Here is a 57,671-nt window from a genome sequence, read left to right on the forward strand (position 1 = left end):
ATACGGATAAGGTGTTCCACGGACGGCTCCCTTGTTTGAGATCTCAACGAACTCATTCTGGCACATCCGATGCCGTCGGGCGCCGTCCACCCCATCATGCCGTTACCTTGCGGCAGTGCTCCAGCAGACCAGAACCAAACGCTGCCACCCGGTCCCGCGAAAAAGCTCGAAGCACTCTGGGACTGGTCGTCTCGATCAATTCGGTCTTCCATTGGCGGAGCCAGCGCTTCCGCAGCTTCTGGCTCGCGGTCATGGTAGAAGGGCGACGAGCGCAATGGCGGATACAAGCGCCGTTCTGAGCCGCTGCATTCTTCGGCTGATGTCACGGCATGGCTCCCAGGGTCTGCGCGACGTCGCTTCGCTCCTGCTCCGCCCTGGGATGACGAAGGTGTGGTGTCATATGCTAATAGCCAGCGTTGGAGATTGGCGGATGTAGGTTGTCGGCAGCGAACGTTTGCAGTTGCGACACTCCCAGGCGTTAATCCCAACGTTCTCAGATCGTCTGCTTTTTCCCATCCCTGGTCGGCATCAGGTCGACGCCGTTGACCTTGCCGATATGCGTCGCCAGCATCGGCACATATTGATCGGCAGGTCCGGTGGCAAAGGCGCCGGCGAAGGCGTTCTTGGTGGCGTTGCCGAGCGGGTTGACGATGCCGGCAGCACCCGCCATCGATTCGAGATAGGTGAGGTCCTTGAAGGCGTTGGCGATGGTGAATTTGTGCGCGTCGCGGTCGCCTTCCAGCGTCCAGCGCATGAAGGTCTGATAGAAGCCGCAATCCATGCGACCGTTGCGGATGACGCTGTCGAAGCGCGGCGGCGAGATGCCGACCTTCTGCGCCAGCGCCAGCGCCTCGGAATAGATCGCGGCGTAGCCGAGCGAGATGAAATTGTTGAGCAGCTTCATGCGATGGCCGTCACCGGTGTCGCCGATATGGACGATACGCCCGGCCCAGGTTTCGAGCACCGGCTTCAGCCGGGCAAAGACCGCATCGGGCGCGCCGACCATGGCGTCGAGCGTGCCTTCCCAAGCCTCCTTCGGGGTGCGGCTGAGCGGGGCATCGACATAGGCGACGCCGAGCGCCTTGAGTTCGGCGGCCAGCGCCACCGTCGAAACGGGATCAGAGGTCGAGCAGTCGACGACAACCGATCCCTGCTTCAGGCCTTCCTTGAGGCCGCCTGGGCCGCGGATGATGGCTTCGACCTCGCGCGAGCCGGTGACGCAGATGAAGACGATGTCGCATGCCGCCGCGACATCGCGCGAGGTTGCCGCTTCCTTGGCGCCGCGGCCGAGCAGGTCTTCTGCCGGCTTGCGGTTCTTGCGGCCGAGAAACGTCAGCGGATAACCCTTGTCGACGATGTTCTTCGCGATCCCGTGCCCCATCAGGCCAAGCCCGATGAAGCCGATCTTTTCGCTCGCGGCAGTCGTGTTCATGTCGTTTCGTCCTATTTGCAGTGATGGATGACGGCGCTGCAGCTTGCCGGCGAATTGTTGAAGCGGGTTTTTGCCGCATGCCATGGCAGGCGATTGCAGAGTTCGATATTGTCTGACAATACACATGAATCTTAGGGAATGTGGAGAGCAAAATGACGAAGCGGATCATGTTCACCGGCGGCAGCGGCAAGGCCGGGCGCCACGTCGTGCAGTATCTGGTCGAGCAGGGCTGCCAGGTGCTCAACATCGACACCAAGCCGCTCGACAATCCCAAGGTGCGCACGCTGATCACCGACATCACCGACAGCGGGCAGGTGTTCAATGCGCTGTCGAGCTATATCGGCCTGCATGAATTCGACCCATCGCTGCGCACGCAGCCGGTGGATGCCGTGGTGCATTTCGCGGCGATCCCGCGCATCATGATCACGCCCGACAATGAGGTGTTCCGCATCAACGCGCTCGGCACCTACAACGTCATCGAGGCTGCGGTGAAGCTCGGCATCCGCAAGGTGGTGATCGCCTCCAGCGAAACGACCTACGGGCTGGTCTTCGCCAACGAGCCGCGCAACCCGACGCATTTTCCGCTCGACGAGGCGTACGACGTCGACCCGATGGACAGCTATGCTCTGTCCAAGGTCGTCAACGAGAAGACGGCGCGCGCCTTTGCGCTGCGCAGCGGCTTCGACATCTATGCCTTGCGCATCGGCAACGTCATCGAGCCGCATGAATATTCGCTGTTTCCGAAATGGTTCGCCGATCCGGGTTTCCGCAAGCGCATCGCCTGGAGCTATATCGACGCGCGCGATCTCGGCCAGATCACGCTGCGCGCCATCGAGAAGGACGGGCTCGGCTATCAGGTGTTCAACGCCGCCAACGACGACACCTCGTCCGACCTGCCGACAACCGAACTGCTGAAGCGGTTTTATCCCGATGTGCCGGTCAAGGGGGAACTTGGCGAATACGAGACGCTGCTCTCCAACCGCAAGGCGCGTGACATGCTCGGCTTTCGGCCGGAGCACAGCTGGCGGAAATATGTCAAGACGAGCTGACGGGCGCAGCTGACGCGAACCGGCACTGGGCCAGCCCCGAATTGCGGCTGGCACCCGCTCGTTTGCCGCGCGGCAATTGAGCTACTTGTCCTTCCAGAATTCGGCCTGCAGTTGCGCCGCTTCATCGGCAAGCAGCGGGCCGATGACTTCAGTCGGACGCTGCCCAGCTTCGAAGACGATCCTGCAGGGCAGGTCGAGCGTGGGATTCTCGACATGTGCACCCGTCAACCGCTTGAGGTCGTGTTCGCTCTGCCCAAAAACGACCCGTCCGATGCCCGCCCAATAGATTGTCCCGGAGCACATCGCGCAAGGTTCGGCCGACGTGTAGAGGGTGCAGGAAGCCAGCTTTTCGAGACTGACATTCATCGCCGCCCACGAGGCCAGCAGCCTTTCGGCATGAGCGGTGCGGTCGCCGCCGCCGGCTTTGTAAGCGTTGGGCTGCTCGCGCAACACATTGCCGTCCTTGTCGGCGAGCAGCGAACCAAAGGGATGTTCGCCAGCATCGCGGGCCTTGCGCGCGACTTCGAACGCCTGACGGAGCAGGCGCTCATCATAAGGGCGTTGTGGCATCGGCAGACCCTCCGGCAGTGCCGCTTGACCATAGTGCCGGACAATCCGCCGATACAAGTCGACAGTGGGTCAGACTGAAATCGGGTCTTTGAAGTGACCTATGCAATGCCATATTCAGCTCGAAGCGCCCGCACGACGCCAACCATCTCGCCAAATACATCGTGGACTTGGCTACCACCGAATTGCCAGAAGGTGCTTCAGAAATCGAGGTGGCGAAGAGGGCCGCAGCGGTGGATTGATCCGCATAAAAGCTCGCGCTGAATCACTTGATGCCGATGAAAGATCAGCCATAGCGAGACGCGCAGCAAACCCCCGCTGGTCACGTTCATTGAACAAGTCGTAGACCAGCGCGGGGCTTTTCAATTCCGTATATCGTGCAAATGTCATCAGGCCAGAGTGCGAACAAGTCGGCCAAATCGTCCAGTGAATAGCCAAGCTCGTTCATGTGAGCGTCAATGAGACGACGATAGAGCGTCGTCGGCTCGGCCGGGAAATTCAGCTCTTGCGGCTCCCCGCGACTTTTGTATCCCATGGCGCTGTACCGCTTCCACAAGAGCTGCTTCTGACCCGGTCCGACATAACCGAGCTCGTCCGCAGCGTATAAAAGAGCCGCCATCGACACCCGCCATTCAGGCTTAAGTCTTGCCACCAATTGCAGGTCGATGCGGCGTCCCTTGAAGTACGGGCGGATATCGTCGGCGGGGACCAGAAGACCGCTGGCAAATTCATTGGCTTCCTTCTCCATTTCTGGCGAAGGGACACTATGCATAACCAGGTGTGCGAGCTCATGAGCCAGCGTGAAGCGCATCCGGTCTGCCGACAAGTTGCCGTTCAAAACGACGATTGGAGGCAAGCCGGCAAGCCGTAGTGTTAGGCCATCAACGTCGATCTTCTCCAAATCTGTATGAAAGACGAAGATGCCAGCGCGCTCGACAAAATCGGTCAGGTTGACCAGCGGTCCGGCAGGAATGCTCCATGCTCGGCGTACAAGCTTTGCAATCTCGCGACAGTTCCTGCCGTATTCTCCGGGCTCGTATTGCGGGAGTTTCAGTTCGGGCTCGAAGATGATCGATGGCATCAGTTCCCGAAGATGCATCGCGCGAACATTGGCTCCCGCCAACACCCGGTCGATCTCGCGCTGAGATACCGACTGCCTCTTGCGCCACATCGGGTGAAAGCTGAGCGGGATACCAGACGGATGATAGTTCTTTTCGAAAAAGGCGGTGCGGACCGACAGCACCTCGGCGCAGCTCTCGATTACAGCCTGTGAGGGCTGAAGCGCGCCATTCTCAGCACGCGACAATATGGCCGCATCAACGCCGATGCGATCCGCCAGTTCCTTCTGGTGGAATCCCCGAAACTGCCGCGCCAAGCGCAGCATTGCTCCATTAAAGCCGGACATAACTTACTTCTGCTGGTCGTTTTTCCGGTCCTTATGGGTGACCGGAAGCTTGATGATAGTTGCTGCTGTGCCCGATGCCGGCGCCAGCGGCGGCGAAATTGTTCCGACGACCGGGGCGTCCTCGGCATCATCGTTGGCTACGTAGCTCCAGATCACCGACTCTCCGAACCGAGCCGCGACAAGAATAGTGTCAATCTTGGTTTCCAGTTCGTTAAGGACGTACCCGAAGTCGACGGTATGGATTTCAGGGAATTCATCGTGTGCGTATGGCAGCGAGCAGACATTGGTGAACGCCAAGGTTGCCTGCGTCGGCTGCGCGCGCGTATAGCCGCGCCTATCCATTTTTTTCAAACGCACGACCACCTGCTTTTTCAGCAGCAGGCGGATCGTCTCATAACCTTCAAGCAACCGAACCTCGGAGGCGTCTGCGTAGGCTGAACGGACTGCGTTCATAACATTCTGGTGCATGTTGACGGCAATGGTGCGCTTCAGGTCGAAGGAACCGCGATCGGGATTGCGGGAGAGCTTGTCCCATGCCGCTCGGATGATTGTACACAGCTCCGGCTCGTAGGAGCCAATGACATGGCGAATGAACGGCTCAGTGGGGAACATGCGCGACCGATTCTCCTTTGCTTCGTGGGCCAGTATCAGGCAGGCACATACCAAAATCAAGAGAAAAATTGACAGAATTCTTGACTGCCTCATGTGGTCATGCATGTTGGTCAGTATGAAAAAGCTTTCATCTTCTGACTGCGCGAAGGTTCTTCATTTGCTCTGCGAGGGGCAGTCGATCCGCAATCACTCGCATCGTGGGTTTCAGTTCACCCGGAACTGCGGCTAGGCCGTTGAGCCAGCCAGATGCTGCCGATGACGAAAACGACGCCGGCGATCTGGGGCAAGGTCAGCGTCTGATCCAGGAATACCCATCCAAGCAGCACGGCGGTCACCGGGCTGAGGAAAAGCAGCGATGACACCACCGAAGATTCGAGTCGTGCAATGCCTCGGAACCAGAGGACATAGGTCAGCGCCGCACCGATCAGGCCGAGCCACACCAGTCCAACCAGGTTGGCCGCGGTCGGGAACGGGATGGGTGGTTCGAAAAGCAGGACCACCGGAACGAGAAGGAGACCACCGGCAGTCAGTTGCCATGCCGTAAAGGCCAGCAGCGATGCTGGCGGCTGCCACTTGCGGCTCAACACGCTTCCGAAGGCCATTGAGGCCGCCCCGGCGAGGCCGGCGGCAACGCCGACCGCATCGAGCGTCGCGTTCGGGGTCAGCACCAGCAATGCAACACCGGCGATCCCGACAAGGGCGGCGACAATCGCCAACCGGCGGACAGGGCTGGCAAGCAGGGCAGCAGCGAGGAAAATCACAATCAATGGCTGGACCGACAGCACGGTCGCCGCGACCCCGCCCGGAAGCCGGTAGGCGGCGACAAACAACATGCTCAGGAAGATCGAGATGTTGAGGGCACCGAGGACGAAACTGCGCAGCCACCAGATGCCCGTCGGCAATTGCCGAACGATCGCCAGCAGCAGCAATCCGGCGGGCAGGGCACGCAGCATTGCGACCGTCATCGGCGAGAAGTTCGGCAGGAACTGCGTGGTGACGATATAGGTGCTGCCCCATATTGCCGGTGCGATGGCTGTAAGCAGCAGATCGGAACGGTGCGTCTTCATAAGATTTCCAGAACTTCGGCAAGAGGGCGGCGCGGCTTTTGCGGCCAGTTTCCGGGCGCGGCGCGGCCGACCGCGATGAGCATCACCGCCATTTCATTGCGCACAAGGCCAAACTCGCGGGCCACGCCTTCGGCATCGAAGCCTGCCATCGGACCGGAGACGAGCCCCAGCGCTTCGGCCGCGAAAATCAGCGTTGCGGCGCCAAGCGTTGCCGAGCGCACGGCTTCGTCGCGGGCCGCTAGAGGATCGGCATATTGGGCGCGGGCGCCCTCCCGCCACCCCGAAGCCATATCCGCCGGCATGAAGCCGGCTTCGACGAACGGACGGAGCCTGGCATCGAGGGCAGCGTGGTCGGGCAGTACGCCGCAGATGATGAAGGTGACGGCTGCCTCCTGCACCTTGGCCTGGCCATGGGCGAGGCTGCGCAATCGTGCCTTTGCTTCCGGCGTCCGCACCGCGATGAACCGCCAATTCTGAAGGTTGTAGGCGCTTGGCGCTCGCGTTGCGAGACGTGCCAGCTCCTCGATCTCGGCGTCCGTCAATTCGTGCGAGGCATCGAACCGATTGGCCGACATGCGCCGCTCGATAAGGGAAATTGCGGGGTTGGTCATCATGTCATTCCGAAACTGAGAAAGTCGTTCGGGAAGCAGATAGAGAATTTACCAAGGAGCGATAATATGCAACAATTGCAAGACATTATTTACTGGAAGAGAATGGTGCGATGGATCGCCTGACGGCGTTGCAGGTTTTCCGCCAGGTGGCGGAACTGAACAGCTTTGCCGAAGCTGGACGGCGGCTCGGTCTCTCTCCTCCCGCGGTCAGCAAGAACATCGCCGAACTGGAGGCGCATCTGGGGGTGCGGCTCATCAACCGGACAACGCGGCGCATGGCGCTGACCGAAGAGGGCAGGATCTATCTGGAGCATGTCACGCAGGGGCTCGATGCGCTGGCCAGGGCCGACCAGGTGCTCGGCCCGATCAAGACGGCGCCGAGCGGCACGTTGCGGGTCAGCGCGCCGATGACTGTCACGTTGACGCGGCTTTCGGCTGCGATCCCCGCGTTTCTATCGCGTTATCCCGATTTGAAACTCGATCTGCATCTTGACGACAGACGCGTCGATATCGTGCGGGAGGGATTTGACCTGGCCATTCGCGGCAGCGACAATCTCGAGGATTCCAGTCTGGTCGCCAGAAAGCTTGCGGTCATGCCGCACGTGCTTTGCGCAGCTCCGTCCTACTTCGAGGAGCATGGCCGGCCCAAAACGCCTGCCGATTTGAAGGCGGCCAATTGCATCCGGTTCAGCCTCTCGGGGCATGCGGACATATGGGAATTCCGCAAGGACGGCCGCGCCGAGCGGATCGCCATCGACGGACGATATACGGTCTCGTCAAGCCTTGCCGTGCGCGATGCGCTGCGCGCCGGCTTCGGCGTCAGCCTGATCCCTTATCCCTATGTCGAGAGCGACCTTAAAGCAGGCCGGCTGCAATCGGCTCTGGATGATTGGGACAAGGTCGAAACCACGCTCTACGCGGTCTATCCGGCACGCCAGCATCTTGCCCCGAAAATCCGCGTCTTCCTTGATTTCCTGATCGAGGAATTCAGCCGGAACAAAGAGAAACCGTTCGTGCCTCCCCGGCGTGAACGCTTGGCAAAGCGCGGTGTCGGCGAGGGGACGGAGGCGGAAAATCAAGCTGAGATATTGCCGGCGATTTCATCTCCTTGACACGCCTCCAAATCCGGACTTTGTGGAGCTATGCAGGACGCCAAGCCGAATAAGGGAAAGATAGCGGCCGAGGCGTTCGCCGAACGCACGAGCGGTATTCGCCGGGCCGATGCGGCGCGCATACCGGGGTCGAGCGTGCATGCGTCGCTGGCCAACGAAATCGGGCTGAGGATCGTGCGCGGCGACTATCCGCCGGGAACCATCCTGCCCAACGAAGCCAAATGGTCCGAGACCTTCGACGTCAGCCGCTCGGCGGTGCGCGAAGCCATAAAAATGCTGATGGCCAAGAGCCTGCTGTCGTCACGTCCCAAAATCGGCAGCTGGGTCGAGCCGAAGGAACGCTGGAACCTGCTCGATCGCGATGTGCTGGCCTGGTACGCGACCTCGCCGGACCGCGAGGTGTTCCTCAGGACCGTGCAGGAGTTCCGCCACATTATCGAGCCGGAGGCCAGCGCCTTTGCCGCCATGCGGCGCACCGATGAGCAGATGGCCGAGATCAGCCAGGCCTGCCGCGAGATGGGCGAGGCGACCAACCTGCAGGAGCGGACGCGCGCCGACACGCGGTTTCATCTCGCCATCCTGCGCGCCTCGGGCAACGATCTGCTGGTGCCGCTCGGCGTGCTGATCGAATCGGCGTTCGATCATCTGTTTGCTTATACCACCCGTGAACTCGACGATTTGCAGCATGCGCAGAGGCTGCATGAGGCAATCGAGAAGAGCATCCGGCTGCAGCGGCCGGACGCGGCGCGCAATGCGGTGCGCAAGCTGCTGGCCAATACCGACAGCGTCATCAAGTCCAGGTAGCCGCCGCCACACATTCAAACAGTCGGATTGTGTCGGTGCGGCCGCCGATGGTGCGCGCTTGACCAATGTTTGCCGGCGAGGTTTCGGCACGAATGGTTCCCGTCAATCGATACGAAATGGGTCTGTTTGACGAACCGGCTGCCGATTAGCTTCCAGATGCGCAAGTCGCTTGGGTCGACCTTAACAACAAGCATAGGGGAAATCGGCATGAGCATGAAAAATGGGCTATCGAAAATTGGCTTCCACGTCAGCCGGGTTGTCGCCATTTCGGCGGTGGCCTTGCTGCCGGTCTTCGGCGCAGCGGCCATGGCGCAGGACAAGGATATCTCGATCTATTTTGTCGGCTGTGCCGCACCGACGGGCTTTCATGGCTATCTGGCACGCGGCGCCGAGGAGGCCGGCAAAAACCTCGGCGTGAAGGTCACCTATATTTTCCCGGATCAGCTTACCATTCCAAACCAGGTGCAGAAGATCGAGGAGGCGATCGCCGCCCAGGCCAACGGCATCGCCATCTGCGCCTTCGCCGAGGATTCGTCCTATGCCGATGTCGCCGCGCGCGCCAAGGAAGCCGGCATTGCCTTCGGCAGCGCCGCCGCGCCGCCGTCCGGCTCGCAAGTGCGCGATCCCAACGATTTCTTCCTGTTCCGCACCGGATCTGATGAAGCGGCGGCGGGCAAGTTGACGGCGCAGCGACTGGTCTCGATGGGCGTCAAGGGCCGCGTCGTGGTCGCCAATCAACAGCCGGGCGACGCGAGCTGCCAGCTCAGGGCGACGTCGCAGATCGATGAGCTCAAGAAGGCCGGCATCGAGGCCGACTTCCTCGAACTGACCATGGATCCGGGCCAGCAGGCGGAAGCGCTGTCAAATTACCTGCGCGTGCACCCCGATACGGCCGCAGCCACGAGCACATGCGACGTGATCGACGGTTTCCTCTCCGCCAAGGCAGACAGCGGCCGGGACGACCTGGTGCTCACCGGCTACGACATCGTCGCGCAATCGCTCGATGCGATAAAGGATGGCCGGCAGGCGTTCACCATCGACCAGCAGCAGTTCTGGCGCGGCTACATGCCTGTGCTGCTCCTGACCCACTACCTGAAATACGGCCTGATCGAAGGTAACTACTTCCTGACCGGTCCGACGGTCGTCGACAAGGACAATGTGGAGCGCGTCTCGGCATTGGTGAAGGAGGGCTATCGCTGATGCACGCCGCCCAAAAGTCCATCAGTGGTTTTTGGACGACAGCAAAAACCTAGCACGCGTCCAGGACGGGCGGCCAAGCCGCCCGTTCGCCATCTTCGTGGCCACTCTTGTATCGGGGTGACGGCATGAACGAACAGCCCGGGCCGAATGCGGCCAACAAGCCTTCCTCCCGTGTGGTCGCCGGCGAGGCGCTGAGACGGCTGATGCTGCGGCCGGAGGCGACGTCGATCGCGGCCGTCGTCATCCTGTTCCTGGTCTTCACCGCGCTCAGCCCGCAGCTTTTCCCCACCAGGCTGTCCTACATCAGCATCATGGCCGTCGCGGCCGAACTCGGTATCGTCAGCGTCGGCGTCACGCTGCTGATGATCGGCGGTCACTTCGACTTGTCGGTGGGCGCGGTGCTCGGACTCACCTCGTTCGTCTGCGTGGTGCTGATGCGCGACTTCGGCCTGCCACCGATCGTCGCCGCGCCGGTCGCGGTGGCCGTCGGAGCCGCGCTTGGCTGGGCCAACGGCATGATCGTGGTCAGGTTCCGCATCCATTCCTTCGTCGTGACGCTCGGCACCATGCTGATCTGGCGCGGCATACTGATCGCGCTGACCGGCGGCTTTCCGATGACGGTCGCCATTCCGCCTGGATTCAAGGCCATAATGGCGGGTCCGCTGCTTGCCGGCTTTCGTATGTCGATGCTGTGGTTCCTGGCAATCGGGCTGGCAGGCACCTTCCTGCTGGCGCGCACCAGGTTCGGCAACTGGATCCAGGCACGTGGCCAAAACGAACAGGCGGCGCGCAATCTCGGCGTACCGGTGGACCGCGTCACCGTCATCCTGTTCATGATCACATCCGCGCTAGCAGCCATCGCCGGCGTCATCCAGGTTGCCCGCTTTTCCTCCGTCGACGCATTGCGCGGCGAGGGCATCGAACTGCAGGCGGTAGCCGTTACAGTTATCGGCGGGACGCTGCTGGCCGGCGGCTACGGCAGCGTCATCGGCACCATTCTCGGAGCCGTCACCTTCGGCATGATCCAGGTCGGCCTGGTGCTGGCAGGCGCTCCCGGCCATTTCTTCCGCACGCTCACCGGCGTCATTGTCGTCGGCGCGGTCATCCTCAATACCTCGGTGGCGCGCCGCATCGCCAAATCCAGGCCGATGGGCGGCTTCAAGCGCGACAGCAGTGCTGCCGACGCGGCGATTGCCGGCAACGCCGCAACGGCGGAGATACGGCCCGCCGGCAGCCTGGCGAAGGAGAAGACGCGATGAGCGAGCCGTCTGGCCTGGATGCCCAGCGCGGGGCCCGGCTGCCGGCCGGCAGCGGCTCCGACGACCTGACCCTTCGCCGCCCTCCGGTCGAGCCGGTCGCTGCCGGCGCGGTGCCGGTGATCGAGGCTGTCAACCTGTCGAAAGGGTTCGGCGCCACCACCGCGCTGGTCGACGTGTCGCTAAGCGCCTATGCCGGACGCATCCTGGCGCTGCTGGGCGACAACGGCGCCGGCAAATCGACCTTGATCAAGATCCTGTCCGGCGTCTTCCCGCCGGACAGGGGAGAATTGCGCTTCAACGGCGAGAAGGTGGCTTTCGCCAACCCGGCTCAGGCGCGCGAACGCGGCATTGCCACGGTGTTCCAGGACCTTGCCGTCTGCGAATTGCTGTCGGTCACACGCAATGTCGTGCTCGGCCGCGAACCGCTGAAAGGTTTCGGACCGTTCAAATGGCTCGACATGAAACGCGCCGACGACATGGCGCGCTCGGCGCTGCATCAGCTCGGGGTGCGCTGGGAACGCGGCCTGGACGAACGCGGCGTCAACATTTCCGGCGGCGAACGCCAGTCCCTGGCAATCGCAAGAGCCATGTTCTTCGGATCGTCGCTGCTTGTGCTGGATGAGCCTACGTCGGCTCTGGCCGTGCGTCAGGCAGGCCGGGTGCTCGAGCACATTCTCAGGGCACGCGAGCAGGGCCAGGCGGTCATCCTGATCACCCACAATTTCCGTCACGCGCTCTCGGTGGCCGACGATCTGGTGGTTCTGGCGCAGGGGCGCGTGGCGGGCCGGTTCCGGCGTGACGAGATCGAGCTCGACGAATTGACCGACCTCGTTGCCCGTGTCGGGTGAGATGACAATGCAGCAGTTCAGGAGCAGGAAATGACCGTAAAGACCGCAAGGAAGCGTGTCGTCATCCACGAGGACGACGTCGGCATGAGCCATGGCGCAAATGTCGCGTTTTTCGAACTGTCGAAGTTCGGCACATGCAGTTCCGGTTCGGTGATGGCGCCATGCCCGTGGTTCCCGGAAGCCGCTCAGATCGCCGTCGCCAATCCCGATTTCGACCTCGGCGTGCACTTGACGCTGACCAGCGAGCAGAAGCCGTATCGCTGGCGTCCGCTGACCAACCCGCCCAAATCGGCTGCGATGACTGACGAGTTCGGCTATTTCTGGCCGACCGTACCGCAGGCGCGCAAAGCCCATCCCGATGCGGTGGAAGCGGAACTGCGTGCGCAGATCGAATGCGCCATCGCTGCCGGCATCGACATCACCCATCTCGACGCTCACATGGGCACGGCGCAGATGCCGGAATTCATCGCCATCTATCGCAAGCTCGGCCGGGAATACCGGCTGCCGGCGCTGCTGGTGAAGGACCTGTCGGGCTACAACCCGGCGAGCTATGCCGGTGAGCTGGACATCGCCCGCTACGATGCCGAAATCGTAAAGGCGCAAGCGGCAGGCGAACCGGTGTTCGACATCGTTCTGGAAACGCCCTGGGCGCGCAAGACGGATGCGCAGACGGCCTACCACGCGATGTTTGCCAGAATCCCGGAGGGGTTGAGTTTCCTGTCGCTGCATTTCAACACGGTAGGCGATTTCGAGGCGATCAATCCTCCGGATGCCCATCTGCGGACCGAGGAATACGCGTTGTTCAAGACGGCGCGCGTCAAGGCGTGGATCAGCGAGTTCGACATCGAAGTGATCGGCATGCGCGGCATGCGTGATGAACTGCGCGCCGCCAAGATCTGAAAGCCGACGATCTTATGAGGCCAGATGCCGCCGGGTCAGCCCGATCAGCAGCGCCTGGTCGCGGGCGGCGTGTTCGGGCGGGTTGACGACGGCATCGCCATTGACGATCGCCGCCCAGAAGCCACGCATCTCCTCGACGAAGGCTTCGGCGTAACCGGCCCGCAAATCTTTCTTCGACAGCGTGTGACCGTCCGAGGTCGTCACCGTCAGCCGGGTCGGATGATGGTTGAGCCAGGGCGAGGGGAATTCGAGCTCGAGGCTGGCATCGTCGAAGAACAGCGTGATCCGCTCCTTGTAGTCGGCGAGCTTGGGCACGGTGAGATGCGTCATGGTCCACAGCGCCTGCCCGTCCAGCAACTTGACGGCGCCCTGGCCGCCGTCGCCATTGGCAAAGATCTGCGCGCCGACGACCTCGCCGTCCGGCACGCCGAGCGCATCGAGCAGGCCATGGACGGCATTGACATCGTGAATCAAGGCCGAGCTGTAAGCGCCGGTAAATCCACGGAAAGCGAGATCGGTCAGATGCACGCCGACGGCCTCTTCGACCTGGCGCTTCTGCTTTGCGGCGACAGTGGCGACCATGTCTTGTGGGATATCGGTACCGCGCCTGTAGGGCTGATGGGCAATGAACGGCCAGGCGTCGGGATCGTTTACCTCCACCGAGACCGCGCGCAGCGTGCTCGATGTTCCAGGCAGCGAAGCGAGCGCCAGCCGGTAATTCGGATCAAAGCGCTTCATATAGCCGACCTGAACGATTTTCCTGGCGGCATCGCGCGCGGCGATGATCCCGGCGATTTCCGCCAGCGGATAGCAGAGTGGTTTTTCGCAAAAGACGTGCAGGCCAACCGCCAGCGCCGCCAGCACCTGTTCGTGATGCAGCGGGTCCGGCGAGCCGATCACCACCGCGTCGAGGCGTTGGTCGAAGAGCTGGTCGATTGTTTCGAAATTGGCAATGCCATGGGTGTCGGTGACGAACTGCCGCGAAATCCTGGAGGGATCGGCGACCCCGACCAGCTCGAACAATTCACCGAGGCGCAGCAGATTGGGGATGTGCTCGACCTGCGAGATCATGCCGGCGCCGACGACCCCGACGCGTATCCTGCTCATTGGATCATTCCCCGCAATGTCCGATTGTCAGCTCAAGGCGCCGCAGGCGGCCGGTTGCCGATCTGGGCGAGCAGGCCGGCAATCTCCGCCTCGACCGCTTTCAGATCCTCGCCGCCCGACATGATCGAGATGACCTCGTCGCGCGAAATCTCGGACTTGGCGTAGGTGCCGCGATTGCGGCCGCGGTTGAGCAGCGTGAAGGTGTCGCCGACCGGATAGGCATGGTGGATGTTGTGGCTGATGAAGATCACGGCCAAACCCCGCATGCGTGCTTCGATGATGAACTTCAGCACCATCGCCGCCTGGTGGACGCCGAGTGCGGACGTCGGCTCGTCGAGAATCAGCACGCGCGCGCCAAAATGCACGGCGCGGGCGATCGCCACCGACTGGCGCTCGCCGCCCGACAGCGTGCCGACGGCCTGCGTCGGATCGCGCACGTCGATGCCGATATCGGCCATCGCCTGCCTGGCGATGGTGTTGGCGCGCTCTTTGTCGATGCGCGAGAAGGGCAGGCTGCTTTTGGTTGGCTCGCGGCCGAGGAAGAAGTTACGGGTGATCGACATCAGCGAGATCATGCCGAGGTCCTGGAACACCGTTGCCACGCCGAGCTCCTGCGCGTCGCGCGGGCTGCGGAAGGTGACCGGCTTGCCGTCGACCAGGATTTCGCCCTTGCTCGGCCGATAGACGCCGGACAAAACCTTGATCAGCGTCGACTTGCCGGCGCCGTTATCGCCGAGCAGGCAGTGGACCTCGCCCGGATAGACCTTGATGTCGATGTTCTGGAGGGCGCGCACCGAGCCGAAATTGACGCTGACGCCGCGCAGTTCCATTGCCGGTTCGGTCATTTGGGCCGGTTCGGTCATTTGGGCCGGTTCGGTCATTTGCCACCTCCGCGGCCGAGCGCCTTCAGCCTGATGTAGTTGTTGACCAGCACGGCCATCAGGATGACGATGCCGAGGAAGACCTTGAACCAGTCGGTGTCGATGCCGGTGTAGAAGATGCCCATCTGCACCAGCCCGAAGATCAGCGCGCCGAACAGCACGCCATAGACGGTGCCGTAGCCGCCGGTGAGCAGCACGCCGCCGATGACGGCGGCGATGATCGCCTCGAATTCCTTGAGCAGGCCGCGCGTGGTGTCGGCGGAGCCCGCCTCCATCACCTGGATGGTGGCAAGCAGCGTCGCCGCGCAGGCGGTGTAGACGAACAGGCTGATCTTGACGCGATCGACCGGCACGCCGACGTTGCGGGCTGCGATCAGGTCGCCGCCGGTGGCGAAGATCCAGTTGCCGTATTTCGTCTGGGTGAGCACGTAGCCGGCCAGCGCCGTCAGGCCGAGCCACCAGACGATCGACATCGGAATGCCGGCGACGAAGGGAATGCCGTCGCTGCGGGTGGCGATCCAGCCTTGCGCGCCCATCCAGCGGAACAGGCCGGTGAGCAGATGGCCGTTGAAAATGCCGGCCGTTGCCGGGTCCGGTACGCCTTCGAGTATGTAAGGGATCTGGGTGCGGCCGGTGACGGCGCGGGTGATGCCGATCGACAGTCCGCGCAGGATATAGAGGGTGGCGAGCGTGACGATGAAGGAGGGCAGGCGCGTCTTCACCACGATCAGGCCGTTGAGATAGCCGGTGAGGATGGCAACGGCGAAGGCACAGGCGATGCCGCCCCATAGCGGCAGGCCCCAGTACTTCACCGTCAGCCCGATGACGACACCGGCAAAGCCGACCATGGAGCCGACCGAAAGATCGAACTCGCCGGCGATGATGAGGAGTGCTGCCGCGGTGGCGACGATGCCGAGCTCCGCCGACAGCGTCAGGAATGTCATCGATCCCTGCAGCGAATAGAGGTTTGCCGCGCCCGGCAGCAGCGCAAAGATGATGATCGTCGCAAGCAGCCCACCGGCGGCACCGGCTTCCGGCCGGCGCAGCCACTGGGTCAGCTTGCCGGTGCTGGCCAGCCGCTCGTCGGCGCCGGCGGCCCGCTTCGACGTCATGCCGAAGCGGTCGGTCGCCTTCAGTTCGCCCGGAGATATAGCCTTGTCTTCCACGACCGCCATTAGGCTCTCCAATCGCTCAATTCGCAATCTTCGAAGGAACGGGAGAGCGCTTGGCGCATTCTCCCGTTCCGTCGGAGCGCTTGCCTAGCGGATGCCCTCTTTGGCGAGCGCCAGGATCGCCTTGGCTTTTTCCGGCGAGTCTATGAACAGCGGTCCGGTATAGGCGTTGTTCTGCGGCCAGAAGCCGTGCGTCGCTTGCTCGACCAGATAGATCACCGGCAGATAGCCCATCAGATATTGCTGGGCGTCCATGCCGAAGCCCATTTCGCCGGCCACGACCGAATCGAGGACCTCCGGGCTGATGTCGAATGTGTAGAGCTTGAGCTTGCCGAACAGTTCCTTGTCGCGAAACATCGGGATCAGCGGGTTGGCGGCGGTGGCGCCGAGCGCAAAGACGGCCTGCGTGTCGGGATGCGCCGACAGATAGGCTTCGGTGCGGCGCTGGATGTCTGCGGGATCCGGCGCCACGGCCAGAACCTCGGTGCCGCCGCCGGAGGGCTTCAGCCCGTCATTGAGGCCCTGGCAGCGCTGGTCGAGGCTGACATTGCCGACCTCGTGGTTGATGCAGACGACCTTGAGCGTGCCTTCCTTGGCCAGCCGCTCGCCGGCTTTCTTGCCGGAATCATATTCGGAAACGGTGCCGACATAGAGCGTCGTGCCGAGCTCGGCGCCTTCCTTTTCGCCGGAATCCAGAACCACCATGGGAATATTGGCGGCAAGCCCGGATTTGATCGATTTGCCGAGCGCATTGGCGTCGGCGATGGAGACGGCGATACCGTCCGGCTTGGTGGCGATAGCGGCGTCGAGAAGCCGGGCCTGCTCGACCACGTCGAAGACCTGCGGCGCGTAATATTCGACCTTGGCACCGGTAAGGGCGGCCGCGTCATCGACGCCGCGCTTGACCACCGACCAATAGGGATCGGACGCCGACCCATGCACTACGAAGGTGATGCGGACGTCCTTCGGATCCTTCAGGCCCGCGGCATGCGCGATACCCGTCATCAGGCCCGCCGAAACGAAGGCGCCCAATGCCACTTTCAGAAGAGTTTTCATCTTATTCTCCCATTTGTCGTTGCAGTTCCAATCCCTCTGGCGCCGTTTTCCGGCCGCGACGATCGGCTCACGTTGCGGATCGGGTGGCCGCTTTGCGGGCCTTTGCCGACGCCGATCGCTGTTCGTCCGCGGTGTTGCCGCGGGTTGTTGTTGATGATCGCCCCGCCGAGAGCGCTGCGCGAAGCTCCTCGCGCAACGGCTTCATGCCGATGACGTCGATCGGCTGTGCGGCGAGCCAGTCGCGAAAGCCCTGGTCGCGGAACAGCTCGTACTCTTCGGTGCGGATATAGGCGGAGCGCGGCTCGATCAGCTCGAGGTCACCGGGCGCGTTGCAATGCAGGCAAAAGAAGGTCAGGCCGTCGCGCACACCGTCGATGAGCGCTTTGTAAGCCGGCTCGATCGGCCTGGAGCGCGGCCGGCCCCAGGTCGTCTGGATGGCGGCGTCGAAAATGGCAAAGCCGCCGGCACGGGCCAGCGCCACGCCGCGCTGGAACGCCTCCTCGGTGACGCCGACCAGATTGTCGTTGGGGGAATAGGCGGACAGCGTCTTGGTCAGCAGCACCGGCAGCTGATATTCGAGCCCGAGCTTGATGTAGATGTTGCAGAATTCCGGCGACAATGCCGCTCCCATATGCGCGTCGAGGTGGGTGACGTCGATGCCGGCGCGATAGGCGGTGTCGATCTGGGCGCGAAGCTCGGCCTCGACCGCCTGCGGCACCGCCTTGCGGCGCGTGGTCGCCACATCGGGCCAGAAGAAGCCGAACTCGTCGGTCAGGCCGGCCGCCCGCGACGGTGCGGTCAAGGGCCGCCATTTGTAGTGCTGCTTCTCGCTGTTCAGCGTCAGGTGAACGCCAAGGTCGAGGGCAGGGTTGGCGGCGGCGCTTTCGGCCATTTCGAGGAACCACGGGCACGGCACCATCACCGCGCCGGAACTGCAGACACCCAGCCCGCTCAATTCGAGGAAGGCGCTGTTGGCGCCGTGGCACATGCCGACATCGTCCTCGTGGAGTACGATCCGTTTGCTGGAGCCGGCGGCGTTCACGAACGGCCGCCTTTCCGCCGGCACGCCGGTTTCGAGGGTCTTCCAAAGTGTGTCCCGTATTTCATGGAACCAACCGTTTGCCCAACTGGCCGGAATGGAACGCCGAAACCTGCCTTTCCGACAGGGCCACTTTGGCGAATTCGGATGGGTACAATTTGCCTGCCGGCTGAGACACTTAGCTGCCGATTCCCCCAATCACGGTTCAAAACCAGTCACAGGAACCGTCTTCCGGGCGCAGATGGCTTGGTCGAATAGCGGCGGAGTGGTTCTTTCAAACCGTGCCGACAAGCCTACAGCTGTCCACACCATCAAGCGACCACATTATCAAGTGACCCACACTATCAAGTGACTGGAGGCCTGTCATGTACACCGCCGGCGAAGAGGAAATCGAAGCCATTGCCAGGGTGATCCGCTCGGGCGCGCTGTTTCGTTACGGCAGGGACAGCGAATGCGACCGTTTCGAGGCCCGCTATGCGCAGCATCTTGGCGTCGAGCATTTCGCGCTGGCCGCCAGCGGCACCTATGGGCTCGCCGCCGGCCTGATCGGCCTCGGCATCGGCCCGGGGGACGAAGTGCTGGTGCCGGCGCACACCTATATGGCGACCGCGACCGCGGTGCTGTCGGTCGGGGCCATTCCCGTCATCGTCGACATCGACGAGAGCCTGACCATCGATCCCACCGCCCTGCGCGATGCCATCGGGCCGCGCACCAGGGCGGTCATCCCGGTGCATATGTGGGGCGCGGCCTGCAACATGAATGCGATCATGGACATTGCTGCCAAGCGCGGCTTGCTGGTGCTGGAGGATGTCTGCCAAGGCATCGGCGGCGGCTATGAGGGCCGCAAGCTCGGCTCGATCGGCCATGCCGGCGCTTATTCCTTCAACTACTTCAAGAACATGACCTCGGGCGAGGGCGGCGGTATCGCCACCAGCGACCCGAAAGTGGCGGAACGGGCGCGCTGCGCAATCGACCCTTGCCATTTCTACTGGCAGGGCAGAAGCGACAGCATCAAACCCTTCGCCGGCATCGGCGCGCGTGCTTCCGAACTGATGGGGGCGATGCTCAACGTCCAACTCGACCGGCTGGACGGCATCATCGAGGCGATGCGAGCCGAGAAGAAGACGGTGCTGGCCGGTACCCACCACCTTAGCAATCTTGGGCTGACGCCGTCGCCGATGAACAGCGCGGACGACGATTGTGCCGCACAGGTGATGTACCTGCTGCCGAGCGAGCAGGCGGCGCAGACTTTTTCGAAGACCATTCCGAGCGTCGTTGCCGGCAAGACCGGCCGTCACAATTTCACCCAGTGGGACCAGGTGCTGATGCATGAAGGGGCGCATCACCCGGCGCTCAATCCTTACGCACTGCCCGAGAACCAGGGCCTGCGGCTGGATTATCCCGACGACCTCGGCAAGCGCTCGCTCGACATCCTCAACCGCACCGTGATGGTCGCCATGAACCCGGCGCACAGCGATACCGACATTCAGGACATTATTCACAACATCGACGCGGCGGCGCGGGTGGCGCTGGAGAATGCTTCGCTCGATGATATCGAATTGCGCAAGGCGGCACCGGTTGATCTGCAGAAGTTCGACAGTGTGAACTAGACCAGATCCGGCGCGGTTTGCTACCCTGCGGTCGAGTTCCTTGTCCGGTGGCCGGCCGAGGATTCCGGCCGGCATAACCGGCCGCCAAAAAATCCGCGGGCCCGTGTCGGATAGGCCGGGCTCCGCTCGTCCTAGGGGGCATCGATCACCAACACGGAGGATTAACGATATGCCCGGCACCGTACGGCTGCACCGCGTTCTGACAACCAGCCCGGAGAAAGTCTACCGCGCGTTCCTTGAAGCGGATGCACTTGCGAAATGGCTTCCGCCGAACGGCTTCACCTGCACGGTTCATCACTTCGAGGCGAAAGTCGGCGGTGCGTTCAAAATGTCCTTCCGCAACTTCACCACCGGCGACAGCCACTCGTTCGGCGGCGAATATGTCGAGCTCGTGCCCAATGAGCGACTGCGTTACACCGACCGGTTCGACGACCCCAACCTGGCCGGCGAGATCGAGGTGACCGTGACATTGAAGAAAGTGTCGGTCGGCACCGAAGTGAATATCACGCAGGCAGGTATCCCAGACGCCATCCCGGTTGAGGCCTGCTATCTCGGCTGGCAGGAGTCGCTGCGAAATCTGGCGAAGCTCGTTGAACCCGAGATCAACCAGTAAGGTAAAGCGCTGCGCTGGCGGGTTGGCGTCGCTAACCGGAAACCCAGGGATGACGCCGGTCTTCCCACCCAACATGCGCCGGGGCCGGAAAGGCGGGATCGGCGAAGCAGCCGACCGCGACGGCGATCCATTCAGGCTTTCGCTCGGGCTCCCAGAAGACGCTCGAGCCGCAGCCCGGGCAGAAATGGAAAGTGACATGGTGGCCGCTCCGAGCAGATCGCCTGTAGGTACTGGCGTCGCCTTCGGCTTCTACCTTGTCGCGCGCAAAGAAGGCGGCGACGCCGTATGTGCTGCCGGTCCGTTTCTGGCAATCGAGGCAGTGGCACTGTGCGACCAGCTGCGGCTCTCCGTTACAGGAGATCCTCAGTTGCCCGCAGGCACAGGATGCGGTTCTCATGGCAATCCTCATGGTTCAGATGAATGCGTTGCCCGCCAATACCGGCGGTGGGCATGCTTCTGGTTTTCGGGGAGGTTCGGCCTTGGGAAGCGCGCTTTGCGCGAACGCCGAAAACAAGGACCGACGCCCCATATTCCTAATCACTGCGGGCGACCGACTCAACCCCGCGGTGAACGAGATGGAGAGCCTGGCTCTAGCTTCTATCCAATCTTAGGAACGCGGCGCGCAACGCCAGAACGGCGCGCAGGATCTGACGTTCGTCCATCGCCGCATAGCCGAGCAGCAGGCCGTGCTCGGGCTCAGTGGAATGATAGTTGATGGAGATGCCCTGAACGTCGAGCCCCTCCTTGAGGGCGGCGGCGACCACGTCGCTGTCCTTATAGGGCCTGACGAAGCTCGCCAGCAGCTGCATGCCGGAATCGTTTTCCGTGACGATCAGCCATTCGGCCAGATGCTCCTGGCACAGCTTGACGAAGTTCGCCTGCCGGCGCGCGTAGAGCCGGCGCATGCGCTTGAGGTGCGTGGCGAAATAGCCCTGCATGATGAAGTCGTTGACCGTTGCCTGCAGGATCAGCGGCGCGAACTGGCCGGTGATGCTCACCGCCCGGTCGAACGGAACCGACAATTCGCGCGGCACGATCAGATAACCGATGCGCAGCGCCGGAATCAGCGTCTTGCCGAAGCTGCCGATATAGACGACGCGGTCGGCATGGTCGAGCCCGCGCAGCGCCGGCACCGGCCGGCCGCGGAACCGGTATTCGCCGTCATAGTCATCCTCGACGATCCAGGCGCCGTTGCGTTCGGCGATGTCGAGCAGTTGCAGCCGCTCCTCGATGCGCATGATGGTGCCGAACGGCCATTGGCAGGATGGCGTCACATAGATTAGCCGCGGCGGCGGCAGCTCCGGATCGGCAAGATGCCAGCCGCGCCGGTCGACCTTCAACGGTGCCAGCTTGGCGCCGCTGGCGAGAAAGGCGCTTTTGGCGCCGAGATAGCCGGGCTCTTCCATCCAGACATGGTCGCCTTCGTCCATCAGCACGCGCGAGACCAGATCGAGCGCTGCCTGCGCACCGGTGACGATGATCACCTGGTCGGCGGTGCAACTGATGCCGCGCGACAGGCCGATGGTCGAGGCAATGGCCTGGCGCAGGCCGGGGTGACCGGCAAAGGAGAGATAACCAAGCAGACTATCGTCGCGGCTGCGTGCATTGCGCACCAGAAGGCTTGACCAGATGGTGAACGGAAACGATGCCGTTTCAGGCACGCCGGGATGGAAATTGATGACGCCGGCATTACGCGGCGGTTGCGGGCCGTTGACGATGGTCTGACCGCGCCGCGACAGCTTTTGCGGCGCTGCCAGTCCGGCGCGCAGGGATGCCAAGGGGCGGTTCTGCTGGATCGGCGCCACCCAGGTGCCCGATCCGGCACGCGCCTCGATAAAACCTTCGGCAAGGAGCTGGTCATAGGCGGCGATGACCGTGTTGCGCCCGACCTTCAGATCTTCGGCCAGCGAGCGCGTCGACGGCAGCAGCGTGTTCTGCGGGATCTGGCCGTCAAGAATGAAGCGTCGCAAGGCGCCGTAGATCTGACGATGCATCGGTTCTTCCGAAGCGCGGTCGACCGACATGATGTCGAGGGAAAGGCGCATGTGGTCGGGCAAGGCACTATCCCCCGACGAACCGGGCGGCGCGGGCGATCTTTTCCTCGTTGAGCCGGCAGACGGTGTCGAGCACCAGCCGCCTGGTTTCGGGACGGATCTCGCGGCTGTTCTTCAGCGCGCGATGCACGGTGGCGGCGCCAAGTTCCGCCTTCTCGGCAATCTCGCGGATGGTGCAAAGCCGTTCCATGCCAAGCGCAGCTTCGAAAGCCATATCGCTCCTCCTCGGTTGCATCAAGGCACGGCTTCCGGTCGGCCTCAAGCTTGAAAGTCGGGGTTTGCAATCCAGAGCCGGGATTCTGCGATCCGCGCCGCGCAGGGAGCAAGGCGGCGCGGATCGCCGGGCGCTTTCGCGTCGCTAACCCCATCGCGGCGCGCGCTCATCGTGTCCCCCGGCTCGCAAATGCGGGCCGGTCAGTTTGCCTGCCGCGTCGCCACTTCGAAGCCGGCCTCGCGGGCGGTGGCGAGCAGCGAGAAATAGCCCTTGCTGGCATAGGTCAGCGGATGCGCCTTGGCCGGATCCTGCTCGGCCTCGACAACGAGCCAACCTTCATAGCCGCGCGCGGCGAGGGGCTTCAGCAATGACAGGAAATCGACCGAGCCGTCGCCGGGCACGGTAAAAATGCCGTCCATTACCGCCGCCATGAAGCTCATGTCCTCGCGGCGTGCCCGTTTCAGCATCGCCCTGCGAACATCCTTGCAATGGAAATGCACGATACGGTCGAGATGCCGTTGCAGCAGCGATTGCGGGTCGCCGCCCGAAAACAGGCAGTGGCCGGTATCGAACAAAAGGCCGACGCTTCGGCCCGTCGCCGCCATCAGCCTGTCGACTTCATCGTCCGTCTCGACGATGGTGCCCATGTGGTGGTGGAAGGCCATGCCGACCCCGAATGCGGCCATGCGGTCGGCGAGGGCGGTCAGTTTCTCGCCATAGGACGGCCAGTCCCTGTCGGCGAGGCGCGGACGCTCGGAGATCGGTGCGAAAATGCCGTCATGGCGACCGCGCGAGGTGTCGGCGTAGACGACGATCCTGGCGCCAAGGTCTCGCAACAGCTGAAGATGTGGGGTGATCGCCGCGAATTCCTCGTCGACCGTGCGGTCGAGAATGCGGCCATCATACCAGCCGGAGACGAGTTCCAGGCCATAGGAAGACAGGAGCGGCCCAAGCACTTCAGCCTGGCGCGGAAATTTGCCACCGAGTTCGGTGCCGCGGTAGCCGGCCAGCGCGGTTTCCGACAGGCAGGTCTCCAAGGACGTATCCCCGCCAAGCGCCGGAACGTCGTCATTGCTCCAGGTGATGGGATTGATGCCGATCTTGACCGTCATGACGCCAGGCTTTTGCGGGCTTGGGAATACAAGCCGAGCCTGCAGACTGGCGACAAAGAGGCCCTGTCACTAGGTCCAGTTCAGCCGAATCTGGCAGAACCAGTCGATGGTAACCCATTCTAGTCTTCTTTTGGGCGGCCAAAAAGGGTGCGCAGTTCGTCCTTTGCGTCCTCCAGCACTTTCTTCTGCGCCGCCGGCAGGTTCTTGCCGGCGCGGTTAATGTAGAAATTCAGCATCGACATGGCGGATTGAAACGGCCCCGCCTTGCGCCGGTCGCTGTGCTCGGCCGAGCGCTTCAACGAGGCGGCGATCTTCTTGGGATCGTGGGATTCGAAGATGTGTTCCTCGAGGTCCAGCGCGTCGCTATGCCCGGTGACGTCGGCGGACCATTTCCGTTGCGCGGTCATGGCAAACTCCTTCCACTAGGTCGTTGCCGGGAAAACGTCTTATGGCGCACCCCTGTTCCACTTCGGCCCGAATCCCTGGAGCCACGGATTTGCCTGTCGTGGCGCTGCTCGGCGATGCGAATGCGCCGATAGTGGTCAGAACCGCCGATTCAAGAACTGCGGACAGGAAACGCTCTTGACCCCAATCGTCTCAAGCCAGGCAGGAAGTTCCGGCATCGACAGTGCCTATGCCTGGATACGGCTGGGCATCTCGATGCTGCTGGCAACGATCGGCGGGGTCGGCATGTGGGCGGTGGTCGTGGTGCTGCCTGCCGTGCAGGTAGAATTCGGCGTCGATCGCGCCGCTGCCTCGATGCCCTACACCGCGACCATGGTCGGCTTTGCCGCCGGCAATGTGCTGTTCGGCCGCGCCATCGACCGCATGGGGTATTGGATCCCGGCGCTGATTGCCGCGATTACACTTGGCGCCGGCTTCCTGCTGGCGTCGCTGACCAGTTCGATCCTGCAGTTCACCCTCGTCCAGGGCCTGTTGATCGGCGTTGGCTCGTCGGCGATCTTCGGGCCGTTGATCGCCGACATCTCGCACTGGTTCAACCGGCGCCGCGGCGTCGCGGTGACGGCTGCGGCATCCGGCAACTATCTCGCCGGAGCGATCTGGCCGACGGCGATGCCCTATGTCATGCAGACCGAGGGCTGGCGCTTCACCTATGCCGCGATCGGCGTTGTCTGCCTGGTCACCATGGTGCCCTTGATCCTGCTGCTCCGGCGCGGCGCACCGCCCCAGGCGGCTCCGGGATCGCCGGGCAGCCGCGTGGTTCAGCCGATCTCCCTGTCGCCGGCGGCCTTGCAGGCGCTGCTCATCGTGGCCGGGCTCGGCTGCTGCGTGGCGATGTCGATGCCGCAAGTCCATATCGTCGCCTATTGCATTGATCTCGGCTACGGCGTGGCGCATGGCGCCGATATGCTGTCGATCATGCTGGCGGCGGGCGTCGTCAGCCGGCTTGGCTCGGGTTTCCTTGCCGATCGCATCGGCGGTGTGAAAACCCTGCTGATCGGCTCGGTGCTGCAATGCCTGTCGCTGTTGTTCTATATCCCGTTCGACGGGCTTGCCTCGCTTTATGTCGTCTCGCTGGTTTTCGGCCTGTCGCAAGGCGGCATCGTGCCCTGTTATGCGATCATCGTGCGCGAATATATGCCAGCCAAGGAAGCTGGCCAGCGCGTCGGCATCGTCATGATGGCGACCATCTTCGGCATGGCGATCGGCGGCTGGATGTCGGGCTGGATCTACGATCTGACCGGCTCCTATGCCGCCGCGTTCCTCAACGGCATTGCCTGGAACCTGCTGAATATTTTGGCCATGGTGCTGCTGCTGTGGAAGGCCCGGCGCAGCGCTGCTGTGGCGGCCTGAAGCACAGCGGTACGGATACAGTCTCTCCGGCCGTCGCTTGACAACAGCCGAAGGCTGCGCGACGCCAGACAAGGTGTGGCAACGGGCCAGTTTGGCATGGCAGCAGTTTCAAAAACGCTGAACATCGTTTCACGGTCGCGTATGGGCGGTTGCCCGGCGTCCGGACGAGTACGGTGATCAAGCCGCGCTCACGCCGCGGCGGCGGCCGCCCGACCATCGCCGACGTCGCCCGCAAGGCCGGCGTCGGCGCCATTACCGTATCGCGCGCCCTGCGTGAGCCGGGGCGTGTCTCGGAAGATCTGCGCCGCCAGATCGAGTCGGCCGTGAACGAGCTCGGCTATGTGCCCGACCCGAATGCGCGGGCGCTGGCTTCGGCGCGCGCCGAGGTCTTTGGCGTTCTGGTGCCGTCGCTTACCAACAACGTCTTTGCCGAAGTGGTGCGCGGCATCTACGACAGCCTGTCGGACGGCCCTTTCCGGATTCAGCTCGGCAACACCCACTATTCCGGCCTTGAGGAAGAGCGGCTGCTGCAGGTGTTTGGCCCGCAACGCCCGGCGGCGCTGATCGTGGCCGGCATCGACCAAACGCCGGCCTCGCGAAAACTGCTGGAAACGGCAGGCTGTCCGGTGGTGCAGGTGATGGAGACCGGGCCCGATCCGGTCGACATGATGGTCGGTTTCTCACATTTCGAGGGCGGCAAGGCGGCTGCGGAACATCTGATCGAGGCAGGCTATCGCCGGATCGGCTTCATCGGTGCGCGCATGGATCCGCGTTCGCAGCGGCGGCTCGCCGGCTATCGCGCGGCGATGGAGGCGGCCGGCCTGTTCGATCCGAGGCTCACCACCACGACGCCGGTGCCCTCCAGCGTCACCCTCGGCCGCGAATTGTTCCGCGACGCGCTGGCCAAGGTGCCGAGCCTCGATGGGGTGTTCTGTAACAATGACGATATCGCCCTTGGCGTGCTGTTCGAATGCCACCGCGCTTCGATCGCCGTGCCGAAGACGATCGGCGTCGTCGGCTTCAACGATCTCGACATGATGGAGGTGGCGTTTCCGTCGGTCACCAGCGTTCGGACGTATCGCTACGAGATCGGCCGGCGGGCGGTCGCCATGGCGCTTGCGGCGATCGAAGGCAACAGGCCGGAACAGCGGGTCGTCGACCTCGGCTTCGAACTCAAGCGGCGTGAAAGCACGGCGCGCTGAAAGCTCGAAAAAAGGGTCCGGCGATCCGGTAGTACTCGAGCACCATCGCGATGCGCCGGAGGTGTTCGAGGAACTGAGTAGGTCTCGGACACCTACGCAGGCCAGGTTCCATGAACATCTGGGCGACTTCCTATGGGAAAATCCGGAGGCCGAACCGCTTCATTGAGGCGCATGGTTCTCCAGACGGCAAGGTCGTTCTTGGCCCAGTTCTCCACAATCTGGCGGTCTTCATCGGAAAGAAGGAGCGCAAGGCTCGCCAGTACATCGAATACGCCAGCTGAGTAGCCACGGCGGTACATGTGTTCCAGTTTTGGATCAATATGTCCTTCCATCATTGGCTCCCCACATCCAGCGTTGTTCTGCGCAAAGCGACGAAACAGTAATGCGTTTCATAGACGCTGTCGCCGTTTTGGATGCAACGGATCGACGGGTGGCGCAGGTGTCGTCGCGACCTCGGCTTCGAACTCAAGCGGCGTGAAAGCACGGCGCGCTGAAGCGCGCTTCAACGCAATGGCGCTTTACACTACGTCATGGTAGCGCTACCAGTTATCGCCGGGCGGTACTTCGCTCAGAAGATGGGGGGCTGTTTATTATACATAAGCGACAGCTCATGCTTGTTTATTATGTATAATATGATAGTTTTTGCGGGACTAGCCGGGCAACAAAGGAGGGGATCGGGTCGGCATTCGGCCACCTGAACGCGCGACGGGTACGGCGGGAAGTGCCGGGCCGGAAAAGCGCAAATTCATCGGCGTAACAACAAACAAAACTGCAACTGGGAGGAATATCGATGATCAAGTCACTCGTTGGCGGTATCGTTGCCGCCACTGCTTTCGTCATGCTGAGCTCGTCGGCGATCGCCGATCCTGAAATCGTCAAGGGGCCATCGGCCGAGCCTGACTGCTTCGCGCCCTGGTCGGCCGATACGCAGTTCTTCAAGTTCCCCAAGAAAGACGGCCCGTACCGCATCGCTCTGGCCAACGGCTATATCGCCAACACATGGCGCATCCAGATGGTGCAGACGGCAAAGGCCTATGCAGCGCAGCCGGAGGTCGCGGCCAAGCTCAAGGAATTCAAGGTGGTCTCGACCGGCGAAGACGTGCCGGCCCAGATTTCGGCAATCAACAATTTCATCGATTCCGGCTATGACGCGATTGTCGTCAACGCCCAGAACCCGACCGCATTCGGTCCTGTCATCAAGCGGGCCAAGGAAGCCGGCGTGGTGCTGGTCGCCTTCGACAACATCCTCGACACCAAGGATGCCATCAACGTCAATGTCGACCAGAAAGGCCTTGGCGAATTATGGGGCAACTGGCTGGTCAAGCACGTGCCGAACGGCGGCAAGGTGCTGGAAGTGCGCGGCGTCGCCGGCACATCCGTCGATACCGACCGCCATAACGGCATCCACGAGGTTCTCGACGCTTCCGGTAAGAAATGGGATGTCACCGAGGTCGTCGGCAAGTGGGATGACGGCGTTGCGCAAAAGGCTACGGCCGATGCCATTGCCACCAACGGCCCCTTCGACGGCATTACCGGACAGGGCGGCGATACCGGCATCGTGCAGGCGATGATCGATGCCAAGCATCCGTTCGTGCCGTTCGGCGGCGAGACGGAGAACGGCTTCCGCAAATTCTGCGCCAAGTTCGCCGCTGACGGCCTGAAATGCTCGTCGGCCGGCACCGGCCCGGCGCAGGTCGCGGTTGCCATCAAGACGGCGATTGCAGCACTTGAAGGCCAGGTCGTGCCGCAAGCGGTCAAGCTGCCGCTGGCGATCGTCGAGGATCCGAACTTCAAGGCAGGCCAGGACTACTTCCCCGACCAATCCGACAATTTCTTCGTCGGCAATTCCTTCCCGACCTGCGGCATCAATTTCACGGCGCAGGAAATCATGGGCCAGAGCAAGGAAAACCAGTAAACTCCGACAGCCCGACGCCGCGGGTGCTACGGCCGCGGCGGCGCCCGACATCCTGATTGCCAAGCGCCTGGGGAGGGCCGATGGACGGTGCGGTTCCGCTCTTCCGCATGGAAGGCATATCCAAGCGCTATGGCGGCGTGCGGGCGCTGGAGAAGGCCGAACTGTCGGTCACTCCAGGCAGCATCCACGCCATTCTCGGCGAGAACGGCGCCGGCAAATCGACGCTGATCAAGGTCATGGCGGGGGTCGTCGCGCCCGACGAGGGCCGCATGATGCTGGACGGAAGCGAAGTTACCTTCGCTTCGCCGGCCGCTGCCAACCAGGCCGGCATCGTCTGCATCTTCCAGGAACTGTCGCTCGTCCCCGAACTCAGCGTTGCCGACAACATCGTCATTTCCGATCCGCCGAAGCGTTTCGGCATGATCGACCGCAAGGCGCAGCGCCGCATCGCCGAAGAAGCCCTGGCTCGCGCCGGCGCTTCCGATATCCATCCGCTGGCGCTGGTCAAGGATCTTCCCCTTTCAAGAAGGCAGATGGTCGAGATCGCCAAGGCACTGGCGCGCAAGCCACGCATCCTGATCCTCGACGAGGCGACCTCGGCGCTGACCGCGGCCGACGTCGCCAGAGTTTTCGCCGTGTTGAAGCGGCTGCGTTCGGAAGGGCTGGCGCTGCTCTATATATCGCACCGCATGAACGAGATCGCCGAGTTGGCCGACCAGTGCACGGTGTTCCGCAATGGCCGCAATGTCGCCAGCTACGCGGCCGGTACAAAAAGCGACAACGAGGTCGTCGAACTGATGATCGGGCGCGAATACAGCCACGTCTTTCCGCCCAAGCCCGCGCGGGCGGCTGCCGCAGCCACGCCGGTTCTGGAGGCGCGCAGCCTGTCCTGGACGGATCGGCTGCACGATGTCTCGCTATCGGTCGGGGCGGGCGAGGTGGTCGGGCTTGGCGGCCTCGACGGCCAAGGCCAGCGCGAATTGCTGCTCGCCTTCTTCGGTGTGCTGCGTGGCCTGTCGGGCCAGATCCTGATCGACGGCAGGCCGGTGGCGATCGCCAGCCCGGCCGCGGCGCGCGATGACCGGATCGGCATGGCGCTGATCCCGGAGGACCGCAAGACCGAGGGGCTGATGCTGCCGATGACGGTGCGCGAAAACCTCTCATTCGCTGCCCTCGACCGGCTGTCCAGGGCCGGCATCATCGATCGCGCCGCCGAGCAGCGGCTGATCGACGATATGGTGGGTCTCCTGGCGATCAAGACCGCCGGCCTCGACATTCCGGTCGGCGCGCTATCCGGTGGCAACCAGCAGAAGGTCGTCATCGCCAAATGGCTGATGCGGCAGCCGCGCATCATCCTGCTCAACGATCCGACGCGCGGCATCGATGTCGGCACCAAGCAGGAGCTTTACCAGTTGATGCGCAAGCTTGCCGACCAGGGTGCGGCGATCCTCTTCTATTCGACCGACTATGACGAGCTGATCGGCTGCTGCGACCGCGTGCTGGTGCTCTATGACGGCGCGGTCAAGCGCGAACTGGTCGGCGCCGAAATCACCGAGCGGGCGCTGATCGCCAGCGCGCTCAACATTCACGAAGAGATGCCAAAGCAAGGAGCGGACGCGTGAAGGATTGGCGCTACTGGCTTGCCGAACAGCGCGGAACGCTGCTGGCGTTCGGCATCTTCGTCGTCATGTTCGTCATCTACACCTCGAACCATCCGGCGGGCTTCACCGCCAACGTCGTGCAGACGGCCTCGAACAAGGGCGTGCTGCTCGCCTTCGTCGCCATGGCGCAAACGCTGGTGGTGATCACCGCCGGCATCGATCTTTCGGTCGGCATGATCTTCACCCTGACCAACTGCCTGGCGTCGTGGCTGGTCGTCGGCACCGGCATCGAGACCGCCTTCGGCGTCATCGCCGTGCTCGGCACCGGCCTGCTGTGCGGGGCAATCAATGGCGCCATCGTCATCTATGGACGCCTGCAGCCGATCGTCGCCACCATCGCCACCGGTGCGGTCTATTTCGGCATTGCGCTGCTGCTTCGGCCGTTTCCGGGCGGCTCGGTCAATGAAGGGCTCGCCGATGCGCTGACCGGGCGCCTGTTTGGTATTGTGCCGGCGAGCCTGGTGGCGCTGCTGGCGGTCGTGCTTGTCGTCTGGGTGCCGTTCAGCCGGTCGGTGCTCGGCCGCGCCGCCTATGCGGCCGGCTCCTCGGAGATGGCGGCCTACATGTCCGGCGTGCCGATCCGGCGTGGAAAGTTCGCCGCCTATGCGCTTGCCGGTCTGCTTGCCGCGATCGGCGGGCTGTTCCTGACGTTCTTCACCTATACCGGTGATGCGGCCTATGCCAGCGGCAACGCCTATACGCTGTTTTCGATTGCCGCGGTCGTGCTTGGCGGCGTGTCGCTGTTCGGCGGCAAGGGCAGCGCCATCGGCGCGATCTTCGGCGCGCTTGCCTTCCGCACCATCGGCGACCTGCTGTTCGTCTTCGATTTCGATCCGCTCTGGCAGCCCCTGTTCCAGGGCGTCATTCTGCTGATCGCGGTCAGCCTCGGCGCCTTCGCCCTGTTTCGGGTCCGCAACCGGCTGGAGTGGTTCCTGTGAGCGAAACGACTGTGAGTGGTCTCGCCGGCCGCATGCCGAAATTCCTCCGCCGCGCCGACCCGGCGGTGCTGACGGCGTTCGCCTGTATCGTGCTGCTGCTGTTCCTCGGCAGCCTCTATTCGCGCAGCTTCCTGTCGCCTGAATACCTTTTGCAGCAGCTCAAGGTGGCGTCGTTTCTCGGCGTCATCGCGACCGGCATGATGCTGGTCATCCTGCTCGGCCAGATCGACCTGTCGGTGCCCTGGTCGGTGGCGGCCGGCGCGATGATGGCCTGCGCCGCGGCCGCATACGGCCCGGTCGGCGTGGCGCTTGCCATTCCGTTCGGCATCTTCTGCGGTGTTCTGATCGGCATCGTCAACGGCATCGGCGTTGCCTATCTGCGCATTCCCTCGATGATCATCACGCTTGCCACCAACGCCGTCGCGCAGGGGCTGATGGTGGTCTATACGGGCGGTTTCTCGCCGCAGGATTCGGCGACCGGTGCGATGCGCTATCTGGCGACCGGCTTTGCCGTTCCTGCCGTGCCCAACGCCGTCCTCATCTGGGCGCTGATCGGCGCCGCAATGGTGTTCGTGCTGACCCGCACCGGCTTCGGCCGCACCGTTTACGGCATCGGCAATCGCGAGCGTGCCGCCTATCTTTCCGGTATCGACACGCGGCGCGTGGTGATGATCGCCTTTGCGGTTTCGGGCGGGCTCTCCGCCTTCGGCGGCGTGCTGTTGGCCGGCTATGCCTCCAAGGCGGCACAGTCGATGGGCGACGCCTATCTGCTGCCGTCGATCGCCGCGGTTGTGCTCGGCGGCACGTCGATCCTCGGTGGGCGCGGCTCCTATCTCGGCACAGTCGCCGGGGTAATCCTGATCACGCTTCTGCAGTCCATTCTCTCTGTCATGCAGATGCCGGAGGCGGGACGGCAGATCATCTACGGCGTCGTCATCGTCGCCATGCTGCTGCTCTATGGCCGCGCGCCGGCAAGCCGCTGACCTGCATGACCGGTAAAGACGTGGCATATAAGCCGGCGAGCACTGTTCGAACGATACCCGCCATCGTGGTGATGGGGGTTGCCGGCTGCGGCAAGTCGGTTGTCGGCGAAGCGCTTGCAGCGGCATTGGGCGCCGTCTTTATCGAAGGCGACAGGCTGCATCCGCCCGAAAACGTCGCACGCATGGCGAGCGGCCAGCCGCTCACCGACGCGCTGCGCGAAGGCTGGCTCGACGCGATCGGCCAGCGGATGGCCGCGTCGGTCGCAAGCGGGCAAGGTGTGGTCGCCGCCTGCTCAGCGCTGAAACGCAGCTACCGCGATCGCCTGCGCGGCTTTTGCGCGGATATCGTTTTCGTTTACCTGGAGATCGACCCGGCAACAGCAAAACAGCGCGTCGGCAATCGCAAGGGTCATTTCATGCCGGCAAGCCTGGTCGACAGCCAGTTCGCCACGCTCGAGGCGCCAGCGGCGGACGAGGCGGCAATGGCCCTGGATGGCACGCGTCCGGTCGCCGACACCGTCGCGACTGCCTTGAGCCTGCTCGCGCGCTAGATTTGCGACGTCAGTTCGACTGGGAAATCGTCATTGTCGGCGTCGCGCATGGCCGCGAGGCTGCGGTTGTCCAGCACCTCGGCGATCGCCTGCCGGACCTCCAGCATCATGTGCCGAACCTGGCAGGTCGCCTCGTCGCAATCCTCGCAGCGCTGGTATTGCGTGCGGCTGGCGCAGGGGATCGGCGCCAGCGGCCCGTCGAGGACACGCACGACATGGCCGATCTTGATCTCGGAAGCCGGCCGGGCAAGGCGGTAACCGCCTTCCTTGCCCTTGCGGCTCTGGACGAAGCCGGCGTTACGCAACTCGCCCAGGATGGCATCCAGGAATTTCTTGGGGATGTTATTGGCGACCGCAATGTCGTTGACGAATGCGAGCTGGCCGACCGGCAGGCCCGACAGATGCACGAGGGCCTTGAGGCCGTATTTGCCTTTTTTGGTAAGCATGCCCCGAGTCAACCCATGAAGCCCCAACCACCTGCGTCTGGCGGCTGTTTGTGTGCAAATCATGACGGTTTGATCACGCGAAGCCGTTCGCGAAAACAAGCCGTCCGTTCTCACGGTAGGCACAAACGCGTTGATTCTTTGTAACCTTTTGGACGGAATGCGCCCGGAAAGTGCCAGAAATCACCTTTCGCGGCGCGAAAGCAAAGAAGCCGGCAAAGCCGGCTTCTGTCAAAGTTGGAGGATCGCCTCAGCGGCTGCCATAAGTCTGGTCGAGCAGGCCGCCCGCTGCAAAGTGCTCGGCCTGGACCTTGGCCCAGCCGCCGAAGACCTCCTCCACCGTCAGCAGGCGGACATCGGGAAACTCAGCCTTATATTTGGCGGCGACCGCCGCGTCCCGGGCCCGCAGGCCGTTGCGGGCGGCGATGTCCTGGCCCTCCGGTGTATAGAGGAAGTCGAGATAGGTCTTGGCGAGATCGCGCGTGCCATGCTCGTCTGCAACCGTGTCGACGATCGCCACCGGAAATTCCGCCAACAGGCTGACCGAAGGCGTTACCTGCTCGAACTTGTCCTCGCCATACTCCTTGCGGACGCCGCGCGTTTCCGACTCGAAGGTGATGAGTACGTCGCCGATTTCGCGCTGCACGAAAGTGGTGGTCGCGGCGCGCCCGCCGCTGTCGAACACCGGCACGTTGTTGAACAGCTTTGTCACGAACTCCTTCACCTTGGCATCGTCGCCCTTGAAGGCTTCCTTGGCGTAGGCGGTGGCCGCGAGATAGGTGTAGCGCGCATTGCCCGATGTTTTCGGATTAGGGAAGATCACCTGGACGTCGTCGCGCACGAGATCGTTCCAATCCTTGATGTGCTTTGGATTGCCGGCGCGCACCAGGAAGGAGGGCAGCGAATAGAAAGGCGAGGCGTTGTCCGGAAAGTCCTTCTGCCAGTCGGCGGAGATGAGGCCCTTCTTGACCAGGAAGTCGATGTCGATGACCTGGTTGAACGTGACCACGTCGGCGCCGAGGCCTTCGGCGATGGCGCGTGCTTGTGCCGAGGTTCCGGCATGCGACTGATCGATGGTGACGCCGGGGTGGCCGGCGACGAACGCCTTGTTGACCTGCGCAAACAGTTCGCGCCCGACATCATAGGAAGCATTGAGCAATTTGTCGGCCGACCAGGCTTGGGAGGATGCGAGGAAGAGGCCGGCCAACGTGGCGATGCCAAGCAAAAATCGCTTCATGAAAACAGGCTCCAATGCCATGAGCTTAATGCCGGACCATAGCGGCAAGGCATCGTGCGCGACGAGGCACGCAGAGCGGCCGCTCCACGTTGTCGATAGAAGAAATATTCCCGCTGTGGGCGATTTCTGGTTTTTTCTTTCAAGCAGAGTCTCAGGACAGCTTGGCAGCGGCGCCGATGCCGTCGGCGTGCACGATGGTTCCCGGCCGGCCAACGCGGTGCAAGGCGATTGCATCGCCGCCCCGTCTGGCATATACAAATAGTATATACAAGGGAGCTGTTGTCATGTCTCAACACCGCCATTCAACAACCCCGCCGAAGGAGGCGAAGCTGTTTCGTAACAATCGCAGCCAGGCGGTGCGCATTCCCGTCGAGTTCGAACTTCCCGGCGAAAAGGTCTTGATCAGCCGTGAAGGCGACCGCCTGATCATCGAGCCGGTCCGCAAACCTGGCCTCACCGCACTGCTCGCGCAATGGGCGAAAGAGCCGCCGCCCGGTGCCGAGGAAGACTTTCCCGAAGTCGAGGATATGCCTGTCAAATCCGAGGAATTTTTTTGATGCGGTTCATGCTGGACACGAACATTGTCAGCGACATGATCCGAAATCCGGCCGGGAAAGCCGCAAGCGCTGTCCTGCGCGTGGGAGACGCCGCCGTGTGTACCAGCATCGTGGTCGCGTCGGAACTGCGATATGGCTGCGTCAAGAAAAGATCAGCCAAGTTGCACAAGAAGGTCGAGGAATTGCTAACTGAGATTCCCGTCTTGCCGCTCGATGTGCCGGTGGATGCCGAGTACGGCGCGATTCGCGCAGAACTGGAAGGCAGGGGCCAGACCATCGCCCAAAATGACCTTTTTATTGCTGCCCACGCCCGTGCGCTTGGAACTACCCTGGTGACCGCCAACACCGGGGAGTTCAACCGGATCAAAGGCCTGAAGGTCGAGAACTGGCTGGTGTAGCGCCTGATAGAGGATCAAGCAGCCGGAAAAAGCTTCCAGCGCCGCGGCCTGAAAGCCACGCGACTTTTCTGCGCCGCCGGATGATCGACGGGCAATTCGATCTCGACCCGCTGACGTTCGCCGCCGATTTCGAGCTCGACCCGCCTGGTGCCGGCGACGCGGCGGCTGGCGGCGACCGTGCCGGCGATGCAGCCGTTGCATTCTTCCACCAGATCGACGTCGTGCGGGCGAAAGAACAGCGTCGCTTCGCCTTGCGGTGCGTGCGGCGCGGAAAGCCCGATCGGCCGGTCGGCGATCCAGACCTGGCCGTCCTCGACCTTGACCGGAAGCGAACTCGATTCGCCGATGAAGCCGTAGACGAAGGGAGAGTTCGGCGTGTCGTAGATCTCGTCGGCGGTGCCGACCTGCTCGATGCGGCCCTGGCTCATCACCACGACACGGTCGGCAAGCTCCAGTGCCTCTTCCTGGTCATGGGTGACGAAGACCGTGGTGTGACCGGTGGCGTCGTGGATGTCGCGCAGCCAGCGGCGCAGTTCGCGGCGCACCTGCGCATCGAGCGCGCCGAACGGCTCGTCGAGCAAAAGCACGGCCGGTTCGATCGCCATGGCGCGGGCCAGCGCCACGCGCTGGCGCTGGCCGCCCGAAAGCTGTGCCGGATAGCGTTTTTCCAGACCGGAAAGCTGAACGAGGTTGAGGAGTTCCGAGGCGCGGCGGCGGATTTCCTTCGCCGACGGGCGTGACGGCCCGTGTCGGACCTTGAGTCCGAAGCCGATATTGTCGGCAACCGTCATATGGCGAAACAGCGCGTAGTGCTGGAAGACGAAGCCGACATTGCGCTCCTGAATCGACTTTTGGGAGGCATCCTCTTCGCCGAAGAAGATCTTTCCGCGGGTCGGCCGCTCCAATCCGGCAATCAGCCTGAGCAGCGTCGTCTTGCCGGAACCGGACGGTCCCAGCAGGGCGATCAGTTCTCCCGACTTGATGTCGAGCGAAACGTCGTGGAGGGCCGGAAACCGCTCAAACTCCTTGCGCACGTTGGCAACGCGAACTTCCATGCAAATCCCTTTTGTAGTTGATGCATGCCGTTATCCCAAAACCGGTTCCCACTTTTGGGCGACATCAAATCTTTGTTTTATGCATGTCGTTGTCCAAAAACCGCTACACACTTTTGGGCGACATGCATTTGTCAGTGTCCGCGCGTCGCGGCGATCTCGGCGCCGTAGCGCATCTCGAGAAGCGTTTTCAAGACCAGCGTGACGAGCGCCAGGCCGGCAAGCAGCGAAGCGACGGCAAAGGCGGCGGCGGCATTGTACTCGTTATAAAGGATTTCGACATGCAGCGGCATGGTGTTGGTCAGCCCGCGTATGTGGCCCGACACGACCGAGACGGCGCCGAACTCACCCATCGCGCGGGCATTGCACAACAGCACGCCATAGAGCAATCCCCATTTGACGTTGGGCAACGTCACGTACCAGAACGCCTGCCAGCCATTGGCCCCGAGCGACAGGGCAGCCTCCTCGTCGCCATTGCCCTGTTCCTGCATCAGCGGGATCAATTCGCGGGCGACGAAGGGGAAGGTGACGAAGACGGTGGCCAGCACGATGCCCGGCACGGCAAACAGGATGACGATGCCATGCGCTTTCAGCCAGGCGCCGAGCAGGCCTTGCGCGCCGAACAAGAGCACGTAGACAAGCCCCGAAATGACCGGCGAGACGGAAAAGGGCAGGTCGATGAGTGTGGTCAGGAACGCCTTGCCCTTGAACTCGAACTTGGCGATCGCCCAGGCGGCGGAAATGCCGAAGACGATGTTGAGCGGCACCGAGATCGCCGCGACCAGAAGCGTCAGGCGGATCGCCGAGCGCGTATCCGGTTCACCTAGCGCCTGTGTGTAGGCCTCGATGCCCTTGGCGAAAGCTTCCTTGAAGACGATGATCAGCGGCAAGAGCAGGAAGATGGCGAGGAACGCAAACGTTACCGCCATCAGCACGGCTTGCGCAGGGCGGCTTTCGGTTACCGCCGCCGAGCGGCTTTCGTGGTGCGGCGCGTAGGATTTGATCTCCGGGTCAGCCATAGCGCTTGCGGCTCCAGGTCTGCACCAGGTTGATGACCAGCAGCATCACGAAGGACAGCGCCAGCATGATCGCCGCGATCGCGGTCGCCGCGGCATAATTATATTCCTCGAGCCGGATGACGATCAGAAGCGGTGCGATCTCGGATTTGTAGGGCAGGTTGCCGGCGATGAAGATAACCGAGCCGTACTCGCCGACGCCGCGCGCGAAGGCCAGCGCGAAACCGGTGACGATGGCCGGTGCCAGTCCGGGAAGCAGAACACGGCTGATGATCTGGAAGCGATTGGCGCCGAGCGTGGCGGCCACTTCCTCTACCTCTTTGTCGATTTCCTCCATGATCGGCTGCACAGTGCGCACGACGAAGGGCAGCCCGATGAAGATCAGCGCGATGACGATGCCGAGCGGCGTATACGCGACCTTGATGCCGAGCGGCGTCAGCAGGCTTCCGATCCAGCCATTCGGTGCGTAAAGCGTGGTCAAAGCGATGCCGGCAACCGCCGTCGGCAGCGCGAAGGGCAGGTCGACCATGGCATCGGCGATGCGGCGGCCTGGAAAGCTGTAGCGCACCAGCACCCACGCGACGATCGTGCCGAAGACGACGTTGACGGCGGCGGCAATGAAGGCGGTGCCGAAGCTGATTTCAAGCGCGTTGATGGTGCGGCGGTCGGTGACGATCGCCCAGAAGTCGGTCCAGCCGAGCGCCGCCGAGCGCCAGATCAGCCCGGACAGGGGAATGAGGATGATGAGGGTGAGGTAGGCAAGCGAGAAGCCGAGCGTCAATCCGAAACCCGGAATGACGCTCGGCTGCCTGAATCGCCACCCCGCCTTGGCGGGTGCTGTGGTCATGTCGTCCTGATCTAAATGCTACTGGGCCGGCTTGTAGATCTGGTCGAATATACCACCATCGCCGAAATGATAAGGCTGTGCTTTCTTCCAGCCGCCAAAAAGCGGGTCGTCGATGGTGACCAGCTTGATCTCAGGCAGCTTGGCCAAGTCCTCCGCCGGCACCAGTTCGGGCTTCGAAGGGCGATAATGGTTTTTGGCGATGAGCGTCTGGCCTTCCTTGGAATAGAGGTAGCTCAGATAGGCTTCGGCAACTTTGCGCGTGCCTTTGGCGTCGACATTGGCGTCGACCACGGCGACCGGCGGCTCGGCCAGGATCGAGGTCGGCGGGTAGACGATATCGAAATTGTCGGCGCCGAACTCGTCGAGCGCCAGATAGGCCTCGTTTTCCCAGGCGAGCAGCACGTCGCCCAGTCCTTTTTGCGCGAAGGTCACGGTGGCGCCGCGCGCACCGGTGTCGAGAACCGGGACATGCGCATAGAGATTGCCGACGAATTCCTTGGTCTTGGCCTCGTCGCCGCCATCCTTGGCGCTGGCATAGGCCCAGGCGGCAAGATAGTTCCAGCGCGCGCCGCCGGAGGTTTTCGGATTGGGCGTGATCACCTGGACATCGTCCTTGACCAGATCGCCCCAATCATGAATGCCCTTGGGGTTTCCCTTGCGGACGAGGAAGATGATCGTCGAGGTGTAGGGCGCCGAATTGTTTTCGAATTTCGTCCGCCAGTCGGGATTGATCTTCTTCGTTTTCGAGACAATGGCGTTGATGTCGCCTTCGAGCGCCAGCGTCACCACGTCGGCGTCGAGCCCGTCGATCACGGCGCGCGCCTGGGCGCCGGATCCGCCATGCGACTGCTGGACGGTGACGGTCTCGCCTGTCTCGGCCTTCCAGTGGGCGACAAAGGCCTCATCGAATTGCTTGTAGAGCTCACGCGTCGGATCATAGGACACGTTGAGAATGGTGGTGTCGGCAAACGCGAAACCGAGCGTGCCGAACTGGACAGATGTGGCGACCAGTGCGCCGAGCAGTTTCCTGAAATGAGGTTTGGTCATTTCCGCCTCCGTTGAACTCGCGCCAATCTACCGAATTGATAGAATTTAGATGCATTCAATGTTGCCTTTTTTGGCCTATTGAAGCAATTTTTCGCCCAGTTTCGGCGATGCGAGAAACTATTTTCCCCGCATGGACCATGATTGCGATCCCGACGCGATTATCTAGAGACGGCTAGCTCTTCGGCAATGGCTGCGTCGCGCCCGAAGGTTGCGGCCGGCTATTCGGCGGTAACGGGAAATTTGAAGCGCTCTTTTGGAAACGGCTCGTTCTCCAGCGTGAAGTGCCACCATTCGCGGGCGTAATTCTTGAAGCCGCGGGCACGCATCGCCTCGACAAGTCTTTTGCGGTTAGCCGCCGCTTCACTGGCTATCGGTCGGTGAGCCGTTTCGCTCGCTGGATCGAAACAGTCGAAACCCGTGCCGAAATCGAGCGTGTCGGCATCGGTCGCGCCGCAGGCCGGTTTCGGAGCGCTCTTGCGGTCGGCTCGCGCGATCGCGACATCGACCGTCGATCCGCGCGAATGGGTGGACAGTTCGCCGATATAGCCCTTGGCGATGAGATCCTTGCGCTTGACCTTTGGGTACCATTGCGCGTCCGGTGGCCCACTCGTTTTTGTCCAGTCACCCATGTCGGAGACAGCCCGCGCAGGGCGATAGCAGTCGAACACGACCAGCGTCAGTCCTTCGGCGGCAATCGCTTTCTGCACTGCCGAAAGCGCTTGCGCCGCTTGCCTGGTGAGGATGCATACCGGCGCATCGTAGCCGCTTACCTTGCGATGAAGGAAATTCTCGAGGCCGGCATAGCGGATATCCTGCCGGATATTGGGATCGATGTCGGCTAGCCGAACAAAGCCGGCGGGGAGGGTGTCAGCAAAGGCCGAGGAAATACCGGCGCCCGAAAGCAAGACGTAAAACCCAATCCCCTGAATCACCTGCCGGAAATTATTCAAGGGAAACTTTCACTCGACGAAAACCTTCACACTGGCCGCGCGTCCCGCCGCGTCGATCACGGTCAGGGTCGAATAGCCGGCGCCGTCCGGCTGCCAGGTCGCGGTGCGCCGCCGGTCGATGCCGACCAGCGGCTTGCCGTTGGCCAGCCAGCGGAATGGTGCGCGGCCGCCTTGCAGCTTGAGCACCAGCGGCGAGGCGTCGGCCGAGGAAGTGCCGAGATCGACGCGAGCGCCGTCGGGCGGAAAGATGATGGTTGGCGCAGGTTCGGTCGGCGTCGCCTGCACCAGCCCATCGGTGCCGGCGCCGAAGCGCGTCAGCGTCACCGGCAGTTCCTCGCGTTTCGGACGCCGGACGCCGGACGGCTGGCTCGGCAGTGGTACGGCGGCCAGGCCGGAACGGACAAAGCCTTCGAACAGGATGGGCGCAGCCGAGACATAGCCGGACAGGCCGGGCACCGCACCGGCGTCGGGGCGGCCGACCCAGACGCCGAGCACGTAGCGGCCGTCGAAGCCGACCGACCAGGCGTCGCGATAGCCGTAGGAGGTGCCGGTCTTGTAGGCGATGCCGCGTTGAGCGGCACCCTGGGGAGGCTTGACGCCTGACAGGATGTCGGTGATCTGCCAGGTCGCCTGCCCGTCGAGGATTGTGGCGGTCGAGCGTTCGGCATTCGCCGGCTCGGTGCCGTCATGCAGCGTGTGTGCCTTGCCGCCATTGGCAAGGCCGGCATAGAGTTGGACCAGGTCGCGCAGGGTCACCCCGACGCCGCCGAGGCCGATCGCCAGGCCGGGCGCTTCGTTGACGGGCAGGATAGGGGTCACACCGGCCTGGCGAAAGCGTGCCATCAGCCGGGCCGGGCCGACCGCGTCGAGCACGCGGATCGCCGGCACGTTGAGCGACAATTGCAGCGCCTGCCTGATGCTGACATCGCCTAGATAGCCCATGTCGAAGTTCTTCGGCCGATACCCTGAGAAATCGGCTGGGCTGTCCTCGATCAGCATCTCCTGCGCCACAAGGCCTTGTTCGAAGGCGAGGCCGTAGATGAACGGCTTCAGCGTCGAGCCAGGCGAGCGAACGACCTTGGTCATGTCGATCCAGCCCGAACGGCTGGCATCGAAGAAATCGGCAGAGCCGACCTCACCAAGAATATCGCCGGTACGGGCATCGGCCAGTACCATGGCCACCGAGAGGCGAGGGCCGAGCCTGGCGGCCGCATCCTTGGCCACCTGCTCCAGCCCTTCCTGGACACTCTTGCGGATCGTCAGTTGCAGCTTCTGGCCGGGAATGGCCTTGGACAGCATCGTATAGGCCGCATGGGCAGCGAGCGCCGGCAAGGTCCGCCGCAGCCCCGACACATCGTCGAGCGCGGCACGCGCGGCCTCACGTTCGCCGAGCAGGCCTGCCGAGACCATGCGGGTCAGCACGCGGTCGCGGGCGGCATGGGCGACGTCGAGGTTGCGGTCAGGGCGCCGCTTTTCCGGCAATTGCGGCAAAGCGACGAGCAGGGCCGCCTCCGAGACCGTCAGCCGTTTCGGCTCCTTGCCGAAATAGGCAAGCGAAGCGGCGCGCACACCTTCGAGATTGCCGCCATAGGGCGCCAGCGTCAGATAGCGTTCGAGGATCTCGCGCTTGGAAAGCCGCCGTTCGATCTGGAGGGCGCGCAGCACCTGCTTGATCTTCGAGCCGAGGCTGCGGCTGTCGCGCGGTTCGATCAGCCGGGCGAGTTGCATCGGCAGCGTCGAACCACCGGAGACGATATGGCCGCTGGTCGCGAACTGGCCGGCGGCACGCGCAAGTGCCAGCACGTCGACGCCTTGATGATCCCAGAAACGCTTGTCCTCATAGGTGACCAGCATGTCGACGAACTGCTTGTCGACCTGGTCCAGGCTGGTAGCGAGCCGCCAGTAGCCATCCGGCGTAGCGAAGGCGCGCAGCAGCTGGCCGTCTCGGTCCTGCACTTCGGTCGAGACCGTCAAAGCAGCCGGCAGCGGCGGCGGAAATGCGCGGTCGAGCTGCCAGAGGGCGACGGCGGTGATTGCCGCGAGACCGGCCAAGGAAATGCCCGTGATGGCCGCTCGGCGCAGGAATTTTCTGGAGAGCATGGCGCCGCCCCTCATCCGCCTGCCGGCACCTTCTCCCCGTTTAGTGACGGGGAGAAGCGGGCTGTCGCGACCCTTGGCGCCTTTTCTGCGACGTTAAAGTTCGGCGAAAACTTCGGCGCATGGCTCTTTCTCCCCGTCTCTATACGGGGAGAAATGCCCGGCAGGGCAATGAGGGGCAGCGCCACCGCCATATTCCTATCCTTACGGCGCCTTGACCTCCATCATGCCGGTGGCGGTGCGGGCCGAATATTGCGGCCGGTACATGTCCTCGATCGTTGCCGCCGGGTGGGCATAGGTGCCCGGCGTCACCGCGCGCACGACGTAGGCGAGCGTGATGTTGCGGTCGCCGTCGCCGTCGTTGGGATTGAAAGCCGCGACGAAACGGTCGTCGCGGAATTCGAGATGGGCGGCATCGGTCTGCGCCAGCCAGGAGAAGTTCGTCAATTGGGCGCTGGAGACCAGGCCCGGATTGTCGATCTCGAAGCCGGCCGGCAACAGGTCGGTGATCAGCAGTCGCGAAGGCCAGGTGTTCTGCTCGTAAACCTTGAGCACGACGACATAGCGTTCGTTCTGCTTGACCTCCGTCACGTTGGCCTCTGTGCCGTCTAGCTTGTAGTAGGTACGGCTGATGGTAAAGCCGTTGCCGCCGGCCGGCAGAGGCTGGATCGGCGAGGCCACGGTGGTGACGACCGCCTGCAGCGGATTTCTGCCGGTGTTGACGATGGTCAGCGGACTGTCGGCCAGGTCGCCACCAGCGATCTGGTCCGAATAGCCGCCGGCATGCGGTGCGCCGTTGACGGTCAGCGCGATCGAATCATTGCCGGCCTTCAGCGCGCGGGCCGCCAGCAGCATCCAGGACTCGTCCTGTGTGCTGGTCCACCTGGCGTCGGCGCGTTCCCTGGTCACTAGTTGGATCAGCGCCGGCACGATGGTCGGCACCGGCTTGCTTTCCGCGGCAAGCGCCAGGATCGCCGCGCCGTCGCGCAGCGGCGAGCCATAGTCGGACCGGTAATAGTCATATTCGGGCGTCGACTTGGCCAGTTGCAGCGCGGCCTGGAAGGTTGCCTCCGAGCGCTGGGTGTCACCGTAGAGCGCGAGAGACGCCGCCAACTGGGCGACGGCCATCGGGCTGGTAAAGGCTTCGAGCTGGGTGTCGGCATAATAACGCAGATCGCCGACCGAGGCCTTCTTGTTGCGGGCAAGCACATAGAGCGCATAGGCGATCTCGCTGCCGCGATCCTGGACGTCCTGATCGTAGCCGATCGCGTTCTGCAGATTGCTCAGCGCCTGGTTCATCGCCAAAGCCGGCACGTCGTATTTCTGCTCGCGCGCCCGGGTCAGGAAATCGGTGACATAGGCGTCGAGCCACAGATCGCCGGAACCCGGACCCCACAGGCCGAAGCTGCCGGCCGATGCCTGGTAGCTCAGCACCTTGTAGATAGCGTCCTGGACGCGGCCATGCAGATCGGGGTCGCTGGCCATGCCGATGCCGGAAGCCATCTCGTTGACGTAGAGAAGCGGCATGGCGCGGCTGGTGGTCTGTTCGGCGCAACCATAGGGATAGCGGTCGAGCGTCATCAGCAGCGACGGTACATCGAAGGCAGCCGCCTGCGAAACGCCGACGCTGACCGAAGCGCCATCGAGCAGGCTTGCCGCCAGCAGTTCCTTGTCGACGCGCAGCGCGCCGCCATTGCCCTTGAGGTCGACGACCATGCGGGTGGTCACCGGCAGTTGCGCTGGGCGCACCGGCAAATAGAGCGTCTGCTCGACAGCGGTGCCGTCGGCATGCGCAAGCTTGATGGTGATCGAGGCGTTGCCCGCGGTCCGCGCAATCAACGGCACGGTCAGCGTCTGCCGCTTGCCTTTGGCCAGCGTCAGCTTTTCAGGCAAGGCGGCACTGCCGGTAGACAGGTCGCCCGTCGTGTCGATGGTCAGCTTGTAGTCGCCAGCAGGGCCGTCGGTGTCGGCGACATCGAGCCGCATGACGGCGGAATCGCCGGGCGCCAGGAATCGCGGCAGGCCGGCGGTGATCACCACCGGATCGCGAACGATGACGTCGGACTGGGCATGGCCGACTGCTTCCTTTGTCCAGGCGACGGCCATGACGCGCACGGTGCCGTTGAACTGCGGTATGTCGAAGTCGATCCGCGCCTTGCCGTCGGAGTCGAGCTGGACCGGGCCGGAGAAGAAGGCGACCAGCTTTTCGGTCGGCGGACTGCCTTGCGATTGCATGTTGGCGCCGTCGCCGCCGGTGCGCAGCTTACCGGTTGTGCCCAGCGAGCCGTCGATCAGCCGGCCATAGATGTCGCGAACCTCGAGACCGAGCATGCGCTGGCCAAAGAACCAGTTCTCCGGATCCGGTACCTTGTAGTTGGTCAGGTTGAGGATGCCGACGTCGACGGCCGCGACCATGACATAGGCGTTGGTGCCGGGCTGCACGCCGGCTACGGCCACCGGGATCGACAGCTGCTGGCGCGGCATGGTCTTGTCCGGCGGCGCCAAGCTGACCGCAAGCTTCCGCGAGCCGGGATCGAGCTTCAGCCATTTGACGCCGATGGCGCGCGCCGGCATACGCGTCTCTTGCGCATCGCCCGGCCTGAACAGCGTTGCCGTGACGTAGGCGCCGGCACCCCAGTCGTCGCCGACCGGGATGTCGACGGTGCTGCCGCCGGCCGGCACGCTGGCGGTGACGGTCTTCAGGAGCTTGTCGGCGCCGATGGTGACGAGCAGCTCGCCGGCAAAGTGCGGCGACACTTTGAGCTTGGCCACTTCACCCGCCGCATAGGTATCCTTGTCGAGGGCGATCTCTAGGCCGTCGGGCGTTTCGGTGGTGGTGGAACTGACATACCAGCCGGCGTCGAACTCGTAGCTGGTGGCCGGGCCTTCCGGATCCGCTGTCTCGATCTCGAGCCGGTAGCGGCCCCAGTCGACCGGCAGCGACACCGTCGCCTCGCCATCGGCGCTCAGGTCGACCTGGCCGTTGGCCACCGCCTTGGTGAAGGTGACCGGCTCATAGTTCCAGGAGTTGCTCGAGCGGTACCACTGGTAGCTGCGCTCGACCTTGACCAGCGACCACTGCGCGCCCTTCAGCGCCTCACGCTTGCCGTCTGGGTCGACAGCGATCAGGCTGAACTTGGCCGTGCCGCCTTGCGGCACCTCGTCGTCGTCGAAATCCGGGCGGATGCCGATCATGTGGCCCTGCGGGCGGATGCCGATATTCAGCGAGCGCTCGACGGCACGGCCGCCGGTTTCACGCATCCTGACAGTGACCTTTGCATCGACCAGCTTGGTGGTGGATGGCAATTGATCGACGGAGACCGGGAAAGTCGCCTTGCCGTCCTCGCCGACCACCGGCAGGCCGGTGAAGGGCGTCACCGTCGGTTCAGCCGACTGTTCGTCGGCCAGACCGAAGGAATAGCCTTTGAAGCGGTCCCAATCGCGGGCGGTCGACAGCGTCAATTCGCCTTCGAGCGCGAGGCCCGCGGCCGGCGCGCCGTAGAGAAAGCGGCCGTCGACGGTAATGTTGGCGGTCTCGCCCTGGGCGATCTCCTGCTTGTCGGAGGACAGGTCGAACTCGATGCGGTCCGGCACGAAGTCCTCGACCAGGAACATCTGGCTGGCGACCGCCGCCTGCTTGGGATCGGTATGGATCGCCACCGTCCAGGTGCCGCGCATGGCGTTGGGTTCCAGCGGCAGGTCGACAGCGTGACCGCCGGCCGATGCGCCGTCGCTGACGATGCGGCGGTCCTCGACGCCGTCGGGCCGCGAGAAGATGAAGGTCAGCGGCAGGTTCTCGACCGCCTTGGCGGCACTGTCGCGGGCAAGGGCCGCGACATGGACATCTTCGCCGGCGCGGTAGATGCCGCGCTCGGTCCAGGCATAGACGTCGAGCGCGCCAGGTGCCGGCCGTCCGGCGACGCCACGGTCGGACAGGTCGAAGCCGGCGCGGCCCATATCGAGGAAGACGAAATCGTCGTCGCCCTGTTTGGCCATCAGCACGGCCGGGGCCATGCCGCTGTCGCCGCGCGTCAGGCCGGGATTGAACACCGCCCGCCCTTCCGCGTCGGTGGTCGCGGTGCCGAGGATTTCATTGTTCCTGGCCAGCAGCGTCAGCTCGGCGCCGGCGATCGGCTTGGCGGTTGCGAGCGAACGGGCAAAGACGTTCAGCCCATCCTGTCCGGTATAGGTCGACAGGCCGATATCGGAGACGACGAACCATTGCGTGGCGTGCGAATCATAGTCGTCGCTGCGATCGTTGACGGCTTGTGCGGTCAGCACATAGACGCCGGGCTTGCGCTTCGGCAAAGCCTCGTCGATTGGGAAGGAGGTGGTGACTTCCTTGTTGAGGTCGTTGGCGATGTCGAGCTGGCCTTGCCAGACCGGCTCGCCCATCTGTTCGGAGATGTTCGAAATGTCGTAGCCGTCAAGCTGGCGCAGGAACTGATATCCCGACAGAAGCTGGGCCAGCGAGCGGTCGCCGATGCGGAAGAGCTTCATTTGGGCGGCATTCATGTTGACGGTGACGACCGGTATACCTCGGCGTGCGCCGGCGGGCAGCACGAAGCTATCGCCGGTGAAGCGGGCCGAAGGCGCGCGGTCCTGCACGTAGATCGACAGAACCACCGGTGCCGCGGTGACCTCGCCAATGGCGGCCGGCAAGCCGGCGCGGAAGGTCACGTCATAATGTTGGCCGTGCTCGAGTCCTTCGACGCAGATCTGCTTGTCCTTGGCTTCGACGCCCTTGGGAGCGGCGTTGTCGACAGTAACGAACTGCGAGTAGTCGACGCCGGTCTTGACCAGTTCCTCGGAGAACTGCGCGCAGATGCGTGGCGCGCTGGTGTCGGCATCGACGGTATGATCGATGACGCGGAAGCCCTTGCGGGCCTTGAGATCCTGATAGGCGGCCCTGACTGCCGGCGAATTGACGAGAGCGAGGCTCGCCTCGTAGGCCTGCAGAGCCGGCCTGTAGAGATCGCGGCGATCAAGGCCGTCCCCGAGCAGTGCCAGCACGTCGGCGCGCGTCTTGGTGGTGCGCAGCAATTTGTAGGCGTTGAAGGCGGCGGAAGTGGCGTTCGCCGGCAGGGTCGACGGCTCCGAGCTGTTGGCGGTCGGATGGACGGCAAGCGTTTCGCGCGCCAGCTCGAGCCAGAGCTGGCCATCATCCGGCAGCACCGAAACCGCCGCTTCGTATTTGTGCATGGCCGAGCGATGGTCGCCCGTCAGCGCCGACCGTTCGGCGGCGGCCCTCAGCGCCGTCAGCCCCTCGGTCGGCTTGGTGTAGGTCGGGCCAGTGAGGTTGTTGCGGTATTGCTGGGCCTGGTCGGCCATCCAGTTGGGGAAGAAGGCGAGTTCGGGTGGCGCGCCGATGTCGGGATCGCCATCGATGTTGACAACCTTGCCGGCGACGGCGCCACCGAAGGGTTTCAACGAATTGTAATCGGATTTAAGGAAGCACCATTTGGCCTTGAGGTTGTAGGTGAAGGCGCGGCAGGCCGGGTCGCCGAGGCAGGTGGTCTTGCACTGGTCGAGGCTGACATTCTGGTCGGATCTGAGATCGAAACCGAAATAGTCGGAATTGTGCGATGTCACCACCCGCCGGGCTTCGGCCGCTTGCGCGACACCGCTCCAGGCAAAAAAGAGAAGGAAAAGAATCGATAGACCACGAGCCGCGCGCATTGCCATAAACCCCTCCAGACAAGTGCTTACGTCCAGAAATCTTCAAGCTTCAGTCGCGCTTGTCAACATCGGGACGCGGCAGGATCCGCCTGCCAACGGTTTGCTTTCCGGCCGGTGACCGGTAGTAGCTCCATAGGACAGGGGATCACGCTTTCTTGCGGCGACGCAGAAGGTGTGAGTTCCAAGCCCTGTCTATTTCAGCAATTGGATTGTGGCCCCTTTACGAGTGCTTCAGAACTTCATTCCAATTTTAGGTTTGCGAGCTAGGCTAGGAGCGTAATGCCGGCGTATGAAAGGCAGATGTCGGGAGGAACCGCGCCACGGCGCGCGCTTTCGCGCGCCCTGCTTTTCGCATTGTTGTGCTCTACGGCACTTGTTGCCGAAACCGGAAGTGCGGCAGCCTTCGAGATTTTCGGCATCAAGCTGTGGGGATCCAAAGACGAAGATGCCGATATCGTCGACCCGCTGCGCTATGCGGTGACGATCGAGGCGCCGGACGCCGACAAGGATCTCGCCGAGAAGCTCGAAAACGCCTCGGCGCTGAAGGCCGACGAGGAACATCCGGTATCCGGTTCTCTCGGCCTACTGGCCAAGGCGCGCAGTGACCGTGAGCAACTTGTTGCCGCACTCTACACTGACGCCCGTTACGAGGGTGTCGTCACCATCACTATTCAGGGCAAGCCGCTCGACGATCTGCCGCCCGATGCCGAGTTTTCGGGTCCGCAGCCGATACCGGTGGTGATACGCATAGCAGCCGGGCCGAAATTCACGCTTGGCAACATCAGACTGGAAGGCGATGCGGCGGGGCTGGCAAGTGCCGATTTCGGTCTGATCGCCGGCGGTGACGCCAGTTCGGGCGCCGTGCTCAAGGCCGAGGCGGCGATCGTGCGGGCACTCAAGCAAGAAGGCAGGCCGCTGGCCAAGGTGACGGGCCGCGAGATCGTCGCCGAGCACGCCGGTTCGACGCTCGACGTGACGCTTGCCGTCGCGGCCGGCCCGGTCGCCAGCTATGGCGACACCACTGTCGAGGGCACGGAAAAGGTCGACCGCGACTTCACCGAATATATGACCGGCCTTAAGCGCGGGCGCCAATATTCGCCCGATGAGATCGACGATGCGCGCGACCGGCTGCTCGGGCTCGAGGTCTTCAACAGCGTGACGGTGAAGGAAGCCGACGCACTGGACGCCGAGGGCAACATCCCGATCGGTGTCCAGGTAAGCGAACGCAAGCCGCGCTATTTCGGCATTGGCGGCAGCTTCTCAAACACCGAAGGGCTGGGCCTCGAAGGCTATTGGGGGCATCGCAATCTGTTTGGCCGCGCCGAAAAGCTGCGCATCGACGGCAAGATCAGCGGCATCGGCAGCAACGACTTGACCCAACTCAATTACAATGCCGGCGTCATGTTCGAAAAGCCGGGCGTGGTCGGGCCGGCGTCGAAATTCATTGCCAGTGTCAATACCGTGCTGGAACACCCCGACGCCTACGACCATTTCTCGGTCAAGGGCAGCACCGGCCTGTCCTACGAACTCGACAAGAAGCAGACGGTTTCCGCGCAGGTCGCGCTGGATTATTCGAGGATCCACGACGCTTTCGGCAAGCACACCTATCTGATCGCCAGCATTCCACTGCAATATGTCTACGACAATCGCGACAGCAAGCTCAATCCGACCCGGGGCTTCAGGGTGCTGGCCTATGGCGAGCCGAGCTACGACATTTTGAGCGGGGCTGCGTTTGTCAAGCTGAAGGGCGAGGGGTCGGCCTACCAGTCACTCGATTCGGCCTCGAAATTCGTTTTCGCCGAACGTGTCGCCATCGGCTCTATCATCGGCGCCAGTCTTCAAGATGTTCCGGCAGATCGACGCTTCTACTCAGGCGGCGGCGGTTCGGTGCGCGGCTATGCCTATCAAGGCATCGGCCCGAAGGACAGCAATGGAGAGCCGATCGGCGGGCTTTCCTTCTTCGAGACCTCGGTCGAGATGCGCATCGCCGTCACCGACAAGATCGGCGTCGTGCCGTTCGTCGATGCCGGCACGGTGTCGACCAGGCAGGTCCCCGATTTTTCGGACATGAAGGTCGGCGCGGGTGTAGGCTTGCGCTATCTGACGGCGTTCGGGCCGCTGCGCGTCGACGCGGCGGTGCCTCTCAACCGCGGTCCTGACGATCCTCATTTCGGCATTTATGCCGGCATCGGCCAGGCATTCTGATGGCAATATTCAGGCGCATCCTCCGTATTCTTTTCTACACGCTGCTCATCGTCGTGGCAGCGGCGGTGGGGGCGCTCGTCGTGCTGACCAAAACCGAGCGCGGCCGCGAAAACCTTGCCGGCATCATCTCGACCATGGCCTCGACCGGCGACCGCAAGGTGACTGTCGTCGGCATCGACGGCATCTGGTCGGGCGCGCTGAGGGTCGATCATGTCGTTCTGGAGGATCGCGAAGGCGCCTGGATGGTGGCGCGCAACGTGGCCGTCGACTGGTCGCCGCTGGCACTCCTGTCGAAGAGCTTCAGCGCCGATCGCATTGGGGCCGAGCGTATCGAGTTGGCAAGGCTGCCGGTGGCCAATACACAGCCGAGCCAAAGCGGAGCGACGACGCTGCCGGTTTCCATCGACGTCAGGCAACTCGACCTTCCCGAAATCGCGCTCGGGCAGGCTCTGGCCGGCAGCGGTGTGGCCGAACTTGCAGCCAAGGGAGCGCTCAAGGCGGACGCCTCTCCATTGGCGATCGAGACCAACCTCAACATCGTTCGCCACGACGGCAAGCAAGGCACGGTCGACGCCAAAGCCCATTTCGCGCCGGCCGACAACAAGCTCGACCTCGACCTTAAGGCATCCGAGCCGGCCGGCGGCATCATCGCCAACCTGCTCAACCTGCCGGGCGCGCCGCCGGTCAACATTGTCGTTTCCGGCACCGGACCGCTCGCCAACTGGAATGGCATCGGGACCTTCGTTGTCGACGGCCGGATCGTCACCCAGCTTACCGGTCGCCATCAGCTCACCGACAAGGGTCATTATGTCGAGGCCAACGGCGATGGCGAATTCGAGCGCTTCCTGCCCGAAACCCTGAAACCGCTGTTTGCCGGCAAGACCACCTTCGACCTCGCCGGCACGGCGACCGCGGCCGGCGGCGTCGATGTCGAGCGCGCCAATATCGACAGCGGCGCCTTGCACGCGACCGCTGCCGGCATTGTCGATCCGAACGGCGCCAGCGACCTTTCGGTGAAGCTCGCCGCAAAGGGGCCGCCGATCGTGCTCAGCCTCGGCAGCGAGGCGCAACCGATAACCGTGGCAATCAAGGATGCCACGGCCCGCGCTTTCGGCGATGGCAAGGCGCCGATGATGGATATCGGCGCGTCGCTGGTCTCGGTGGTGGCGGGCGGCACGCGGGTGGACGACCTGATCGGGCAAGTGCATTCCGATGGTTTCGACATCCAGAACCGTAGCGGGCCGGTCACCATCAAGCTGACGGCGGCCGGCCTGAACACCGACGTCGCGACTTTGGCGCCGCTGATAACGGGCAGGGTCAGCGCCGGTCTCGCCGGCTCCGTCAGCAAGGAACAGATTGTCGTCGATAAAGGCACGCTACGCAGCGACGCGCTCAATGCGTCCGTAACAGCCACAGTGGCGCTTGCCGATCTGTCGATGACGCTCAAGATGAATGCCGACGCGGCTTCGACGGCGCTGCCGCCGCAAATCAGCTCGGTTCTCGGTGAGCGCGTGCAGTTTTCCGCAACCGCGACACGCGACCCGGACGGTGCGTTCGCCGCCAACGCATTGCAACTCACCTCCGGTACGCTTAGCGCCAGCGGCACCGCCAGTGTGCAAGGCACCGATATCCGAGCCGATATCAAGGGTACGCTGGGCGACGTGTCGGTGCTGTCGCCGCTGGTCGGCGCCAACGTCGGCGGCGCCGTCGGTTTCGGGCTTACCGCAAGCGGCGCGCGCAGCGCACCGGATTTCTCGGTTTCGGCCAACAGCGACAGCCTGACGGCGTCCGGCCATACGGTGAAGCAGATCAGGCTGAGCGCGAGCGGCAAGGCCGATATCGCCAGTCCCGCCGCCGATGTCTCGCTGACCGGCTCGGTCGACGACCAGCCGCTCGACCTCAAGGCATCGCTGGTCACAACCGACGGCAAGCGCTCCATCAATGGACTTGCCGTCTCGTTAGCCGACAACAAGGTCTCCGGCGACCTCGGGCTCGACGACAACCTGCTGCCGCTCGGCACGTTGACCCTCGATGCCGCCGATATTGCTCCGCTGGCCGCACTCACAGGCCAGTCGGTAGCCGGCGACGTGCGCGGCACCATCCGCTTTGCGAACGACAACGGAGCGCCGACGGTCGCGATCGATGCGACGAGCACCGTGATTTCGCGCGGCGAACTGGCGGCGAAGACAATCGCCGTCAACGCGCTGGTCGCCAATTATCTCAAAGCACCGGCAATCGCCGGCAAGATCAAGGCCGACACGATCACCTCCGGACCCACGGTGATCAGCGGCATCGATGTCGACCTGAAGCGCGATGGCGACTGGACCGGCTTTAGCGGCGGCGCCACGGTCGCCGGCATTCCGGCCAGCGCGTCCGGGCGGGTCAGGGTTGCGAACGGCACCACCAGCATCGAGCTTGCCTCGGGCGAGGCGACCATCCGCGGCATCAAGGCAGCTGTCGCGCAGCCATCAGCGCTGACAATCGCCAATGGCAGGGTGAGCATAGAGAAATTGGCGCTCGGTGTCGGCGGTGGTTCGGTTGCCGTGTCGGGTACGGCCGGCCAGACGCTTGATCTCGCTGCCACCTTGTCGGCGGTGCCGGCAGCGCTTGCCAATGATTTTTCACCGGGTCTCGATGCCGTGGGCGTGCTCAGCGGCACCGCGCAGGTCACCGGATCGTCGGCTGCCCCAGATATTCGCTTCACCGCCCGGCTCAACGGCGCCGAAACCAGCCAGACCCGGCAGGCTGGGCTCGGGCCGCTGGATCTCGACGCAGCAGGCCGTTTCTCGTCGGCCAGCGGCCTGGCCATCGAGCAGGCGACGCTTGCCGGCGAGAAGATTTCCGGCAAGGCAGCCGGCACCATCAATCCGAACGGTGCCAGCGATTTTTCGCTCGACCTGGCCTCTACCGGTCCGAGCCTGCCGTTGTCGCTTGGCAGCAAGGAGAGCCCGATCAAGCTCGAGCTACAGGCGATATCGCTAACGGCGGCCGGGCAGGGCGCCCAGCCGAAGCTCGACATTTCCGCGACGCTGCCATCGGCCGCCACCAATCTAGCTATGATCGAGGGCATCACGCTTGCGCTGCACTCCGATCGCTTTGACGTGAAAGCCCGGAGCGGGCCGATCTCCGGCACCGTGACTGCCGAAAAAATCGGCATCGACAATCCGACTATCGCGCCGCTGATCGCCGGCAAGGTCACCGCCAAACTCGCCGGCAGCCTTGCCGCCGATGCCATCGTCATCGATAGCGGCACGGTGACCAGCGACGCGTTGAACAGCGGCTTCAACGGGCGGGTCTCGCTGGCCGACGGCGCCATCGACCTCAATGTCAAGGCGGACGCCGCCTCGGCGGCACTGCCGGGGGCGGTACGTGGCGTGCTCGCCGAGCGAACGCAATTCAGTGCCGCGCTGAAGCGGGACGCCAATGGCAGTGTCACCGCCAATACCGTCAGGCTGTCGTCCGGTTCGCTGACGGCAGACGGCCAGGCGAGCCTTGCCGACAACAAGCTCAGCGCCGACGTCAAAGGCGCGCTAGGCGACGTCTCGCTGCTATCCAAGGACGCCAAAGGCGCCATCTCTTTCGCGCTGAATGCGCAAGGTGCCAGCATCGCGCCGGATCTGTCGCTGACTGTCAACAGCGACAGGCTTTCGGTCGCGGCGCGCGAGATCACCGGTCTGAAGCTTACTGCCACCGGCAAGGCTGATGCCGCCAACCCGGCTGCGAATGTGCGACTCACCGGAAATGTCGGCGGCCAACCGCTGCAGGGCAGCGCCGTGCTGGCGACATCGGACGGCAAACGCGCCATCAACGGGCTTTTGCTGTCGCTCGGCAAGAACCGTATCTCCGGCGACCTGGCGCTCGACGATGCCTTCGTTCCGGCCGGCACCGTGGCGCTCGACCTGCCCGATATCGGTCCGCTTGCGGCCCTGGCACTGGAAAAGGCCGATGGCGATGTGCGCGGCACGATCGCCTTCTCCAAGGCGGGTACCGTGCCGCAAGTCGCCGTCAAGGCGACGACGGCCTCGATCTCGCGCGGCGATGTCTCGGCCAAGGCCGTGAGCATCGATGCGCTGATCGCCAACTATCTGGCGGCACCGGTGATCTCGGGCAAAATCCGTGCCGACAGCGTAACTTCCGGCGGAACGGCTATTCGGGGCGTCAACGTCGATCTCAAGCGCGACGGCGAATGGACCGGCTTTTCCGGTGGCGCCACCGTCAAGGATATTCCGCTGAGGGCGGCCGGCCGGGTCAAGGCGGTCAAGGGCACGACGACGGTCGAACTTGCCTCCGGCGAGGCGACCATCCGCGGCATCAAGGCGGCCATCGCCCAGGCCTCGACCATCAACATCGCCAATGGAGTGACCAGCCTCGACAGGCTGGTGCTCAACCTCGGCGGCGGCACGGCGACGGTCACGGGCAAGGCTGGGCAGGCGTTCGACCTCAACGCGACGCTGGCCCGCGTCCCGATCTCGATAGCCAACAGTTTTTCGCCGGGCCTCGATGCCGCCGGTTCCATCTCGGGCACGGTGAAGGTGACGGGCGCGCCGGCCAATCCGGCCGTTGCCTTCAAGATCGACGCCGCAGGCGTTCAGACGTCGCAGACCCGTGGTGCAGGTTTCGGCGGCATTGGCGTTTCATCCTCAGGTACGTATTCGGGCAACAGACTGACCTTCGACGCCAACATGAGCGATGCCGCCGGCCTCGGCCTCAAGGGCGGCGGCACGATGACGACATCAGGCGCGCCCACCCTTGATCTCAACTTTTCCGGCAAGGTGCCGTTCGCCTTCCTCACCAGGACACTCGCCGCGCAAGGCCTGTCCCTCAGCGGCACGGCCGACGTCGATGTGCAGGTGCGCGGCCCGGCGACGTCGCCGGTGATCTCAGGCACGGTCCGCACGTCGGGCGCCCGTCTGGTCGATGCGCGATCGGGGCTTGCGATCAACGACATCACTGCCGATGTCGCTATCGGCAATGGCGTGGCCAGGATCAACCGCCTGACCGGCACGCTGTCGACACGCGGCAGCCTTTCGGCCAGCGGCACCGTCGGCATCGATCCGGCAAAAGGTTTTCCGGCCGACCTGTCGGTCAAGCTCGTCGATGGCCGCTATACCGACGGCAAGGTGGTCACCGCCAATCTTGGCGGCGACCTGACCGTCAAGGGACCGCTCACCTCCGCGCCGGTGATTTCCGGTACGGTCAACCTGGCCAAGACCGTCATCACCGTACCCGAAAAGCTGCCCGGCTCGCTGGCCGAGCTCAACGTCAAGCACAAGAATGCGCCGGCCGCCGTGCGTGCGCAGGACAAGGCGTTGCGCCCGGCCGCTGCAAGCAGTGGCGGCGGCGGCAACGGCCTCAATCTCGACGTCACGGTCAATGCGCCGAGCCAGATCTTCATCCAGGGCAGGGGTGTCGACGCCGAGCTCGGCGGTTCGCTGCGGCTGACCGGCCCGGCATCGTCACCCCAGGCGGTCGGCACCTTCACCTTGCGGCGCGGACGGTTGACGATCCTTGCCAAGCGGCTGACCTTCACGGAAGGCACCGTCGGCTTTTCCGGCTCTCTGGTGCCCTACCTCAATCTCACGGCGCAATCGAAGACGACCAGCGCCACCGTGACTATCGTGGTGTCAGGCGAGGCGAACAACCCGAAATTCACCTTCTCCTCGGTACCCGCGTTGCCGGAGGATGAGGTGCTGGCGCAGCTGATCTTCGGCCGTTCGATGTCGAACCTGTCGCCGCTGCAGATCGCGCAGCTTGCCGAGGCTGCCGGACAACTGGCCGGCGTCGGCGGCTCGACCTCACTGCTGCAGAACCTGCGCAGCGCAATCGGCGTCGACGATCTCGACGTAATCACCGATGAACAGGGTGGCACCGCCGTCTCGGCGGGCAAGTATCTCAACGACCGTACCTATGTGACGATCCAGAAGGGCGACAGGCCGGGCTCGGGCAAGGCAACCGTCGATCTCGACGTTGGGCGCGGCGTCAAGCTGCGTGGCGAGGCAACCGACGCCGGCGAAGCAAAAGGCGGTGTTTTCTACGAACGGGAATATTGAAACCGGCCGTTCGCGCAGAACAACTGGTTGCCTGAGAACGAGTGGCGCAGCGGCGAATGTCCCAGTTTAATTGCCTGTGGGGATTTCGGACGAAATCCCTGGCGCAGTAGCAAATTTGCGCCAAGACTGTCGTTATCGCGCGAACCGCCCTGCTTTCAAAGTTGCACATTCCTTGGCATGTTCCCAATCCCTGCCGTCTTTGACATCATGGCGAGGATGCGGAATGTTAAAAGGCAGAAAGCCAACAATGGGAGTAAGTCATGACGATCTACAAGAGTAACGGCGACCGCGTTCCCGATCACATCCTGGCCATGGCCGAAGACGCCAAGGCAGGCAAGATGGATCGTCGCGAATTTCTAGCTCTCGCCAGCGTCTTCGGCGCGTCGACGGCGATGGCCTATGGCATGCTTGGCCTTGCAGACCCGACGCCGGCCAAGGCGGAAGAGGTCCAGGGCAAGAAAGGCGGCGTATTGAAGGTCGCGCAATGGATCAAGGATCCGAAGGATCCGCGCAAGGCCGACTGGTCGGAAATCGCCAATGCCGAGCGCCAGGCGCTCGAGCCGCTGGTCAAATACACCACCGAATACACGTTCCGCCCCTATCTGCTGGAGAGCTGGGACGTGAATGACGACGCTACCGAATACACGCTGCATGTGCGCAAGGGCGTCACCTGGAACAACGGCGATCCGTTCTCCGCAGACGACGTCATCTTCAACCTCAAGCGTTGGGCCGACAAGAAAGCCGAAGGCAATTCCATGCCCGGTCGCCTCGGTTCGCTGGTCAAGGATGACAAGCTGGATGAGAGCGCGGTTACCAAGGTCGACGATCACACGGTCAAGCTGACGCTCAGCAAGCCGGATATCGCCCTCATTCCCAACGTGTGCGACTATCCCGGCCTTATCGTCCACAAGACCTTCGACGAGAAGGGCGGCGACTTCAAGTCCTGCCCGATCGGAACCGGCCCGTTCGAGTTGGTCTCCTACGATGTCGGCCAGAAAGTGGTCTACAAGCGCCGCGAAGACAACAAATGGTGGGATGGTGACGTCTTCCTCGACGGCATCGAGTTCATCGACTACGGCACCGATCCGGCGGCGATGGTCAGCGCTTTCGAGGCAGGCGAGGTGCACACCAACTTCGAGACGTCGGCCGACTATGTGTCGATCCTCGACGGCATGGATTTGGTGAAGTCGGAGATCGTCACCGCCTCGACGATCGTCTGCCGTACCAATGTGACCAACAAGCCTTACGGCGACCAGAAGGTTCGCAACGCCCTGCAGCTCGCGGTCGACAACAATGTCGTCCTC

General features: G+C 63.3%; 49 protein-coding genes (1 of these 49 running past the window's edge). 21 read left to right on the forward strand and 28 right to left on the reverse strand.

Features of this window, described 5'->3' with window-relative positions; genetic code table 11:
- On the reverse strand, positions 1 to 326 hold a 326-nt coding region (locus NKJ15_RS28110), incomplete at its 3' end, for a hypothetical protein (protein ID WP_352819090.1).
- A gap of 167 nt (positions 327 to 493) precedes the next feature.
- Entirely contained in the window at positions 494 to 1,432 is a 939-nt protein-coding gene (locus NKJ15_RS28115; RefSeq protein ID WP_352819092.1) for an NAD(P)-dependent oxidoreductase, read from the reverse strand.
- 152 nt (positions 1,433 to 1,584) lie between these two features.
- Between NKJ15_RS28115 and NKJ15_RS28120 the strand changes: the two genes are divergently transcribed.
- Entirely contained in the window at positions 1,585 to 2,481 is an 897-nt protein-coding gene (locus NKJ15_RS28120) for an NAD-dependent epimerase/dehydratase family protein (RefSeq protein ID WP_352748959.1), read from the forward strand.
- Positions 2,482 to 2,562: 81 nt separating this feature from the next.
- Here the strand turns inward: NKJ15_RS28120 and NKJ15_RS28125 are convergent, their stop codons facing one another.
- The 5 genes from NKJ15_RS28125 to NKJ15_RS28145 form a co-directional block, all read right to left on the reverse strand.
- The gene (locus NKJ15_RS28125; protein ID WP_352819093.1) at positions 2,563 to 3,051 is read right to left on the reverse strand and encodes a nucleoside deaminase; all 489 of its coding nucleotides are present in this window, start codon (positions 3,049 to 3,051) and stop codon (positions 2,563 to 2,565) included.
- Positions 3,052 to 3,376: 325 nt separating this feature from the next.
- Positions 3,377 to 4,453: a helix-turn-helix domain-containing protein gene (locus tag NKJ15_RS28130; RefSeq protein WP_352819095.1), complete on the reverse strand. Its 1,077-nt coding sequence runs from the start codon at positions 4,451 to 4,453 to the stop codon at positions 3,377 to 3,379.
- A 3-nt stretch (positions 4,454 to 4,456) separates the two neighbouring features.
- Positions 4,457 to 5,065 (reverse strand): hypothetical protein, encoded by a 609-nt coding sequence (locus tag NKJ15_RS28135; protein ID WP_352819097.1) that lies wholly within the window; start codon positions 5,063 to 5,065, stop codon positions 4,457 to 4,459.
- Positions 5,066 to 5,274: 209 nt separating this feature from the next.
- On the reverse strand, positions 5,275 to 6,132 hold the full coding sequence (locus NKJ15_RS28140; RefSeq protein WP_352819098.1) for an EamA family transporter: 858 nt from the start codon (positions 6,130 to 6,132) through the stop codon (positions 5,275 to 5,277).
- Positions 6,129 to 6,743, reverse strand: a complete 615-nt coding sequence (locus tag NKJ15_RS28145; protein WP_352819100.1) for a nitroreductase family protein — start codon at positions 6,741 to 6,743, stop codon at positions 6,129 to 6,131. Before NKJ15_RS28145 ends, NKJ15_RS28140 begins: the two co-directional genes overlap by 4 nt.
- Positions 6,744 to 6,853: 110 nt before the next feature.
- Between NKJ15_RS28145 and NKJ15_RS28150 the strand changes: the two genes are divergently transcribed.
- The 6 genes from NKJ15_RS28150 to NKJ15_RS28175 all read left to right on the forward strand — a co-directional run bounded on the left by NKJ15_RS28150 (position 6,854) and on the right by NKJ15_RS28175 (position 12,866).
- A complete protein-coding gene (locus NKJ15_RS28150; RefSeq protein WP_352819102.1) occupies positions 6,854 to 7,855 on the forward strand; it encodes a LysR family transcriptional regulator in 1,002 nt (333 codons plus the stop codon).
- 30 nt (positions 7,856 to 7,885) lie between these two features.
- Positions 7,886 to 8,659: a FadR/GntR family transcriptional regulator gene (locus NKJ15_RS28155; RefSeq protein ID WP_352647061.1), complete on the forward strand. Its 774-nt coding sequence runs from the start codon at positions 7,886 to 7,888 to the stop codon at positions 8,657 to 8,659.
- A 207-nt stretch (positions 8,660 to 8,866) separates the two neighbouring features.
- Complete coding sequence (locus tag NKJ15_RS28160) at positions 8,867 to 9,859, forward strand: substrate-binding domain-containing protein (protein WP_352542459.1); 993 nt, start codon at positions 8,867 to 8,869, stop codon at positions 9,857 to 9,859.
- A gap of 125 nt (positions 9,860 to 9,984) precedes the next feature.
- The gene (locus tag NKJ15_RS28165; protein ID WP_352684775.1) at positions 9,985 to 11,118 is read left to right on the forward strand and encodes an ABC transporter permease; all 1,134 of its coding nucleotides are present in this window, start codon (positions 9,985 to 9,987) and stop codon (positions 11,116 to 11,118) included.
- Positions 11,115 to 11,966 (forward strand): ATP-binding cassette domain-containing protein, encoded by an 852-nt coding sequence (locus NKJ15_RS28170; protein WP_352542457.1) that lies wholly within the window; start codon positions 11,115 to 11,117, stop codon positions 11,964 to 11,966. Before NKJ15_RS28165 ends, NKJ15_RS28170 begins: the two co-directional genes overlap by 4 nt.
- 30 nt (positions 11,967 to 11,996) lie before the next feature.
- Positions 11,997 to 12,866, forward strand: a complete 870-nt coding sequence (locus NKJ15_RS28175; protein WP_352503161.1) for a polysaccharide deacetylase family protein — start codon at positions 11,997 to 11,999, stop codon at positions 12,864 to 12,866.
- 12 nt (positions 12,867 to 12,878) lie between these two features.
- Here NKJ15_RS28175 and NKJ15_RS28180 read toward each other — a convergent pair whose 3' ends face one another.
- The 5 genes from NKJ15_RS28180 to NKJ15_RS28200 all read right to left on the reverse strand — a co-directional run bounded on the left by NKJ15_RS28180 (position 12,879) and on the right by NKJ15_RS28200 (position 18,124).
- A complete protein-coding gene (locus NKJ15_RS28180; RefSeq protein WP_352819103.1) occupies positions 12,879 to 13,973 on the reverse strand; it encodes a Gfo/Idh/MocA family protein in 1,095 nt (364 codons plus the stop codon).
- Positions 13,974 to 14,005: 32 nt separating this feature from the next.
- Positions 14,006 to 14,818 (reverse strand): ATP-binding cassette domain-containing protein, encoded by an 813-nt coding sequence (locus NKJ15_RS28185; RefSeq protein WP_352647081.1) that lies wholly within the window; start codon positions 14,816 to 14,818, stop codon positions 14,006 to 14,008.
- 32 nt (positions 14,819 to 14,850) lie between these two features.
- Positions 14,851 to 15,966, reverse strand: a complete 1,116-nt coding sequence (locus tag NKJ15_RS28190) for an ABC transporter permease (protein WP_352465372.1) — start codon at positions 15,964 to 15,966, stop codon at positions 14,851 to 14,853.
- Between the two features lie 147 nt (positions 15,967 to 16,113).
- Complete coding sequence (locus NKJ15_RS28195) at positions 16,114 to 17,082, reverse strand: rhizopine catabolism ABC transporter substrate-binding protein (RefSeq protein WP_352542454.1); 969 nt, start codon at positions 17,080 to 17,082, stop codon at positions 16,114 to 16,116.
- A gap of 67 nt (positions 17,083 to 17,149) precedes the next feature.
- A complete protein-coding gene (locus NKJ15_RS28200; protein WP_352819105.1) occupies positions 17,150 to 18,124 on the reverse strand; it encodes a polysaccharide deacetylase family protein in 975 nt (324 codons plus the stop codon).
- Positions 18,125 to 18,486: 362 nt separating this feature from the next.
- Between NKJ15_RS28200 and NKJ15_RS28205 the strand changes: the two genes are divergently transcribed.
- Both NKJ15_RS28205 and NKJ15_RS28210 read left to right on the forward strand, forming a co-directional pair.
- Positions 18,487 to 19,731: a DegT/DnrJ/EryC1/StrS family aminotransferase gene (locus NKJ15_RS28205; RefSeq protein ID WP_352819106.1), complete on the forward strand. Its 1,245-nt coding sequence runs from the start codon at positions 18,487 to 18,489 to the stop codon at positions 19,729 to 19,731.
- A gap of 169 nt (positions 19,732 to 19,900) precedes the next feature.
- Positions 19,901 to 20,344, forward strand: coding sequence for an SRPBCC family protein (locus NKJ15_RS28210; protein ID WP_352542451.1), 444 nt, complete (start codon positions 19,901 to 19,903; stop codon positions 20,342 to 20,344).
- Between the two features lie 31 nt (positions 20,345 to 20,375).
- Here NKJ15_RS28210 and NKJ15_RS28215 read toward each other — a convergent pair whose 3' ends face one another.
- The 5 genes from NKJ15_RS28215 to NKJ15_RS28235 all read right to left on the reverse strand — a co-directional run bounded on the left by NKJ15_RS28215 (position 20,376) and on the right by NKJ15_RS28235 (position 24,131).
- Positions 20,376 to 20,741 carry a GFA family protein gene (locus tag NKJ15_RS28215; RefSeq protein WP_352465253.1) on the reverse strand — a complete coding sequence of 122 codons (366 nt, stop codon included), beginning with the start codon at positions 20,739 to 20,741 and terminating at the stop codon, positions 20,376 to 20,378.
- A gap of 193 nt (positions 20,742 to 20,934) precedes the next feature.
- Positions 20,935 to 22,401 carry a rhizopine catabolism transcriptional regulator MocR gene (mocR, locus tag NKJ15_RS28220; protein WP_352740684.1) on the reverse strand — a complete coding sequence of 489 codons (1,467 nt, stop codon included), beginning with the start codon at positions 22,399 to 22,401 and terminating at the stop codon, positions 20,935 to 20,937.
- Between the two features lie 4 nt (positions 22,402 to 22,405).
- Positions 22,406 to 22,612: a LacI family DNA-binding transcriptional regulator gene (locus NKJ15_RS28225; RefSeq protein ID WP_352453276.1), complete on the reverse strand. Its 207-nt coding sequence runs from the start codon at positions 22,610 to 22,612 to the stop codon at positions 22,406 to 22,408.
- A gap of 200 nt (positions 22,613 to 22,812) precedes the next feature.
- Entirely contained in the window at positions 22,813 to 23,724 is a 912-nt protein-coding gene (iolE, locus tag NKJ15_RS28230) for a myo-inosose-2 dehydratase (protein ID WP_352740682.1), read from the reverse strand.
- A gap of 119 nt (positions 23,725 to 23,843) precedes the next feature.
- Positions 23,844 to 24,131, reverse strand: a complete 288-nt coding sequence (locus NKJ15_RS28235; RefSeq protein WP_352819108.1) for a DUF3175 domain-containing protein — start codon at positions 24,129 to 24,131, stop codon at positions 23,844 to 23,846.
- 175 nt (positions 24,132 to 24,306) lie between these two features.
- Here NKJ15_RS28235 and NKJ15_RS28240 point away from each other — a divergent pair, with 175 nt between their 5' ends.
- Together NKJ15_RS28240 and gntR are read left to right on the forward strand one after the other, a co-directional pair.
- Positions 24,307 to 25,539 carry an MFS transporter gene (locus tag NKJ15_RS28240; protein WP_352819110.1) on the forward strand — a complete coding sequence of 411 codons (1,233 nt, stop codon included), beginning with the start codon at positions 24,307 to 24,309 and terminating at the stop codon, positions 25,537 to 25,539.
- Between the two features lie 173 nt (positions 25,540 to 25,712).
- Entirely contained in the window at positions 25,713 to 26,741 is a 1,029-nt protein-coding gene (gntR, locus tag NKJ15_RS28245; protein ID WP_352819112.1) for an HTH-type transcriptional regulator GntR, read from the forward strand.
- A 92-nt stretch (positions 26,742 to 26,833) separates the two neighbouring features.
- Here the strand turns inward: gntR and NKJ15_RS28250 are convergent, their stop codons facing one another.
- A complete protein-coding gene (locus tag NKJ15_RS28250; RefSeq protein ID WP_352819114.1) occupies positions 26,834 to 27,076 on the reverse strand; it encodes a hypothetical protein in 243 nt (80 codons plus the stop codon).
- Between the two features lie 455 nt (positions 27,077 to 27,531).
- Between NKJ15_RS28250 and NKJ15_RS28255 the strand changes: the two genes are divergently transcribed.
- The 5 genes from NKJ15_RS28255 (at position 27,532) to NKJ15_RS28275 (ending at position 32,789) form a co-directional block, all read left to right on the forward strand.
- A complete protein-coding gene (locus NKJ15_RS28255) occupies positions 27,532 to 28,656 on the forward strand; it encodes a sugar ABC transporter substrate-binding protein (RefSeq protein ID WP_352819115.1) in 1,125 nt (374 codons plus the stop codon).
- Between the two features lie 80 nt (positions 28,657 to 28,736).
- Complete coding sequence (locus NKJ15_RS28260; RefSeq protein WP_352819117.1) at positions 28,737 to 30,278, forward strand: sugar ABC transporter ATP-binding protein; 1,542 nt, start codon at positions 28,737 to 28,739, stop codon at positions 30,276 to 30,278.
- The gene (locus tag NKJ15_RS28265) at positions 30,275 to 31,255 is read left to right on the forward strand and encodes an ABC transporter permease (protein WP_352684752.1); all 981 of its coding nucleotides are present in this window, start codon (positions 30,275 to 30,277) and stop codon (positions 31,253 to 31,255) included. The genes NKJ15_RS28260 and NKJ15_RS28265 overlap by 4 nt, the downstream gene beginning before the upstream one ends.
- The gene (locus tag NKJ15_RS28270) at positions 31,252 to 32,238 is read left to right on the forward strand and encodes an ABC transporter permease (RefSeq protein ID WP_352465244.1); all 987 of its coding nucleotides are present in this window, start codon (positions 31,252 to 31,254) and stop codon (positions 32,236 to 32,238) included. The genes NKJ15_RS28265 and NKJ15_RS28270 overlap by 4 nt, the downstream gene beginning before the upstream one ends.
- 71 nt (positions 32,239 to 32,309) lie before the next feature.
- Positions 32,310 to 32,789, forward strand: a complete 480-nt coding sequence (locus NKJ15_RS28275; RefSeq protein ID WP_352819146.1) for a gluconokinase — start codon at positions 32,310 to 32,312, stop codon at positions 32,787 to 32,789.
- On the opposite strand, the gene NKJ15_RS28280 is transcribed toward NKJ15_RS28275, so the two are convergent.
- Positions 32,786 to 33,235, reverse strand: a complete 450-nt coding sequence (locus NKJ15_RS28280; RefSeq protein ID WP_006202816.1) for an RrF2 family transcriptional regulator — start codon at positions 33,233 to 33,235, stop codon at positions 32,786 to 32,788. The genes NKJ15_RS28275 and NKJ15_RS28280 overlap by 4 nt on opposite strands.
- Positions 33,236 to 33,482: 247 nt before the next feature.
- Positions 33,483 to 34,469, reverse strand: coding sequence for a sulfate ABC transporter substrate-binding protein (locus NKJ15_RS28285; protein WP_352473511.1), 987 nt, complete (start codon positions 34,467 to 34,469; stop codon positions 33,483 to 33,485).
- 284 nt (positions 34,470 to 34,753) lie between these two features.
- Between NKJ15_RS28285 and NKJ15_RS28290 the strand changes: the two genes are divergently transcribed.
- Complete coding sequence (locus NKJ15_RS28290; protein ID WP_352473543.1) at positions 34,754 to 35,026, forward strand: antitoxin; 273 nt, start codon at positions 34,754 to 34,756, stop codon at positions 35,024 to 35,026.
- The gene (locus tag NKJ15_RS28295) at positions 35,026 to 35,424 is read left to right on the forward strand and encodes a type II toxin-antitoxin system VapC family toxin (protein WP_502901225.1); all 399 of its coding nucleotides are present in this window, start codon (positions 35,026 to 35,028) and stop codon (positions 35,422 to 35,424) included. Before NKJ15_RS28290 ends, NKJ15_RS28295 begins: the two co-directional genes overlap by 1 nt.
- Before the next feature lie 14 nt (positions 35,425 to 35,438).
- On the opposite strand, the gene NKJ15_RS28300 is transcribed toward NKJ15_RS28295, so the two are convergent.
- From NKJ15_RS28300 to NKJ15_RS28335, 8 genes are all read right to left on the reverse strand, one after another.
- Positions 35,439 to 36,479 carry a sulfate/molybdate ABC transporter ATP-binding protein gene (locus NKJ15_RS28300; RefSeq protein WP_352465240.1) on the reverse strand — a complete coding sequence of 347 codons (1,041 nt, stop codon included), beginning with the start codon at positions 36,477 to 36,479 and terminating at the stop codon, positions 35,439 to 35,441.
- A gap of 131 nt (positions 36,480 to 36,610) precedes the next feature.
- Complete coding sequence (cysW, locus tag NKJ15_RS28305; RefSeq protein ID WP_352473513.1) at positions 36,611 to 37,495, reverse strand: sulfate ABC transporter permease subunit CysW; 885 nt, start codon at positions 37,493 to 37,495, stop codon at positions 36,611 to 36,613.
- Complete coding sequence (cysT, locus tag NKJ15_RS28310) at positions 37,488 to 38,339, reverse strand: sulfate ABC transporter permease subunit CysT (protein WP_352771332.1); 852 nt, start codon at positions 38,337 to 38,339, stop codon at positions 37,488 to 37,490. Before cysT ends, cysW begins: the two co-directional genes overlap by 8 nt.
- Before the next feature lie 18 nt (positions 38,340 to 38,357).
- Entirely contained in the window at positions 38,358 to 39,386 is a 1,029-nt protein-coding gene (locus NKJ15_RS28315) for a sulfate ABC transporter substrate-binding protein (protein WP_352473515.1), read from the reverse strand.
- A 218-nt stretch (positions 39,387 to 39,604) separates the two neighbouring features.
- Entirely contained in the window at positions 39,605 to 40,336 is a 732-nt protein-coding gene (locus NKJ15_RS28320) for a M15 family metallopeptidase (RefSeq protein WP_352771330.1), read from the reverse strand.
- Between the two features lie 9 nt (positions 40,337 to 40,345).
- Positions 40,346 to 42,436, reverse strand: a complete 2,091-nt coding sequence (gene pbpC, locus NKJ15_RS28325; protein WP_352819121.1) for a penicillin-binding protein 1C — start codon at positions 42,434 to 42,436, stop codon at positions 40,346 to 40,348.
- Between the two features lie 11 nt (positions 42,437 to 42,447).
- Positions 42,448 to 42,627 carry a hypothetical protein gene (locus NKJ15_RS28330; protein WP_352769180.1) on the reverse strand — a complete coding sequence of 60 codons (180 nt, stop codon included), beginning with the start codon at positions 42,625 to 42,627 and terminating at the stop codon, positions 42,448 to 42,450.
- 10 nt (positions 42,628 to 42,637) lie between these two features.
- A complete protein-coding gene (locus tag NKJ15_RS28335) occupies positions 42,638 to 48,118 on the reverse strand; it encodes an alpha-2-macroglobulin family protein (RefSeq protein ID WP_352819123.1) in 5,481 nt (1,826 codons plus the stop codon).
- A gap of 273 nt (positions 48,119 to 48,391) precedes the next feature.
- On the opposite strand from NKJ15_RS28335, the gene NKJ15_RS28340 reads away from it, so the two are divergent.
- From NKJ15_RS28340 to NKJ15_RS28350, 3 genes are all read left to right on the forward strand, one after another.
- Positions 48,392 to 50,317, forward strand: coding sequence for an autotransporter assembly complex protein TamA (locus NKJ15_RS28340; protein WP_352771326.1), 1,926 nt, complete (start codon positions 48,392 to 48,394; stop codon positions 50,315 to 50,317).
- Entirely contained in the window at positions 50,317 to 56,367 is a 6,051-nt protein-coding gene (locus NKJ15_RS28345; protein ID WP_352819125.1) for a translocation/assembly module TamB domain-containing protein, read from the forward strand. The genes NKJ15_RS28340 and NKJ15_RS28345 overlap by 1 nt, the downstream gene beginning before the upstream one ends.
- A gap of 260 nt (positions 56,368 to 56,627) precedes the next feature.
- Positions 56,628 to 57,671, forward strand: partial view of an ABC transporter substrate-binding protein gene (locus tag NKJ15_RS28350; protein ID WP_352473524.1) — the 5' portion only. It continues 609 nt past the right edge of the window; only the first 1,044 of its 1,653 coding nucleotides appear in the window; the start codon lies at positions 56,628 to 56,630; its stop codon lies beyond the right edge, outside the window.

Origin of the sequence: Mesorhizobium sp. M0207, from assembly GCF_040321995.1 — a bacterium.
In the GTDB taxonomy this organism is placed as follows: Bacteria; Pseudomonadota; Alphaproteobacteria; order Rhizobiales; family Rhizobiaceae; genus Mesorhizobium.

Bases quoted from the DNA above. Each gene is read 5' to 3' on its own strand.
- NKJ15_RS28115 (WP_352819092.1), bottom strand. From the start codon at position 1,432: ATGAACACGACTGCCGCGAGCGAAAAGATCGGCTTCATCGGGCTTGGC.
- NKJ15_RS28120 (WP_352748959.1), top strand. From the start codon at position 1,585: ATGACGAAGCGGATCATGTTCACCGGCGGCAGCGGCAAGGCCGGGCGC.
- NKJ15_RS28125 (WP_352819093.1), bottom strand. From the start codon at position 3,051: ATGCCACAACGCCCTTATGATGAGCGCCTGCTCCGTCAGGCGTTCGAA.
- NKJ15_RS28130 (WP_352819095.1), bottom strand. From the start codon at position 4,453: ATGTCCGGCTTTAATGGAGCAATGCTGCGCTTGGCGCGGCAGTTTCGG.
- NKJ15_RS28135 (WP_352819097.1), bottom strand. From the start codon at position 5,065: ATGTTCCCCACTGAGCCGTTCATTCGCCATGTCATTGGCTCCTACGAG.
- NKJ15_RS28140 (WP_352819098.1), bottom strand. From the start codon at position 6,132: ATGAAGACGCACCGTTCCGATCTGCTGCTTACAGCCATCGCACCGGCA.
- NKJ15_RS28145 (WP_352819100.1), bottom strand. From the start codon at position 6,743: ATGACCAACCCCGCAATTTCCCTTATCGAGCGGCGCATGTCGGCCAAT.
- NKJ15_RS28150 (WP_352819102.1), top strand. From the start codon at position 6,854: ATGGATCGCCTGACGGCGTTGCAGGTTTTCCGCCAGGTGGCGGAACTG.
- NKJ15_RS28155 (WP_352647061.1), top strand. From the start codon at position 7,886: ATGCAGGACGCCAAGCCGAATAAGGGAAAGATAGCGGCCGAGGCGTTC.
- NKJ15_RS28160 (WP_352542459.1), top strand. From the start codon at position 8,867: ATGAGCATGAAAAATGGGCTATCGAAAATTGGCTTCCACGTCAGCCGG.
- NKJ15_RS28165 (WP_352684775.1), top strand. From the start codon at position 9,985: ATGAACGAACAGCCCGGGCCGAATGCGGCCAACAAGCCTTCCTCCCGT.
- NKJ15_RS28170 (WP_352542457.1), top strand. From the start codon at position 11,115: ATGAGCGAGCCGTCTGGCCTGGATGCCCAGCGCGGGGCCCGGCTGCCG.
- NKJ15_RS28175 (WP_352503161.1), top strand. From the start codon at position 11,997: ATGACCGTAAAGACCGCAAGGAAGCGTGTCGTCATCCACGAGGACGAC.
- NKJ15_RS28180 (WP_352819103.1), bottom strand. From the start codon at position 13,973: ATGAGCAGGATACGCGTCGGGGTCGTCGGCGCCGGCATGATCTCGCAG.
- NKJ15_RS28185 (WP_352647081.1), bottom strand. From the start codon at position 14,818: ATGACCGAACCGGCAATGGAACTGCGCGGCGTCAGCGTCAATTTCGGC.
- NKJ15_RS28190 (WP_352465372.1), bottom strand. From the start codon at position 15,966: ATGACGTCGAAGCGGGCCGCCGGCGCCGACGAGCGGCTGGCCAGCACC.
- NKJ15_RS28195 (WP_352542454.1), bottom strand. From the start codon at position 17,082: ATGAAAACTCTTCTGAAAGTGGCATTGGGCGCCTTCGTTTCGGCGGGC.
- NKJ15_RS28205 (WP_352819106.1), top strand. From the start codon at position 18,487: ATGTACACCGCCGGCGAAGAGGAAATCGAAGCCATTGCCAGGGTGATC.
- NKJ15_RS28210 (WP_352542451.1), top strand. From the start codon at position 19,901: ATGCCCGGCACCGTACGGCTGCACCGCGTTCTGACAACCAGCCCGGAG.
- NKJ15_RS28215 (WP_352465253.1), bottom strand. From the start codon at position 20,741: ATGAGAACCGCATCCTGTGCCTGCGGGCAACTGAGGATCTCCTGTAAC.
- NKJ15_RS28225 (WP_352453276.1), bottom strand. From the start codon at position 22,612: ATGGCTTTCGAAGCTGCGCTTGGCATGGAACGGCTTTGCACCATCCGC.
- iolE (WP_352740682.1), bottom strand. From the start codon at position 23,724: ATGACGGTCAAGATCGGCATCAATCCCATCACCTGGAGCAATGACGAC.
- NKJ15_RS28235 (WP_352819108.1), bottom strand. From the start codon at position 24,131: ATGACCGCGCAACGGAAATGGTCCGCCGACGTCACCGGGCATAGCGAC.
- NKJ15_RS28250 (WP_352819114.1), bottom strand. From the start codon at position 27,076: ATGATGGAAGGACATATTGATCCAAAACTGGAACACATGTACCGCCGT.
- NKJ15_RS28255 (WP_352819115.1), top strand. From the start codon at position 27,532: ATGATCAAGTCACTCGTTGGCGGTATCGTTGCCGCCACTGCTTTCGTC.
- NKJ15_RS28260 (WP_352819117.1), top strand. From the start codon at position 28,737: ATGGACGGTGCGGTTCCGCTCTTCCGCATGGAAGGCATATCCAAGCGC.
- NKJ15_RS28275 (WP_352819146.1), top strand. From the start codon at position 32,310: ATGGGGGTTGCCGGCTGCGGCAAGTCGGTTGTCGGCGAAGCGCTTGCA.
- NKJ15_RS28280 (WP_006202816.1), bottom strand. From the start codon at position 33,235: ATGCTTACCAAAAAAGGCAAATACGGCCTCAAGGCCCTCGTGCATCTG.
- NKJ15_RS28285 (WP_352473511.1), bottom strand. From the start codon at position 34,469: ATGAAGCGATTTTTGCTTGGCATCGCCACGTTGGCCGGCCTCTTCCTC.
- NKJ15_RS28290 (WP_352473543.1), top strand. From the start codon at position 34,754: ATGTCTCAACACCGCCATTCAACAACCCCGCCGAAGGAGGCGAAGCTG.
- NKJ15_RS28295 (WP_502901225.1), top strand. From the start codon at position 35,026: ATGCGGTTCATGCTGGACACGAACATTGTCAGCGACATGATCCGAAAT.
- NKJ15_RS28300 (WP_352465240.1), bottom strand. From the start codon at position 36,479: ATGGAAGTTCGCGTTGCCAACGTGCGCAAGGAGTTTGAGCGGTTTCCG.
- cysW (WP_352473513.1), bottom strand. From the start codon at position 37,495: ATGGCTGACCCGGAGATCAAATCCTACGCGCCGCACCACGAAAGCCGC.
- cysT (WP_352771332.1), bottom strand. From the start codon at position 38,339: ATGACCACAGCACCCGCCAAGGCGGGGTGGCGATTCAGGCAGCCGAGC.
- NKJ15_RS28315 (WP_352473515.1), bottom strand. From the start codon at position 39,386: ATGACCAAACCTCATTTCAGGAAACTGCTCGGCGCACTGGTCGCCACA.
- pbpC (WP_352819121.1), bottom strand. From the start codon at position 42,436: ATGCTCTCCAGAAAATTCCTGCGCCGAGCGGCCATCACGGGCATTTCC.
- NKJ15_RS28330 (WP_352769180.1), bottom strand. From the start codon at position 42,627: ATGGCGGTGGCGCTGCCCCTCATTGCCCTGCCGGGCATTTCTCCCCGT.
- NKJ15_RS28335 (WP_352819123.1), bottom strand. From the start codon at position 48,118: ATGGCAATGCGCGCGGCTCGTGGTCTATCGATTCTTTTCCTTCTCTTT.
- NKJ15_RS28340 (WP_352771326.1), top strand. From the start codon at position 48,392: ATGCCGGCGTATGAAAGGCAGATGTCGGGAGGAACCGCGCCACGGCGC.
- NKJ15_RS28345 (WP_352819125.1), top strand. From the start codon at position 50,317: ATGGCAATATTCAGGCGCATCCTCCGTATTCTTTTCTACACGCTGCTC.